The sequence below is a fragment of the Streptococcus nasisuis genome (genome assembly GCF_040836615.1).
In the GTDB taxonomy this organism is placed as follows: domain Bacteria; phylum Bacillota; class Bacilli; order Lactobacillales; family Streptococcaceae; genus Streptococcus; species Streptococcus suis_V.
Genome location: NZ_CP162268.1, coordinates 2072950 through 2130620, shown reverse-complemented (window position 1 = coordinate 2130620; position 57671 = coordinate 2072950). Strand labels below are relative to the sequence as shown.

The following is a 57671-nucleotide window of genomic DNA, read 5'->3' as shown; positions in this document are numbered from 1 at the left end:
TAATAGAGCTAGAATACTACTTAGCTAAGCGAAGGAGGAATGTTTATGAAACTGTATTATGCACCGGGTACTTGTGCTCTTGCCTGTTGGATTTCCTTGGAGTGGTCCGGTTTAGATTATGAGGTTGAGCGAGTTAAGCTGGGTTCGGAAGAGTATCTGAAAGTCAATCCTTTGGGAATGGTGCCGGCCTTGGACGTACCAGATTATAAGATTGTGACTCAGGCCAATGCTGTTTTGAATTATATTGCTGCAAGCAGTCCAGAAAGTCAGTTGGGACCAGATGCAGACCTGCAAGCTCAGACAGAATTTAATGAAATTATGGCCTTCTTGACAGGAGATTTTCATCCATCCTTCTGGCCGATTTTTAGTCCCAACCGCTACACGGTTTCTAAAAAAGCAGATGAACTTGACGCTGTTGTCCAAGCAGCCTATCAACGGGTTGACCGTTCCATGACCTTCCTTGATGGCTTAATTGGCGATACAGACCATGTGTATCGCAACCAACGTACTGTCGCCGACCCCTATGCCTTTGTTATGGCGACTTGGTCGGTCAAAACACCAAAACCGTGGACAGAATACCCAAATCTGGCTCGTTTCATGAAAGCAATGAAAGAGGATGAAGCAGTAGCAAAGGTTTTACAACTATCAAAATAAGTAGATGTGTAAGGGGCTCTCAAATTCCCTTATGAGTTTGTAGACAAAGCCTCTTTTAGGACTTTCCTGAGGTGATGCCGGACGGTAGTAAACTTTCTTGTTTCTGGGTTTACTCCTCAAACAGTCTCCCAGACTGTTTGAGCTACCTACGGAATTCCATACCTAGCCATTGAGCCTAAGGTTTCAATAGCTCCGAATGCTTGAGACGACAACGTCTCAAGCATTTTCATCACAGCGGAAAGTCTCGATGTAGGCCCGCTTCGCTCGCAAAATGAGACTAATTTTTTAATTTTTCTAGCAGAGCTACTCAGTTTATTTTTTCAAAGTATAGTTTGTATACATTAGGGTATGGGAAACTAAAATTATTCCCTTATTTTTTATCCCTAAGTTGTTAAAAAATCAGAACATTCAGAAGTTTTTAGTAATTCTAGCCGATTTTCAGTCATCTTTTTGGTATAATAGGTACTATGGAAAAACTCATTGAATTCAAGGATTTTAGCTTTCAATACAAGGCCCAGCAGGAGCCGACATTGAGGGATATCAACTTAAGTATATATAAAGGTGAGAAAGTCTTGATTGTTGGACCTTCGGGCTCTGGTAAGTCAACACTGGGTCAATGTCTTAACGGCATTATTCCCAATATTTACCAAGGTAGTCATAGTGGCCAGCTCTTGATAGATGGTCAGGAGTCTTTTGACCTATCTATTTACGAAAAATCCCTGCTAGTATCGACTGTTTTGCAGGATACGGACGGTCAGTTTATCGGTCTGTCTGTGGCAGAGGATTTGGCCTTTGCCTTGGAAAATGACATGGAAATTCAAGAACTGATGCAGCAAAAAGTGGCTGATTGGTCCAATCGTTTGGAATTAAACCAGCTTCTCAACCACCGTCCCCAGGACCTGTCTGGTGGACAGAAGCAACGGGTCAGTCTGGCAGGTGTCCTGATTGATGAAAGTCCGATTTTGCTCTTTGATGAACCTCTGGCCAATCTGGATCCCAAGTCTGGACAGGACACCATTGACTTGATTGATCGCCTGCACCAGCAGGAGGGAGCGACCACCATTATCATCGAGCATCGCTTGGAAGATGTTCTTTATAGACAGGTGGACCGCATCGTTCTCATCAATGAGGGACAAATCCTATTCAACGGTCAGCCGGATCAACTCTTGCAGACCAAGCTCTTGGTGGAAAATGGCATCCGCGAGCCACTCTATTTGGCAACCCTACGGGCGATGGGCTACTCTCTGGAGCAGGAAAATTCTTTATCAAGCCTGTCTGGTCTTGATTTGACAGGACTTCAATCAGTGGATTTGCTCTTAGACCGAGAAGAGGTCCTTGCCAAGCCGAGCTTGCTAGAGGTTAAAAACCTGAACTTCTCCTATCCGCAGAAACAGGCCCTCAAGGACATCCATTTCACCCTCTACAAGGGGGAACGTCTGGCTATCGTCGGGAAAAATGGAGCCGGAAAATCGACCCTAGCCAAGGCTCTCTGTGGTTTTCTGGATGTGGAAGGAGACTTTATCTGGCAGGGGCAATCCATCAAGGACGATTCGGTCAAAGAACGGGCCGAGCGGATTGGCTATGTCCTGCAAAATCCCAATCAGATGATCAGCCAGACCATGATTTTTGATGAAGTGGCTCTCGGTTTGAGAATGCGTGGAGTGGGTCAAGAAGAAATCGAAAAGCGGGTGCACAAGGCTCTGGAAGTTTGTGGTCTCTATTCATTCCGTAAGTGGCCGATTTCAGCCCTATCCTACGGTCAGAAGAAGCGGGTGACCATTGCCTCCATTTTGGTGCTGGAGCCGGAAATTATTCTGCTGGATGAGCCAACAGCTGGGCAGGATGAGCGACATTACCGTGAGATGATGGATTTCTTAGACGAGCTCAATCGACAAGGTCATACCATTGTCATGATTACCCACGATATGCAGCTGATGCTGGATTATTCGGACCGGGCCCTGGTTGTGGTGGATGGTCAGATTATTGCGGACCAGTCCCCAGCGGAAATCCTTTCGGATGCCACTATCATTGACCAGGCTAATTTGAAAGAGACCTCTATTTTCCATTTGGCTCAGAGAATGGGAGTGGACCCTCTAACCTTGACCAACTACTACATGCAGGAAGAAAGGAGAAAGCTATGAGCCAGCAAGCACTTATCGGCTACCAGCAGGGACGGGGCTTTATTTATGAACTATCTGCTGTCAGCAAGCTCCTCTTTTTCTTGATTGTGTCCATCTTGGCCATGATTACCTACGATACGCGTCTGATTATTTTCATCGCCCTCTTTTCCCTCAGTCTTTTCAAGCTATCGGGCATTGATTACAGGAAGGTGTCTTTCGTTCTGATTTTCACGACCATTTTTGCCCTCCTGAATGCGACCATGGTCTATGTCTTTGCGCCTAAGTATGGGGTCGAACTCTATGGGGCGGAGACTGTCCTTTTCAAAGGTTTGGGGCAATACTCCGTGACTAGCCAGGAATTGTTTTACTTGCTGAATTTGTTGCTCAAGTACTTTTGTACAGTTCCTCTAGCCATTATCTTTTTGATGACAACCCACCCTAGTCAATTTGCCTCCAGCTTGAATACAATCGGGGTGCCCTATAAGGTTGCCTACTCTGTCAGTCTGACCATGCGCTACATACCAGATATTCAGGAAGAATTTTATGCCATTCGCATGTCTCAAGAAGCGCGTGGCCTGGAATTGTCCAAGAAAGCCAAATTGATGGACCGGATCAAGGGTAATCTGGCCTTGGTTATCCCTTTGATTTTCAGCTCACTTGGTCGGATTGATACCATTTCAACTGCCATGGAATTGCGCCGTTTCGGAAAAAATAAAAAGCGGACCTGGTATACCTACCAGCCCCTGAAAAAAATGGACTATCTGGTCCTATTCATCATCGCTCTACTGGTTCTAGTAACGATTAGCCTATTCTTTATCAATGATGGTAGGTTTTACAACCCTTGGGCATAAGATAAGAAAAAACGAGTTTCGATTGCGAAACTCGTTTTTAAAATTATATTCACAAGTAAGGTACATGTAGATAAGTACTCAGGCACCGAGCTGTGAATACCGGTTCTTAAAGTGGTCGTTTATTGGGCATGCCTGCCTTGCGTGGAAACTTGTTCGGGGTTTCCTTTTTCTTTTCGACAATGGTCAGGGTACGCGGGTCGCCATTGGGCAGCTCATAATCATGATTCTCCAATACCTTTGCGAACAAGAGGTTGAGAGCATTTTTGGCCTGGGCCAATTCGTCCTCGGCACTGGATGCTTTGAGGGCAATCAGCTTGCCATTGATCTTGAGATAGGGGATGGTCAATTCTGATAGGATTTGCATGCGGGCTACTGCGCGAGCGGTCACAATATCAAATTGGGCCCGGAATTGCTTGTCCTGGGCAAAATCCTCTGCTCGTCCATGGTAGAAATGGACCTTGTCCAATCCCAGCTCCTCAGCCAGAAGGTTCAGGAAATTGATTCGTTTGTTGAGGGAGTCAATGATGGTCACTTCCAGTTCAGGATAGATAATTTTCATGGGCAGGCTAGGAAAACCTGCACCAGCCCCGATGTCCAAGAGTTTGAGTGCTTGATTTTGAATATGACCCTGCAGGATTGGTGCAATAGAATCATAAAAGTGCTTGAGATAAACGTCCTCTTCCTGGGTAATAGCTGTCAGGTTGATTTTTTCGTTCCATTCTACTAGGAGTTCAAAGTAGCGGTGGAATTGGTTTTTCTGCTGGTCTGTTAATTGGATTCCTTGGTCTGCCAAGGTCTTGTAAAATACTTCGGGTTTCATAGTCCTATCTTATCATAATTTTCAACAAAAGAAAAACCTTGGAAGGCGATAGTTGCCTTTCAAGGTTGAGTCTTACTGACCTTGTGAGTCAGCAGATGGAGTGGTTGGTTGTTCAGAAGAATTGCCTGTTTCGGAACCAGTTTCTGTTGATTGAGCATCGCTAGAATTTTCAGTACTCGTATCCTCACTAGTTGTAGGTTCCGTTGAGGACTCTTCGCTCGTCTCACTGGTTGTCCTGCTATAGCTATAGTAGTTATAAACTGGACCAGTATAGCCGTTTATGTAGACGTTGTTTCCATAACGGTAGAGACCGTCAGGTATTTCCCAATCTGCAGTTCCAACAGGATTTAGATAAGTCATCATATTCCGATAGACATCGGTTGCGACACGCATGCCACTATCCAATACTGGAATCTTACGATTGCTGTATCCTGTCCAGACAGCCATAGAGTATTTAGTAGAGAAGCCAACAAAGTTCTCGTCAGGAGCAACTACACTACTATAACTTGCTCCAGGAGTAGAGGCAATGATTTCCTTCATCTCATCGTCTGGGTAGTTGGAAGTACCGGTTTTACCAGCTTGAGGAATGCCATAGATGGCAGCATTAGTACCTGGGCCAGATGTCAATACGCTCTTCAACATATCGACCATCATGTAGGCTGTTTCAGGGCTCATTGCACGACTGCCTTCAGGTTCAAACTCAGTAGTTGTTCCGTCGGTGTAGACAATCTTGTTGACATACTGTGGTTTGTAGTAGGTACCACCGTTAGCAAAGGCGGCATAGGCTGCGGCCATTTTTTCACTACTAGCACCGTATTTTTTATCAGGATTGGTTGTGTTGCTGGAAATAGCATTAGAATAGAACATTTCTGGGTAGTCGATACCGAGCTTGTTCAAGAATTTTAATGAATTTTCTAAACCAACAGCCTGTAGTGCCTTGATGGCCGTGATATTACGAGAAGATTGGATGGCTGTTTTGAGGGTCACATTGCCGAAGTAAGCATTGTCCCAGTTATAGACTGGAGTGGTAGTGCCGGGATAATTATAAGGCGCATCCAATATAGTGTCAGCAGTCGATTTATAAATACCCTCTTCAATAGCAGGTGCGTAGTCTGTAATTGGCTTCATGGTAGAACCAAAGTCGCGGTTGGTTTCAACGGCTTGGTTGGTACCGAATGAAGAATTACTGTTTTGATTACGCCCGCCGAGCTGGGCAACGACGTGTCCGTTGGTAACATCGATAACAGTTGAAGCTACCTGGAAGGTTGGATCTGGATAGGCCACGTACATGTCTGTGTTATAGATATTCCAGAGCTGTTGTTGGGCAGCTGAGTCAACGTTGGTGTAGACCTCCATACCTGTGGTTAAGAGATTGTAGCCGGTTTTTTCTTCGACTTCATTGATAACCTCTTTCAGGTAGTTGTCCATGTAGGCTGGATAGGCGGGTGCATTTGACAGGGGCTGGAGGCCGTCTGTCACCGGTGATAGGACTGCCTGCTCGTGCTGTTCAGCCGTAATGTATTTTTCTTCTAACATTTCTCCTAGAACCAGGTCCCGACGTGCTTTTGCAGTTTCTGGCTGAGTGTAGGGGTCGTATTGGTTAGGAGCCTGGGGCATACCTGCCAGTAGAGCCAATTGAGGAAGGGTCAATTGATTGAGTTCTTTTCCGTAGAAGGTCTTGGCAGCCGTCTTCATACCATAGTTTCCGTTTGACATATACACTTTATTGATGTAGTACGTCAAAATTTCCTGCTTGGTATTTCGTCTTTCCAACTGTAGGGCCAGCCAGGCTTCTTGGATTTTCCGCTTAATATTTTGGTCCTGGGCAGATGTTGAGAAGTAGGTCAACTTAATCAACTGCTGATCCAGTGTCGATCCCCCTTGAAGACGTCCTCCTCGTAGATTATTGAGGAAGGAACCAGCGATACGAATGACGTCTACACCGCGGTGGCTGAAGTAACGCTGGTCTTCAATGGCTACGATCGCGTTGACCAAGTCGGTCGGAATTTCAGCAGTAGTAGCATTGGAACGTTTTTCTGCCCCCAAGTCCGCAATTAGAGCCCCGTCCTTGTCATAAATCTTACTCGACACGGTCGCAGTAAGAGAGTCTTCTGTCAGTTTAGGAGCTGTAAAGATAAGGAATAGGGTCACAAGACCACCGATAATTACCGTTGTTAAGAATGCGATAATTCCGACGTTTGTGATAAGCAAGAGTGCTTTCTTAAGGGTTGGATTTTTCAACTGAGTCACCACCTAATAGTTTTTCTTCGACAATGGTCAGATAGGGGACGCTGGGATGGGTCCCTAACTGAAAGGCATAGCCATGCTCGCGAACATAGTGCAAGGGCATGGATTTATTGCCCTGAACAGCTTGATAGTAATCTATCAGCTCTTTTGCCGGGAGTAAGTAAGATTCTTTTAATTCTGAAAAGTGTAGAAGGACAAAGCAGATACCGCCTTGCTTGACAACTTCCTGCATATGTTCCAACTGGTGGGCATGAAAGTTTTTCATGGGCATGGAGGTCTTCTGACGGGTTTCCTTGGCTTCAAAGTCAATGTAATGTCCCTTGAAAACGCCGGAATAGTCCGTTGTTGAGGCCTGTCTGAAATAAGCTTCGACAATTTTGGCCCGACTTCGTTTTGGGTAGTCTACCTTGACAATCTGGACAGGGGTCGGTTTCTTATGGATGACCGCAATTCCATGGGAAAGGTAGTAAGCATTGCTCTCATTGATAGCGGCTTCAAAGGACATCCCACGATTGGCAAAATTAACCGTTTCCTTTGCAGAATCTTTTTTTGTTCTAGTGATTTTCCTATTTATCTGATGAGGATAATTGACCATAGAACTCCTTACTGATAAAATAATATCAGCATATTATACCATAATTAGGGAAAAGAGTACAAGAAATGCACATCAAGAGCCTTTTAGTAACAGGCTATCGTCATACTGATTTGGGAATTTTTTCAGATAAGGATACAAAATTAGTCATCATCAAAGAGGCTATTCGCAGAGACCTGATCAAGTTTTTAGAAAATGATGGGGTAGAGTGGTTTATTCTGACTGGAAATCTGGGCTTTGAGTATTGGTGTTTGGAAGTTTTGTTGGATTTGAGGCAGGAAGGCTATGACTTTCAGATGGCTACCATTTTTTCCTTTGAAAGCCATGGAGAGAATTGGAACGAAACTAACCAAGTCAAGCTAGCCCGATTTAAGCAGGTGGATTTTGTTAAATACCTCTATGTTCGCTATGAAAATCCTGGGCAATTTAAGCTGATTAACCAGTTCTTGTTGGACCATACGGAGGGAGCCTATTTATTCTATGATCCTGAAAATGAAACAAACTTGAAATATCTCTATACTTCAATCGTAAACAAAGAAGATTATACTGTTAAGGTACTGAGTTTTGACGATTTAAATGAAGTAGCGGAAAATTTTTCTAATTCTGAGTGATTTGGCTTGATTTTTCCTTATTTTTTTTAATATAATAGAAGTAGTGATGTTTAAAGAAAAGGATGAGACAGATGGCGAGTATTAAGTTGACGACAAAGGATATCTTTGAGCAGGATTTTAAGATTGGTTTTCGTGGTTATGATCAAGACGAGGTCAATGATTTTCTTGATGAAATCATGAAGGATTACGATGCCTATGAAGCCATTGTAAAGGAATTGAAGGGCGAGATCGCTAGGCTTAAAGCCCAGCTGGCAAATGCTTCTCGTCAACCAGCCCCTGTTGCAGAGGAGCCAGAAGCTTTCCGTGCAGAGCGGATGAGTTCAGCTACAAACTTTGATATTCTCCGTCGCATCAATCGTCTGGAGAAAGAAGTCTTTGGTAAACAGATTGCCCAAGAGTAGTAGATAGACATGTGTAATTTTCGGATAATCGCGTGGTAGTAATCTACCATGAGGAAAGTCCATGCTAGCACCAGCTGCAATGCTGGTAGTGTTTGTGCTAGGCGAACCAATAAGCCTAGGGACGTCTTTGACGTTACGGCGGTTAAAATGGCTACGTCCTTGGATATGCCAGAGTAGGCCTGAAAGTGCCACAGTGACGAAGTTTTTATGGAAACGTAAAAAATGGAACGCGGTAAACCCCTCAAGCTAGCAACCCAAACTTTGGTCGGGGCATGGGATGGATGGAACGGTACTCCCAGAGTAGAACAGAAATCCTGACTGCGTAAGCGGTAGACAGATGATTATCGAAGGTGGTAGGACCTAGTACCACTGGAACAAAACATGGCTTATAGAAAATTGCATAATAGGTGGCTAGCTTTGCTAGCTTTTATTATAGAGGAAAAAGATGAAAAAACAATTTGAATTAATTGCGACAGCGGCAGCTGGTTTAGAGGCGGTCGTTGGTCGTGAAATTCGAGAACTGGGCTACGACTGTCAAGTTGAAAATGGGCGCGTGCGTTTCCAAGGGGATGTCAAATCTATCATTGAAACCAACCTTTGGTTGCGTTCGGCAGACCGGATTAAAATTGTCGTGGGGAGTTTTCCAGCACGCACCTTTGAGGAACTCTTCCAGGGGGTCTTTGCCTTGGACTGGGAAAACTATCTACCCTTGGGCAGTAAATTTCCGATTTCAAAAGCCAAATGTGTCAAATCCAAGCTCCACAATGAGCCGAGTGTACAGGCCATTTCTAAAAAGGCTGTCGTAAAAAAGTTGCAAAAGCATTTTTCGCGTCCAGAAGGCGTTCCCTTGCAGGAAGTTGGGGCAGAGTTTAAGATTGAAGTCTCCATCCTGAAAGATGTGGCCACGGTATTGATTGACACGACGGGTTCCAGCCTCTTCAAACGTGGCTACCGCGTTGAAAAAGGTGGCGCGCCCATTAAGGAAAATATGGCGGCAGCCATTTTACAGCTGTCTAACTGGTACCCAGACAAGCCTTTGATCGATCCGACCTGTGGTTCGGGCACTTTCTGTATTGAGGCGGCCATGTTGGCTAAGAATATGGCTCCGGGGCTCAAACGCAGTTTTGCCTTTGAAGAATGGCCTTGGGTTGATGAGGAGCTGGTTGCACAAGCTCGCAAAAATGCGCAGGCAGCGGTCAAATCTGACCTAGTCTTGGATATTGCCGGTTCAGACATCGATGCCCGTATGGTCGAAATGGCCAAGAAAAATGCCTTTGCGGCCGAAGTAGACCAAGATATTGTCTTTAAGCAAATGCGCTTGCAGGACTTGCATACAGACAAGATAAATGGAGTTATTATTTCAAACCCACCTTACGGTGAGCGTTTGTTGGATGATGAGGCCATTATCAAGCTCTACCAAGAAATGGGGCAGACCTTTGAGCCTTTGAAAACATGGTCTAAATTTATCTTGACCAGCGACGAGCAATTTGAGCAGCGGTTTGGAAAACAAGCAGATAAAAAACGGAAATTATACAATGGTACGCTGAAGGTTGACTTGTATCAATTCTTTGGTCAACGAGTAAAACGTTCATAGAATAAAGTGAGGTAGATATGTCAAAGAAACATGAGAAGGCACAAGCAGAGCCAGTTAAGGACGAGCAGTTTCTGGACTTTGAAGCAGCAAAAGATATGACTATTGGTCAGGCAGCACAAAAACAGCAGGAAATTGAGGCTGGCATTACCGATACGGATGGCCTTTTAGACCGCTATATCAAGCAACACCGAGATGAGATTGAATCTCAAAAATTTGAGACAAGAACAATCCCTGTCATCAAGGATTCGACTGTTATTCCGGTGGTTGAATCAGCTAACTTGACTTCGGATGAGTTGGAAACGGCAGCTGCGGCAGCACATTCACAAGAAGAACCGAAGCCAGTTGAGTCAAGCCCTGTTGTTGAGCCTCTAAAAACTCCTGCAGAAGAAGTCGCTTATTTTGATTTGACAGATGGATCCGAAGAAAAGCCCAAGAAAAAAGGATTCTGGATTTTTGGAACCCTCTTGGCGGCATTGGTTGCTATTTTGGCTTCCCTCTTTTTCTGGATGAACCAAAATAATGCAGATCAGACAGCTTCTAGCTCTTCGTCATCAAGTTCGACCAAACAGTCTTCTAGTACAACCTCATCAAGCTCAACTCCATCCGAGTTTACAGACTTTACCAAGCTGTACGAGAGCTTCTTTACGGATTCGAGCTTGTCTAAATTGAAGAATTCAGAATTTGGTAAATTAGAGGAATTAAAGGCACTCTTGGACAAGATTGATCCAGACAGTGATGCTTATAAGGAAGCCAAGGCCAACTATGATAAATTAGAAAAAGCTATCGCAGCTGTCAACGGCATCAATGAACAATTTGATAAGCCGATTCTTGTTGATGGCGAATTGGATACCACGGCGACTGTTAAGGCTGGAGCAACTCTAGAAGCGGTAGCGACTGGAATCAGCGGTGTTGATGCGACGATCACTTCAGCTGTTAACTTTGCTCGATCACAAGAGGAAAACCAACAGGCTATTGCTGGAGCGGTCGTACCGGCTGAACAAGCAGCGCCAGCTGCCCAGGCTGGAACCCCAGCACCAGCTCCCGCAGAATCAAGTGCAGCATCAGCGCTTGCCAGCGCGTCAACAAGTCCTGCCGAAGTGCAAAATGCAGCATCCCAATTCGGGATTCCAGTTCCTCCTGGTGTGACCTTGCAACGTCACTTGAGCCGCGTGCCTTATAACCAAGCCATGATTGATGACGTTAACAATCCCGCTTGGACCTTTAACCCAGGTATTTTGGAAAAAATTGTCGAAACATCTCAAAAACGTGGCTATATCACAGGTAATCAGTATATCTTGGAGAAGGTCAATATCATCAACGGTAATGGCTACTACAATATGTTTAAACCAGATGGCACCTATCTCTTTTCTATCAATGCTAAGACCGGTTACTTTGTCGGAAATGCGCGTGGAAATGCAGATGCTTTAGATTATTAGGAACATAAGAAAAAAGCGGGAGACCGCTTTTTTTGATGTTATGGTGTGGTTTCAATTTCATCTACAGACAAAACTGCCTGGCTGGAATGGACGAGATAGGTCGTTCCGTCTTCAAAGCGAATTTGCAATTGGTCGCCATCGCTGTAATCAGTCCACTCTTTAACCTTACCAGTCTTGATGCTTCCATCGGGAAGTTTGACCTAGGCGTAATTGAAGGTGTAGTTGGTGTCAAAAAATGTCTTGTTACCGCAAGCTGACAGCATCATCAGGCTAGCCAGTGCCAGAGTAGAAAGAAGGATTTTCTTCATACCAAGCTCCTTAAATGGGTTTTCGTTCAAAGGCATCTGTCGAAATGCCCTGAGAAAGGATTAGTTTGGCCCATTCTTTGGCAGAATGGAGGCTGTGGTCCTTGTAGTTACCACAAGACTCGATGGTTGTCCCAGGAACATCTTCCCAGCTAATGCCGTCTGCGATTTCTTCCAAACTAGATTTAATGACTTCAGCGATTTGGACAGAATCTTGCTTGCCCCACATAATCATGTGAAAACCGGTTCGGCAACCGAAAGGTGAGCAGTCGATGAGTCCGTCAATCCGTTGGCGAATCAGCTTAGCCAGCAGGTGTTCAATGGTGTGCAACCCCGCTGTATCCATGGCATTTTCATTGGGTTGGATGAGGCGAATATCAAAGTTGGTGATGACATCACCCTTTGGTCCGATCTCCTCAGAAATCAAGCGGATATACGGGGCTTTGACGATAGTGTGGTCCAGTTCAAAACTTTCTACAATAACTTCTTTGGTCATAATTTCCTCCATTTGGGTTGATGAAAACATTATACCATATTTGTCAATTTGCAATTGTGAAATCGTTTAAATTATGGTAAAATAGATTCAGATTTTGTGTAATGCAAAATAAAATTGAAAGAGGTAGGAAGATGGATATCATTACACTTGTAGTGACCTTGATTTCTGCTCTCATTGGTTTAGTAATTGGTTACTTTGCCATTTCTTTGAAGATGAAAGCTGCAAAAGAAACTGCAGAATTGACACTTTTGAATGCTGAACAAGAAGCAAGTAATGTTCGTGGTCGTGCGGAAGATCAAGCTGAAGCTATTTTAAAAACAGCTGAGCGTGATCGCCAAACCTTGAAAAAAGAATTACTCTTGGAGGCCAAGGAAGAGGCTCGTAAATATCGAGAAGAAGTAGCAAATGAATTTAAGTCAGAACGACAAGAATTAAAGCAAATTGAGTCACGATTGACTGAACGTGCTAGTAGCTTAGATCGTAAAGATGATAATTTGACAAACAAAGAGAAGGCTTTGGAGCAAAAAGAACAAAGCCTGACGGATAAAACTAAACATATTGATGAGCGTGAGCAAGAAGTCGCGAAATTAGAAGAGCAGAAAGCTCTTGAGTTGGAACGTGTTGCTTCGCTGAGCCAGGAAGAAGCCAAAGAGCAGATTCTTGCAGCGACTCGTGATAAATTGACCCACGAGATTGCAACCCGTATCAAGGAGGCTGAGCGAGAGGTCAAAGAGCGGTCTGATAAGATGGCCAAAGACCTTCTAGCGCAGGCCATGCAGCGAATTTCGGGTGAATATGTTGCGGAACAAACTATTACCTCGGTTCATCTGCCGGATGATACCATGAAGGGCCGAATTATCGGTCGCGAAGGTCGCAACATCCGCACCTTTGAAAGCTTGACAGGGATTGACGTTATCATTGATGATACGCCTGAGGTAGTTGTTCTTTCCGGTTTTGACCCGATTCGCCGGGAGATTGCGCGGATGACCATGGAGACCCTGCTCCAGGATGGTCGTATCCACCCGGCTCGTATCGAGGAGTTGGTGGAGAAATACCGTGTTGAGATGGATAACCGCATACGTGAATATGGTGAAGCGGCTGCCTATGAAGTAGGCGCTCCTAACCTGCATCCTGACTTGATTAAGATTATGGGACGTCTGCATTTCCGTACCTCCTACGGTCAGAATGTGCTCCGTCACTCGATTGAGGTGGCCAAGTTGTCAGGTATTTTGGCTGCAGAGTTGGGTGAGAATGTTAATTTGGCCCGCCGTGCTGGATTCTTGCATGACGTCGGTAAGGCGATTGACCGCGAGGTGGACGGTAGCCACGTTGAGATTGGTACAGAATTGACCAAGAAATACAAGGAACATCCAGTGGTTGTCAATACGGTTGCCAGCCACCACGGTGATGTGGAAGCGACCAGCACCATTGCAGTAATCGTTGCTGCAGCGGATGCCCTCAGTGCAGCCCGTCCAGGTTCCCGTCGTGAATCGATGGAGGCCTATATCAAGCGTCTCCAAGACCTGGAAGAAATTGCCCATAGCTTTGACGGCATCAAGCAGGCTTATGCTATCCAGGCAGGTCGTGAGATTCGGATTATCGTTCATCCAAATAGAATCAGTGATGATAAGATTACGATTCTGGCTCATGATGTCCGTGAGAAAATTGAAAATAATCTGGATTATCCAGGAAATATCAAGATTACGGTCATCCGTGAGACACGAGCAACTGACATTGCAAAATAAGACAGAAGGAGCTTCGGCTCTTTTTGTTGTTCTTCAAGAGCCGGAAAAATCTGGTTTACAGATTTAAAATCAGTTGATATTTGCTGAGAATTTTGCTACACTAGAATGAAAGATTTAAAGGAGATAACATGCAGGAAAGAGGCTTACTCATCGTATTTTCCGGTCCTTCTGGTGTAGGGAAAGGAACAGTTCGGCAGGAAATTTTTAGCCATTCAGGTAATAAATTTGAGTATTCGGTGTCTATGACGACCCGGGCTCAGCGTCCAGGTGAGGTGGACGGGGTTGATTATCATTTCCGGAGCCGAGAGGAGTTTGAGGAGTTGATTCGTCAGGGACAAATGCTGGAATACGCTGAGTATGTTGGCAACTACTACGGTACACCCTTGACCTATGTCAATGAAACCCTGGACAAGGGAATTGATGTCTTTCTTGAGATTGAGGTTCAGGGTGCCCTCCAGGTCAAGAAAAAAGTGCCAGATGCAGTTTTTATTTTCCTAACTCCGCCAGATTTGGAAGAGCTCAAAGACCGTTTGGTCGGTCGTGGGACAGACTCGGAAGAGGTTATTGCCCAGCGGATTGAGCGTGCCAAGGAAGAGATTGCTCTCATGCGTGAGTATGACTATGCCATTGTCAATGACGAGGTGCCAAAGGCAGCGGAATTGGTCAAGCGCGTGATTGAGGCGGAACATTTCCGTGTGGACCGTGTGATTGGCAAGTACAACGACATGATTAAAAATATTTAAGTTAGAAAAGAGAATAAGTCCTATGATGTTAAAACCGTCTATTGATACCTTGTTGGACAAGGTACCATCTAAGTATTCATTGGTTATTTTAGAGGCTAAGCGCGCTCACGAATTGGAGGCAGGCGCTAAGCCAACGCAAGAATTTACTTCTGTAAAATCAACCCTCCGTGCCTTGGAAGAAATTGAGGCAGGCAATGTGGTCATCCATCCAGACCCAGAAGCGAAACGTGAGGCTGTTCGTCGCAAGGCTGAAGAAGCAAAACGCTTGGCTGAAGAAGAAGAGCGCAAAATTAAAGAACAAATCGCCAAAGAAAAAGAAGACGGCGAGAAAATCTAAATTCAAAACTCGGCTGGGGGACCATCCGGGTTTCTTTTCCATTTGACAGTCTTTTGAAGTATTTATTGAACCATTGATAAGAGAGTAAAACCTATCCAAACCATCACGAAAGGAGGACCTATGTACGCACAGATTATCGTAGACGTGCCGCTCATGCAGACGGACCAAGCCTATACCTATCTAGTGTCTAAAGAATTTGAGGCGGGAATTGTACCTGGTATCCGAGTCCATGTGCCCTTTGGAAAGGGTAATCGGCTGATTCAGGGCATCGTGGTCGGCTTGACTGAGGAATTGCCAGAGAGGCCCCAGGACATCAAGCCCATTGTGGAAGTGCTGGACTATTCGCCAGTCCTCAACCAGGAGCAATTTTGGCTGGCAGACCAGATGCGCAAGACGGTATTTGCCTACAAAATCACCCTGCTCAAGGCCATGCTACCCAGCCTCCTCAACTCGACCTATGACAAAATTCTCCGTCCTGGGCTTGGTTTGGAAATAGCAGAGCAGGAAAGCCTGTTTGGTGGTAGGGACCAGGTCCGTTTTTCAGACCTGGATGTGTCTGAGCAGGCCCGCATCATGCGGCTTGCCCAGGCAGGCAAAATCTTGGTCGACTATGTGGCCAAGGACAAAAAGCAAATCAAGACTGAAAAATGGTACCGGGTAAATCGGGACCAGCTCATGCAAGCAGAGATACCCGCCCGTGCCAAGAAACGGCTGGCTTTGAAGGACTACTTACTGGAACATTCTGATGAACAGCCTCTAGCCAGCTTGAAAAAGGACTTTTCAGCTGATACGCTCCGCTATTTCCAAGAAAATGCCTATATAGAAGTCTGGGAGGAGGAGGTCTCGCGGACCCAAGCTCTCTTTGATAAGGTAGGGGTCAGCCAGGCGCTTTCCCTCAATCCAGAGCAGGCCATAGCGGTCAAGGAAATCCTGTCCAAGGTCGGGCAAGAGAGCCAGACCTATCTGCTGCAGGGGGTGACAGGCTCTGGCAAGACAGAGGTCTATCTGCAGGTCATTGACCAGGTCCTCAAGATGGGCAAGACGGCTATCATGCTGGTGCCGGAGATTTCGCTGACGCCCCAGATGACCAATCGTTTTATCGCGCGTTTCGGCCAGCAGGTGGCCATCCTGCACTCAGGCCTGTCAGACGGGGAGAAGTACGACGAGTGGCGTAAGATTGAGCGGGGGGAGGCCCAGGTGGTGGTCGGTGCCAGGTCGGCGATTTTTGCTCCCTTGAAAAATCTAGGAGCCATTATCATAGATGAGGAGCATGAGGCGACCTATAAGCAGGACTCCAATCCTCGCTACCATGCCAGAGACGTGGCAAAGCTGCGGGCGGACTACAATCAGGCTATCCTGGTTTTGGGGTCGGCTACGCCAAGCCTAGAAACTCGTGCCCGTGCCAGTCGCGGTCTTTACGGTAGGCTGGTCCTCAATCAGCGGGCCAATCCGCAGGCCAGGATACCAGAGGTCCAGGTCATTGATTTCAGAGATTATATCGGCCAACATGATGCTAGAAATTTTACACCGGTTTTGATAGAAAAAATCCAGGAAAAGCTGGCTCGTAAGGAGCAGGTGGTCCTCATGCTCAATCGCCGTGGCTATTCTTCCTTTGTCATGTGTCGGGATTGTGGGACGGTGGACCAGTGTCCAAACTGTGATATTTCTTTGACCCTGCACATGGACAGCCGGTCAATGAACTGCCACTATTGCAATTTTCAAAAGCCCATTCCCCAGGTCTGTCCTAACTGTCAAAGTCGGGCCATTCGCTACTACGGTACGGGGACCCAGAAGGCCTATGATGAGTTGCAGGAATTGCTGCCGAATGCTCGTATCCTTCGGATGGATGTGGACACGACCAAGAAAAAAGGTGCCCATGAGGCCCTTTTGGAGAAATTTGGTCGGCAGGAGGCAGATATCTTGCTGGGGACCCAGATGATTGCCAAGGGACTGGACTTTCCAAATGTGACCTTGGTAGGGGTGCTCAATGCGGATACGGCGCTGAATTTACCAGACTTTAGGTCATCCGAGCGGACCTTCCAATTATTGACCCAGGTGGCTGGTCGAGCAGGTCGGGCAGACAAGGAGGGGGAGGTCATTATACAGACCTATAATCCCAATCATTATGCCATTGCCTTTGCCAAGAACCAGGACTACGAGGGCTTTTATCAGTATGAGATGGGCATTCGGAAAAGTCTGGGCTATCCGCCTTACTATTTCACGGTGGGCTTGACCTTTTCTCATAAGTCGGAGGATCTTGTCATCAAAAAGGCCTATGAGACGGTACAGCTCTTGCGGGAGAACTTGACGGAGCAGATTCAGATTTTGGGGCCGACGCCCAAGCCTATCGCCCGTACCCATAATCTTTACCATTATCAAATCATTCTCAAGTACCGGCGGGAGGAACAGCTGGAGCAGGTCCTCAATCGGATTTTGGACTGGACCCAGGAGCGGGACAACCAGGACTTGCGCCTGGTGATTGATAATGAACCGCAAAATATGATGTGATACTCTTTGAACATCGACAGTATCCGTTCTTGAGGTACAATATATGAGGTTGGACAGGTGTGTCCAGCCTTTTTGCTATCTAGATTGCAAGTCCCAGTTAAGGCAATTATCCATAAAAATGGTATAATTAAGGGATACTAATAGAGGATGAAGGAGCAGAGATGACAAAATTGATTTTTATGGGAACGCCTGAGTTTTCAGCGACTGTTTTGAAAGGTATTTTGGCAGAGGGCTCCTATGAGGTTTTGGCGGTGGTGACCCAGCCTGATCGAGCGGTTGGGCGCAAGAAAACCATCCAAATGACACCGGTCAAGCAGGTGGCCTTGGAGTACGACTTGCCTGTTTACCAGCCGGAAAAATTATCAGGCAGTCAGGAAATGGCGGACATTATGGAATTGGGAGCGGACGGAATTGTGACAGCGGCCTTTGGTCAATTTTTACCGACCAAGCTGCTGGACTCTGTTGACTTTGCGGTCAATGTCCACGCCTCGCTCTTGCCCAAGTACCGCGGTGGCGCGCCCATTCATTATGCCCTAATCAACGGAGATGAGCGTGTCGGAGTGACTATTATGGAAATGGTCAAGGAAATGGATGCGGGCGACATGATTTCAAGCGACAGCATTGCCATTGAAGAGACAGATAATGTCGGCACCCTTTTTGAAAAACTAGCGGTGGTCGGTCGCGACCTGCTCTTGAAAACCTTGCCGGGTTATATGGCTGGCGACATCAAGCCGGTGGCACAAGACCCTGAACAGGTGACCTTCTCGCCCAATATTCAGCCTGAGGAGGAAGTTTTGGACTGGGCCAAGTCTGCGCGCCAGATTTTTAATCAGATTCGTGGTATGTATCCTTGGCCGGTTGCCCATACCTATTGGCAGGGAGGGCGCTTTAAAATTCAGGAGGCTTTGGAAGTGAAAGGGTCTGGCAGACCAGGTCAGGTCATTGAAAAGACTAAGAAAACACTGGTCATTGCCTGTGGTAGCTCTGCTATTTCCCTAAAAACCGTTCAGCCAGCGGGCAAGCCCAAGATGACGATTGCGGACTTTTTGAATGGGGCTGGCCGTGAGATTGAGGTAGGAGATGTCTTTGGTGAACAATAAGCAAACAGCGCGTGGACTGGCTCTGGCGGTCTTGACAGAGGTCTTTGAACAGGGAGCCTACTCCAATATCGCCCTCAACAAGGCCTTGGAAGGAACCAACCTGTCAGCCCAGGACAAGGGGCTGGCTACGGAATTGATCTATGGTACGGTGTCACGAAAAATTACGCTGGAATGGTATCTGGCCCACTTTATCGATGACCGGGACAAGCTGGACAGCTGGGTCTATTACTTGCTCATGCTGAGCTTGTACCAGCTGCTTTACTTGGACAAATTGCCTGTCCATGCCGTGGTCAATGAGGCGGTGGAGTTAGCCAAGCGTAGCAAGGGAACGGACAAATTTGTCAATGCCATCTTGCGGAAAATCAGCCAGGCGGCCCTGCCTGACCCAGCTAGTATTAAGCGGAAGAACAAGCGTTTGTCAGTTCAATATTCTGTCCCAGTCTGGCTGGTTCAGACCTTGGTTGCGGAATATGGTGATGAGAGGGCGGAGAAGATTTTTGCTAGCCTGCACCAGCGTAATAAGGCTAGTGTCCGTGTGACAGATACTAGCTGTCTGGATGATTTGCAGGCAGCATTGGGAGCGGAGCGGTCGCACTTGTCTCCTGTTGGCCTAGTCAAGTCCAATGGACATTTTGCTGGGACGGAGGCTTTCAAGTCCGGTCTTTTGACCATTCAGGACGAGACCAGCCAGCTGGTGGCTCCGACCTTGCAACTTGAGGGCTATGAAGTCGTACTGGATGCTTGTGCGGCACCTGGTGGTAAGACCTGCCACATGGCGTCTTACCTGGATAGTGGGAAAGTGGTGGCCTTGGATCTATATGACCACAAGCTGGCTCTTATCCAGGAAAATGCGGACCGCCTGGGCCTTTCCGATAAGATTGAAACTCAAAAATTGGATGCCAGTCGGGTGCATGAAGTCTTTGGTCCAGATAGTTTTGACAAGATTTTGGTGGATGCTCCCTGCTCCGGCATCGGGCTTATCCGTCGTAAGCCAGACATTCGCTATAATAAGGCTGGTCAGGATTTTGAAGCATTGAAAAAAATCCAGCTGCAGATACTGGACAGCGTTTGCCAAACCATTAAAAAAGGTGGTATAATAACCTATAGCACATGTACCATTATTGCAAAAGAAAATCAGGAAGTTCTTCGAGAATTTTTAGACAGTCATCCTGATTTTGAACAAGTTGCATTAACACATCCAGAATCATCAATTGTGACAGATGGAATGATACTGATTACCCCTGAACTTTTTCAGACAGATGGCTTTTTCATTGGTCAGCTGAGAAGACGATTCTAGAAAAGGAGGCTGTTGCTTAGCAACAAGAAACTTATGGAAATTGCATTACTTACAGATGTTGGACAAAAACGCTCAAATAACCAGGATTATGTCAATCGTTATGTCAACCGAGCAGGAATTGATTTGATTATTCTAGCAGATGGACTAGGAGGTCATCGCGCAGGCCATATTGCTAGTGAAATGACAGCCACAGACCTTGGTACTGCCTGGGTAGATACTCAAATTATGACCCTCAACGAAGTCCGTGAATGGATGGTTGACATCATTGAGCAGGAAAATCAAAAGATTTATCAATTGGGTCAGACCGAAGAATACAAGGGCATGGGAACCACCTTAGAAGCGGTTGTGGTTATTGACAATCAGATGATTTATGCCCATATCGGGGACTCTAGAATCGGTATCGTTCATAATGAAGAATATGAACGCTTGACCAGTGACCATTCCTTGGTTGGAGCTCTTATGCGAGCGGGTCAATTGACAGAAGAAGAGGCGCAGAACCATCCTCAGAAGAATATTGTGACCCAGTCCATTGGTCAGGCGGACCCGGTTGAACCAGATATTGCCTTGAAGACCTTGGAAGTTGGGGATTACGTGTTAATCAACAGTGATGGCTTGACCAATATGGTCTCGACAGAGGATATTCGCGATATCCTCTTGAGTGATGTTTCGCTGGAAAGCAAGGCAGAGACCCTGGTTCGTTTCGCTAATAATGCTGGCGGTTTGGACAATATCACGGTTGCTATCCTTCATATCACGGAGGAGGCCAACTAATGATCCAAATCGGTAAGATTTTTGCCGGTCGGTATTGGGTCATTCGGCAGATAGGCCGAGGAGGAATGGCCGATGTCTACCTGGCAAAGGATCTGATTTTGGATGGTGAGGAGGTTGCTGTAAAAGTTCTCCGGACCAATTACCAGACAGATCAAATTGCAGTTCAACGTTTTCAGCGTGAAGCCAGAGCCATGGCTGATCTCAATCACCCAAATATCGTACGGATTACGGATATTGGTGAGGAAGATGGTCAGCAATACCTGGCCATGGAATATGTCAATGGCCTGGACTTGAAGCGCTATATCCAGGAAAATTCACCCTTGGATAATGATGATGCGGTCCGTATCATGGGGCAAATCTTGCTGGCTATCCGTATGGCCCACACCCGCGGTATTATCCATAGGGATTTGAAACCTCAGAACGTCCTTCTAACGCAAGATGGCGTGGCCAAGGTAACGGATTTCGGGATTGCGGTTGCCTTTGCAGAGACCAGTTTGACCCAGACCAATTCGATGTTGGGCTCGGTTCACTATCTCTCGCCAGAACAGGCGCGGGGATCCAAGGCTACAGTGCAAAGCGATATTTATGCCATGGGGGTCATTCTCTTTGAAATGCTGACAGGACGAATTCCTTTTGATGGCGATAGCGCTGTAACCATTGCTCTCCAGCATTTCCAAAAGCCCATGCCATCTGTCCGCGAGGCCAATCCAAACGTACCGCAGGCTCTGGAAAATGTTGTCTTAAAAGCAACAGCCAAGAAATTGACAGACCGCTACAAGTCCATTGCGGAAATGTACACGGATATGGCTTCAGCCTTGTCCTACAATCGCCGCAATGAGCCGCGGGTGGTGTTGGATGAAAACAAGGTGGATTCAAAAACCCTGCCTAAATTATCCCAGGTTGCTTCAGAGAAAAAAGTAGATACACCAGTGGAGTCTTCACCAGCTCCAGCAGCAGTTTCTCCAAAAACTAAGCCGACGTCATCAGCCAAGAAGCCCAAGGCAAAAAAGAGGATTCGTACCCGCTATAAGGTATTGATGATTGCTATTGGCCTTCTCTTGGCGGCCTTCTTGGCCATTCTTTTTAACACTCCAGCCACAGTAACAGTGCCAGATGTTGTGGGGCAAACCTTGGAAGTTGCAACGGAGGAGATTGAGACAGCCGGATTGCGCGTGGGTACGGTGACCAATGAAGCTTCGACGGAAGTCGCAGAAGGTCAAGTTATTCGGACAACACCTGCTGCTAATTCCAAGCGCAAAGAAGGTTCCCGTGTCAATATTGTCATTGCCATGGAAGAAGGTGTCAACATTCCTGATTTGTCTGGTGATGAATTGGCGAAAGCCCAGGAAAAACTAGAGGCTCTTGGCTTCAAAGTGGAAGTGGAAGAAGAGTATAGCGAGAAGGTCAAACAGGGCCGGGTGATTCGGACCAAGCCAGAATGGGAGACCAGTCAGCCAAAAGGTTCAACCGTTGTCTTGGTTGTTTCCAAAGGGGCTGAGCCAGTCGATGTACCGGATGTATCTGGACGTAGTGTGAATGATGCTACCCATGCCCTAGAAGCAGTCGGTTTGAAGGTTTCTTCGACCAAGGAAGAATACAGCGACTACTTAGAAGCTGGTCAGGTAATCGGAACAGATCCTGCAGCCAATACCAGTGTTTCTAAGGGTTCTAGCCTGGTTCTCATTGTTTCCAAAGGTCAACGGCCACTCATGCCAGATTTTGGTATCTTGACGACTTCCTACTCAGATGCTAGAAAACAGCTGGAAGCTTTGGGAATTAAAAGTATTGAGCGCGTGGAAGATTCGAGTTATTCGACTAGTGAGCGAAATCTGGTCGTAGGCCAAAGTCCTCTGCCAGGTCAACCTATTACTGACTCTGTCACAATTTATGTATCTATTCCTACGGTGACACCAGAGTCCAGCAGTAGCAGCACTAGCTCGACAGAAGAATCAACGACGACTAGTACGTCTTCATCAAATAATTCAGACTAAGAGGGGCATTGTCCTCTCTTTTTTCTTAAAATTCCTACCCGGGTAGGAGACAAATCCTGCTAAAATCTGTTAGAATATTGGGAGAGGATCCTTACATGAAAAAAATCCAATTTTTTATACTGATAGAGAGTATTTTGTTTACGCTGGCCTTTTTTGATACCCTGGCCAGTGAGACGGCACGGACTCTTCTCCTAATCGCAGTGATACTAATTCTATTCTGGTATATCACAGGCAGAAAGGGGCTTAATGCCCTACTAACAACGGCCCTTTCTCTCATATTTTTAGTCTTTTTCCTCAATATTTATTTCATTATCGGTGTTTTGCTGATGGTGGTCTATATTTTGGTTAATTTCTTTTCACGCTATGAGAAGCAGTACCAGTATTCCCAGATAGTTCTGGGGGACCAGCATATTCAATCTCAGCATCAAAAGTCCCAGTGGTTTGGTCATAAAGATCATTCCCAGGACCAGTATGGTTTTGAGGATATCAATATTATCCGCCTGTTTGGCAATGACGTTGTTGACCTGGATCAGACGGTTCTAATTGGTCGGGATAATGTGGTTGTTATCCGTAAGACTTTTGGTAAGACTAAAATTATCATTCCTGTTGATGTCGAGCTATCCCTGTCTGCCTCTAGTCTGTATGGACGTGTCTATTTTTTAGGTGATGCACATTGGGATTTGCGAAATGAGAGTTTTTCGATTGCGACCCCTGACTATCCTTCTGCCAATAAGCGGGTCAAGGTTGTCATCAATAGCTTCTATGGCGATGTGGAGGTCGTGCGGGTATGATGAAGAAAGGAACGCTATTTTTTCTCATTTGGTATGCCGGGCTGATTGTTATCGTCATCCTTGCCTCAGTCCTTCCCTTGTTGGGCTATTCCTTATTTGATATGTCCTTTTGGATGACCAATGACCAGCTCTATGTGACCTTGATTTCGCTCCTGGTACTCTTGACAATCTTTCTATCTATCTTAGTTCAGACGGTCAGTTTCCTATCCACGCAGACCATGAGAATGAAGATTAAGCAAATCAGCAATCACCAGCCCATTAGGGTTGATAGCGACGAGGACCAATTGCTCCTAAACCTATCTGAGAAAATGCGCAGTTTGACCAGGCAGGTCCAATTGATTGACAACCAGGACCTAGTCAAACGGGAAGAAATTGTCGAGGGGGAGCGCAAGCGAATTGCCCGTGACCTGCATGATACGGTCAGCCAGGAACTCTTTGCGACCAGCATGATTTTATCAGGTCTGGCATCAAATCTGCCCACCATACCGAAAGAAACCCTGCAAGAGCAGCTGGTCTTGGTCAAGGACATGATTGAGTCGGCCCAGCGGGATTTGCGGATTTTGCTCCTGCACTTACGACCTAGTGAGCTGGAAGGTAAGACCCTGGTTGAAGGTTTTGATGTGATTCTGCGGGAAGTCAGCGACAAGAGTAGTATCCAGGTCCACTTCCAGCATGAAGTGGAAGAATTGCCTAAGCTGATAGAAGAGCACCTCTTCCGCATTGCCCAGGAGATTATTTCCAATACCTTGCGCCATGCCAAGGCCAAGCAACTGGATGTCTACTTGATTCAGAAGGAGACAGAATTACAGCTCAAAATGACAGATGATGGCATTGGTTTCCAGCAGGAAGATGATGGGGAGCTCAGCTATGGCCTCCAAAACATCCGCGAGCGGGTGGAAGATATGGCAGGGACTATCAAGATTCGGACGGCTCCCAACAAGGGGGTTGCCATTGACATTCGTATCCCAATACTGAAAGGAAAAGAAGATGAAGACGATTCGAGTGATGCTGGTTGATGACCACGAGATGGTCCGACTAGGATTGAAAAGTTATTTAAATTTACAGGCTGATGTGGAGGTTGTCGCAGAAGCCAGCGATGGCGAGGAAGGCTTGGCTAAGGCACTGGATTTGCGTCCAGATGTGGTTGTTATGGACCTGGTCATGCCCAAGATGACAGGGGTAGAGGCGACTCTGGCCCTCTTGAAGGAATGGCCGGATGTCAAGATTGTGATTTTGACTTCTTATTTGGACAATGAAAAAATCTATCCAGTTCTTGAGGCTGGTGCCAAGGGCTATATGCTCAAAACCTCTAGTGCAGACGAGATTCTCTCTGCCATTCGCAAGGTGGCGCGTGGGGAATTTGCCATTGAAACAGAAGTGGAGAAGAAGGTCGAGCACCACAAGCGTTATCCAGACCTGCATGATGATTTGACCGTACGTGAACGGGAGATTTTGGCCCTGCTTGCCAAGGGCTATGATAACCAGCGGATTGCGGATGAATCCTTCATTTCCCTCAAAACGGTGAAAACCCATGTTTCCAATATTCTGTCTAAACTAGCTGTCAGCGACCGGACCCAGGCTGTCGTCTATGCCTTTCAACATGGACTGGTGGCACAGGATGAAGATTAGTGATATAATGGTAAGCAGTCATATTCAATGAAAAACAAAAGTGGGGGAGAATAGATGGACGCAAAATTAAAATACAAAGCCAAGAAGGTTAAGTTGGTATTTTTCGATATTGATGATACCTTGCGTTTGGTGGAGACTGGATTTATTCCGGACACTATTCCGACGGTCTTTGCATCACTGAAAGCAAAAGGCGTCCTGACAGGGATTGCCTCTGGTCGGGCCAAATATGGTGTTGTGCCAGAAATCCAGGCCTTGCAGCCGGATTACTTTGCTATGATAAACGGCTCTTATGTAGAAGATGCCAAAGGCAATGTCATTCGTAAGGCTCCGATTGCACCTGATTTGATTGAGAAATATATTGCTTGGACCAAGCAAGTGGGGATTGACTATGGGGTTATGAGCGCTGAAAAAGCCACTCTGTCCTTCCGTGACCAGCGGATTAGTCAGGCCATTGACCCCATTTATGATAATCTGGAGACAGACCCTGATTTTTACAAGGGCCAGGATATTTACCAAATGTGGACCTTTGAGCAGGAAGGTCAGGAAGTGGTCTTACCGGAGGAATTGCAGAGCGACTTACGCAGTGTCCGTTGGCATGCCATTTCATCAGACATTGTCCTCAAGTCTGCCTCTAAGGCAGCAGGGGTAGCCGCAATCGTTGAAAAGCTTGGTCTCAAACCAGAAAATGTCTTGGTCTTTGGCGATGGTCTTAATGACATCGAGCTCTTCCAATATGCTGGCATCAGTATTGCCATGGGATATTCCCACCCAGAACTGCAAAAATATGCAGATTATATTACAAAAACAGTAGAAGAAGACGGCATTTTTGATGCCTTGGAGAAATTAGGTTTGGTAGAAAAAGAAAAATACTTCCCACAATTAGACTTGGAAAATGTAGAGGGACCAGTTGCCCGCATCAAGACCAATCACGGTAGCATGACCATCAAGCTTTTCCCAGAAATTGCACCAAAAACAGTGGCGAACTTTGTTGCCCTGTCAAAAGATGGTTACTATGACGGCATTATTTTCCATCGTATTATCGAGGATTTCATGATTCAAGGTGGCGACCCGACTGGTACAGGTATGGGCGGTGAGTCTATCTACGGTGAGTCCTTTGAGGATGAATTTTCTATGGAGGCCTTCAACCTGCGTGGTGCTCTTTCTATGGCCAATGCAGGTCCCAATACCAACGGCAGTCAATTTTTCATCGTGCAGAACCAGAATTTCCCTTACAATGCCAAGGAATTGGAGCGCGGTGGCTGGCCTAAGGAAATTGCGGCTCTTTATGCTGAAAATGGTGGAACACCGCACCTGGATCAACGCCACACGGTCTTTGGACATTTGATGGACCAAGAATCTTATAGGGTATTGGATACCATTGCGGCTGTAGAGACAGATGGTTCAGACCGTCCGCATGAAGATGTTGTCATCGAAAGTATTGAAATCGAGGACTAAGATGAATATTGGTGATAAAGTCAAAGGAAAAGTGACGGGCATTCAGCCCTACGGTGCCTTTGTTGAATTAGAGAACGGTCAGATTGGGCTTATCCATATTTCTGAAATCAAGACAGGCTTTGTTGATAATATCCACCATTTTATTAAAATGGGCCAGGAAGTTCTGGTCCAAGTCGTTGACTATGATGAATATTCGCACAAGGCTAGTCTATCTATGCGGACCTTGGAAGAAGAACGCCAAAAAATCCCAAGACACCACCGCTTTACCAACGACCGCTATAAGATTGGCTTTGAGCCTCTGGCCAAGGCCCTCCCAACCTGGATTGCCGAATCCAAGGAGTATTTGAAGGAAATGAAACAAGGAAAGGTCTAGACTAGTTGCTAGTCTAGACCTTTCCAATAGTAAAAGGAGCTTGGAAATCCAGGCTCTTTTGGTATATTAGTTTTCAAACTCATAGAGGGTAGTTGACAGGTAGCGTTCACCGTTGTCAGCCAGGATAGCCAAGACTTTTTTGCCAGCTCCTAGTTCCTTAGCGACTTCAATCGCAGCATGAATAGCAGCGCCAGATGAAATACCGACCAGGAAACCTTCCTGCCCACCGATAGCGCGGCCGGTTGCCAGAGCATCATCTGATTTGACGCGGACAATGCCATCGTAGGCAGCGGTATCCAGGGTGTCTGGGATGAAGCCAGCTGAAATTCCTTGAATCTTGTGCGGACCAGGTGCTTCACCAGAGAGAACGGCAGACTCATCTGCTTCCACAGCGTAAATTTTTACATCGGGATTGGCTGCCTTGAGGACATGAGAGACACCGCTGACGGTACCACCAGTACCCACGCCTGACACAAATGCATCCAGACCAGTTGGGCCAAAGTCCTCCAAAATTTCTTGTCCTGTTGTATCTTCATGAACTTTTGGATTGGACGGGTTGGCAAATTGGAAAGGTACCCAGCCATTTTGTGCTTCAGCGATTTCATTGGCCTTGGCAATGGCACCCTTCATCCCCTCGCTACCTGGTGTGAGAACGAGCTCAGCTCCGTAGGCTTGGATAATTTTACGACGCTCAATGCTCATGGTTTCAGGCATGACGATGATGACCTTGTAACCTTTTGCAGCTCCAACCCAAGCCAAACCGATACCAGTATTTCCGCTAGTAGGCTCAACAATCGTATCACCAGGCTTGATAGTGCCGGCCTTTTCAGCATCTTCAATCATTGCCAGAGCAATGCGGTCTTTGACAGAAGAACCAGGGTTGAAGGCCTCCAGTTTGACATAGACATCCGCAGCACCTTCAGGGACAATGTTATTGAGTTTGATAATCGGTGTTTTTCCGACAAGTTCTGTAATCGATTGATAAATAGCCATTGCTAATACCTCCAAATATAGTTACTTCTAGTATATACCAAGTCCCAGTCAATGTATAATATAAAAAAACTATCGTCTGTACTGACCCCCAAAAGTTGGACAAATAATTATTGAAAGGATTTAGTTCTGTATTGGACAGGACTAAGTCCTTTTAATTTTGCTTTGATGCGTTTGTTGTTGTAGTAAAAAATATAGTCTGTAATGGCTTGCTCAAGCTCATCAAGCGACTGGTAAGATGTCTCAAATCCATAGAACATCTCTGATTTGAGTATCCCAAAGAAGGATTCCATCATGCCATTATCTGGACTATTTCCCTTGCGGGACATGGACGGACGAATGCCTTTGGTTTCCAAAAAGTAATGGTAAGATTGGTGCTGGTATTGCCAACCTTGATCGCTGTGAAGAATAGTCCCACTGTATAAATCTGCTGGAAAAGCCTTCGCAAGCATGGTTTGAACCTGTTTCAAGTCAGGTGACCGAGACAAGGTAAAATCAATAATCTCACTATTATAGCCATCAAGAACAGGTGATAAGTAAAGTTTACCCTCCGGCAAAGCAAACTCCGTCACATCGGTATAACACTTTTCATAAGGCTTAGAGCCTTCAAACTGACGTTTAATCAGATTATCAGCCTTCTTACCAACCTCACCTTTGTAAGAAGCATACTTGCGTTTACGACGAATACGAGCGGTCAAGCCCAACTCTTTCATCAAGCGCTGCACCTTCTTGTGGTTGATGATGAAACCACGATTTCGTAATTCTAAATGAATCCGACGATAGCCATAATTACCTTTATGGTAATCATAAATGGCTTGAATTTCAGCCTTAATTGCTTTGTTCTTGTCGGGTTTATCCAGTTGCTTGACTTGATAATAGTAAGTTGAGCGAGGCATTTTAGCTGTCGCAAGTAGGAGGTCTAGTCGGAATCCTCCTTGGACCATATCTCTAATTGTTTCTGCTGTTCGCGCACGAGTGTTTCGTCCCTCAAGCGAAGTTCTCTCAACTTTTTTAGGAAGGCCACCTCAGTTCGAAGACGTTCATTTTCCTCTTGAAGGCGCTCTAATTCCGTCATCTCTTCCCAGGTTTTCTTGCGTTTACGTCCCATCTTGCTCGGTCTCCCTCTTGGTTTTTCAAGAATAGTATACCCGTTTTTCTTGTATTGTGCTATCCAATTGGGAAGCATTCCTCGATTTGAAAGAGCATAATCAAGGGAAACTGAGAGTTGAGAACACCCATGAATCAAGACCTTATCCATTATTTCTTGCTTTAGTTCAGGTGAATAATACCTATTTTTACCTTTTTTAACGATTTCCACGCCATATCGATCCATGAGATTTATCATGTAGGTGAGATTGGCAATAGTGACCTTGTATATCTGGCTAAGGTTGACCCACGACACGCCACTCTTTCTCAGCTCATATATTTCTAGTTTATCTTCATAACTTAATTTCATAAGAAAAACACCCCAATCGTTAGATTTTGTGTCTAACTTTTGGGGTGCAGTTCAGTCATGATAGCTTTTTTTAATGAACAGGAACTTCGACAATTCTTGGCTCAGTCTCTTGGCTTGTGACCTTGCCATGGTAAAATTCGGTCAGACTGGTCTGAGTCGGTGCAACCAGTTCCTTGTCAACATAGATCATGGTTTGAACTTCCGTTGTAAATTGGGTATCGTGTTCTTCCAGTCCCAACTCAGCCCGCCAGTTGGCAAATTCCTGGTACTGGGCATAGGAAAGGGTGATAGAAATGCCTTTTTGCTCCTTGACTTCAACAACGCCGATTTCCTTGACGGCCTTGGACACGGCTCCAGCATAAGCCCGAATCAGCCCACCGGCACCCAACTTGATACCTCCGAAATAGCGGGTCACAACCGCTGCGACATTGGTCAGTTCATGATTTTCCAGCACTGTCAGCATGGGAACACCTGCTGTACCAGAAGGCTCGCCGTCGTCCGACGATCGCTTGATTTCCATATTTTCGCCAAGGATAAAGGCAGAGCAGTTATGGCTGGCCTTGTAGTGCTCTTTCTTAATACCGTTGATAAATTCCCTGGCCTCTTCCTCGGTTGTCACCCGTTTCATAAAGCAAATAAAGCGGGATTTCTTAATCTCTTCTTCGACAATACCGTCTTCTTTAATGGTTTTAAATTCTTTCATACCAAAATTATACACGTTTTTCCAAAAACTGACAAAAATTTCCGAATAAATAAGTGATGAAAGAACTAGAAAATTATTATGGACGACTGTTTACCAAGTATCAATTGACGGCTGAAGAGCGCCAAGCAGCTCAGACCTTACCTAGCATGACAGAGGGGGGCGCTTGTTTTCGTTGTTCGACTGCATTTTCGGACCGCCATTGTTTGCCAAACGGGGCCTACTATTGCCGGGAATGTATCCTGCTAGGCAGGGTGCGGTCAGATGAGGAACTCTATTATTTTCCCCAGCAGGATTTCCCAGAAAATGCCTGTCTCAAGTGGTCTGGTCAGCTGACTGATTGGCAGCAGAAGATTTCAAACGGGCTCTGTGCCAATATTGAAAAACGGCGCCCGACCCTGGTTCATGCCGTGACGGGGGCTGGAAAGACGGAGATGATTTACCATGCAGTAGCGCAAGTCATTGACCATGGCGGGGCAGTTTGTCTGGCCAGTCCCAGAATTGATGTCTGTATTGAGCTTTATAAGCGGCTACAACAAGATTTCGCTGTTCCCATCAGCCTCCTTCATGGCCAGTCGGATCCTTATTTTCGGACGCCGCTTGTGGTCGCTACCACCCACCAGTTGCTCAAGTTTTACCAGGCCTTTGATTTGGTCTTAATCGATGAGGTGGATGCCTTTCCCTATGCGGACAATCCCATGCTCTACCGGGCAGTAGACAATGCCGTCAAAGCAGACGGGCTCCAGGTTTTCCTGACAGCGACCTCGACGGATGAGCTGGATAGGAAGGTCAAATCCAGCCAATTGGAACGGCTCAGTTTGCCCAGACGCTTTCACGGCAATCCCTTGATTGTGCCAGAAAAGGTCTGGTTCAGCCAATTTGACCAGAGCCTGAAAAAGGACAAGCTGGTTGTCAAGCTCAAGCAAGCTATCAGAAACCAGCGAAAAACAAGTTTTCCCTTGCTGATTTTTCTGCCAGAAATTTCCAAAGGCCAGGAATTTGTAGCGATTTTGGAGCGAGAATTTCCTGATGAGAAAATCGGTTTTGTATCCAGTCAGATGGAAAATCGACTGGAGATTGTTCAAGGTTTTCGCGACCGCACCATTACTATCCTGGTTTCAACAACGATTCTGGAGCGAGGTGTGACCTTTCCCATGGTTGATGTCATGGTGGTCCAGGCCAACCACTATCTCTATACATCGTCCAGTTTAGTGCAAATTGGAGGCCGAGTCGGGCGGTCCATGGATCGTCCAACAGGCTTGCTCCTCTTTTTTCACGAGGGTTCGACCCGTGCCATTGAAAAAGCAATCGCTGAAATCAAATTTATGAACAAGGAGGCCGGCTATGTCTAACTGCCTACTCTGTGCGGAAAGTCTGCGAACCCGCACCACATTTAGCTCTATCCTCTTTTTCCAGCAGGAAAAGCTAGGGATTTGTTCCAGCTGTCAGGCTTCTTTTAAGGAAATAGCAGAGCTCCACTGTCCGTCTTGTTATAAGTCAGGAACTTCCGATATCTGCAGTGATTGTCGGCACTGGCAGGCCAAGGGCAAACACATTGACCACAGGGCCATTTTCCAATACAATCCAGCTATGGCAGATTATTTCAGCAAGTACAAGTTTCAAGGGGACTATCTGCTCAGACAGGTCTTTGCCCAGCAAATCAAGGCTGCCCTGTCAGCTTATTCGGACTATACCTTGGTTCCCATTCCCCTTAGTCCAGAGAGGTTGGAGGAGCGAGGCTTCAATCAGGTGACGGGGCTACTTGATGCGGCTGGTCTTCCATATAAAGAGCTATTGGGTAAAATTGATAGCCAGAAACAGTCTTCAAAAAGTCGGGAGGAGCGTCTTGATGCGGAACAGGTCTTTTATTTGTTGGAGGAAGATGAGCTTCCAGAAAAAATAATTTTAGTTGACGATATTTACACAACAGGTGCCACAATCCAGCTTGCCGTGGGACTTTTCATGAAAACTGGTCAGAAAGAAATCAAAACATTTTCACTTTCACGTTGAGAAAACGGTTGCAATATTTTATAAATGTGTTATAATAATAGTGAAGAAAGGCGAAAGCCAAGAAAGAGGTACTAATATGATTAAATTCAGTATTCGTGGAGAAAACCTTGAAGTTACAGATGCACTCCGTGCCTATGTAGAAGAGAAAGTTGCTAAGATTGAGAAGTACTTTAGTGCAGACCAAGAGTTGAATGCCAAGGTAAACTTGAAGGTTTACCGTGACAAGCGTGCTAAGGTTGAAGTGACCATCCCTGTTGGTGGTGTGACCCTGCGTGCAGAAGACATTTCACAAGAAATGTATGGCTCAATCGACCTTGTCGTAGACAAGATTGAACGTCAAATCCGTCGTAACAAGACAAAAATCGAGCGCAAACACCGTCAAAAAGTGGCTACTGGTCAAGTCTTTACAGACGAGTTGGTAGAGCAAGCTGAAGAAGAAGTAAAAGTAGTTCGTACTAAGCAGGTAGACTTGAAACCAATGGATATGGAAGAGGCCGTTCTTCAATTGGAATTGCTTGGACATGACTTCTTTATCTACACAGATGCCAATGATGGTACTACCAATGTCCTTTACAAACGTGAAGATGGCGATTTGGGACTCTTGGAAGTGCGTCAGTAATTCTCGGAACCTGTATTCACAGTTCAGTATCTTTAGCTAAGGCTAGTTTTCTGCCACTCATCGTTCGTTTTTCTCGAAATACAGTCAGTATTCCATCAAAAAACGGTCTTGATTTGCAAAAAAACTATCTCTCATCTAAATCTACCTTACTTATAAATACTGTTTCTTATATAAACGAAGAGGAGAGGAGGGAAACCTTCTCTCTTTTACTATGAGAGGTGACGAAAGGACTAGCTTTCAGTTTTGAGCAGAATTGATTGGAGAGTGGGTCTTGGAATTGCCAGATTTTGAACCAGAAAAACAGGCGCCCTTTAGAAGTTGTTACTTGTTGGGCTGGCTCGGAATCTTGTTTCCTCTGCTCCTGATAGGCATGCTTGGCTATATTAGTTTCTTTAGCTTGATGAAGACGTTGGAAAGCTTTCATCTGGGCTATATGGTACTCACTGTGCTTCTCCTTTGCTTGCGCTCTTTTCGCTTTGGCGACTTGGCAAATACCTGGTCAGGATGTGTCGCGCAACCAACTATTATTGGAAGAGGAAATAGAAAGCATCAGCTTGAGCTGGTGTTTTTTTGATGCCTGGGGAGGGAAATTCGGTTTCAATTATGCTATAATAGAGAGATAATATTTGTTAGGAATGAATGTTGAATAGGAGCATGGATGAGTAGGATGATGCCGGGGCGGACTCGCCAGGAAGGAATTGATTTATACGAATCGGGTCAGTTGACAGTCGTTGAGAGCGAGCTGGGAAAGATGACGCTGGAAATTGCTGGGGAGTTGTTTTCCTATAGTGATGACGATAGTGAGCTTAATTGTAGCTGTCTGCTATTTCAAAACAAGGGCTACTGTCAGCATTTGGCTGCTACGGAGTATTTTTTGAAGAATGATAAGGCTGGTCAGACCCTCAAGGAGGAGGGTAGCCATCAGAAGGAGACCGCTAGGCGAACCTACTTTGGCGGCTTGTTTTTGGATGAAATTTTACCGCCTACGCTTGATTTGGGTATCCAATACCAATTGGCTGTGGAGGGGCAGTTATTGGCCTATGACCGCCAGATTGACTGGACCCTCAAAATCGGTCGTTTGCCAGACCAACGTTACTATATTATTCGCGATATTGGGGCCTTTTTGAAGGTGGTCAAAACCAATGGCCAGTATCAAATCGGTAAAAAATACTTTGAGCATGTGTCCTTTGATCATTTTGACCCGGCAAGTCAGGCTCTTCTGGAATTTTTATGGGTCCTGGTGCCTGAAAAAGCCCGCCTGGACTCGGAAGTCTTGGTTCATTTCGGTCGTCATTTCCGCCTGCCCCAGTCTCACTTTGAGGAGGGGCTGGAGTTGCTGGGGGACTTGGATGAATTTCAACTGACCTACCAGCAGACTAGCTACTCACAGTTGACCATTAAACACCTAACGCCAGAAGACGGTCTATTTTGTTTTGAAGTAACGGTTCATATGGATATGATTGAAATGGTGATTCATGAAGAGCCTGTCCGCCAGCTCTTTTATGGAAGTTACCTGCTCAAACATGGCACTATCTATAGCCTGGATCGCCAGCAGGAAAATCTGCTGGTGCGGATCAATGATCTGGTTCCGACTGAATCAGGCCTACGCAAGGTTCAAGTGGATTTTCAGGATCAGGGCAAATTGGCCCTCAGTTTATTGGAACTGCAAAAATTGGGGAAAGTCAAGGCACCCAAACGCTTTGCCATTGAGGATTTTCAGCCGGAATTCCATCTGGGCATGGAGGCAAGTGGTCGCTTGACCCTGCAGCTGGTCTTGGATTTTTCAGGTCGCAAGGTTGCCTCGCAAGAGGAGCTGGACTTACTACCTTTTACAAGTCATTTTCAACATCTGGAAGCTGTCCACCAGGCGATCAAGCTAGCAGGCTTTCATGGGAAATTCCTGGCCTACCGCCAGCCCTTGCTCCAGACCGAATGGTATACCTTCTACAAGGAACATCTAGCCCTGTTGGAAAAAATGGGTAAGGTTTACCTGGACCAGCAGTTAGAAAATAATCTTATTCAGGTCAAGCCAAGTCTTGAAATCGTGAAAAATGGTTCCTTGTTGGACATTTCCTTTGACTTGACAGGTATTGATCAATCCGAGGTGGACCAGGCCATCCAGGCCCTCTTAAACCAGGAGGACCACTATACCAGCCCAAGTGGCAAGTTGCTGATCTTCGACGAAGAGGCCTTGCGCATCAGCCAGACTCTGACCAATCTCAGGGCTAAATTTGGAAAGGGGCAGACCCTTCATTTGGATGCCTTGAATGGTTTCCGACTGGCTCAGCAATTGTCAGGCTTGGACCAGGTTCATTTTTCGGAAGAATTTCAAACCATGGCGGCTCATTTGGCGGCACCAGATATCTTTCCTCTTCCCCAACAGCCCCTGAATCAGCAACTACGGGATTACCAAGAGACAGGCGTCAAATGGCTTTCCATGCTCAACCATTATGGTTTCGGGGGCATTTTGGCAGATGATATGGGTCTAGGGAAGACCCTGCAAACTATTGCCTTCCTGTCAGGCCATCTGAAGTCAAGTTCCAAGGTTTTGATTTTGGCTCCTTCTAGTTTGATTTATAACTGGCAGGAAGAATGTGCCAAATTTGCGCCGGACTTGGAAGTGGCAGTGGTCTATGGCAATAAGGACCACCGGGAAATGCTTATCAATGAGGACCATCAGGTCTATGTGACTTCCTATCCATCCTTCAGACAGGATTTTGACCTCTATAAAGAAGAGCAATTTGATTATTTGATTTTGGATGAAGCCCAGGTCATGAAAAATTCCCAGTCAAAAATTGCCCAGCTTCTGAGAGAGTTTGAGGTAGGGAACTGTTTTGCCCTGTCTGGTACGCCTATTGAAAATCACCTGACTGAGCTTTGGTCTATTTTCCAGATTGTCCTACCAGGCCTCCTGCCAGGTAAGCAGGAATTTAGCAAAATGAGTTCCCAGGAAATTGCCCGTATGATCCAGCCCTTTGTCCTAAGGCGGCATAAGGAAGAGGTTCTGGATGAACTGCCTGATTTAATCGAGGTCAATGTCTTAAATGAATTGACGGATGAGCAAAAGGTCATCTATCTGGGGCAACTCCAGCAAATGCAGTCCAAGGTGTTGGGAGCAGATGATGCCCAGATTAACCGCAATAAGATTGAAATCCTGTCGGGCATTACCCGTCTCCGTCAAATTTGTGACACTCCCAGCCTCTTTATGGATGATTTTACCGGAGAAAGTGGTAAGCTCAATAGCCTGAGTGAGCTCCTGCAACAGCTTAAAGAGGGTGAGCATCGGGTATTGATTTTTTCACAGTTTAGAACAATGCTGGATAAGATTGAGCAGCAGCTGGATGAGTTGGGCCTGACCTCTTACAAATTGACCGGCTCGACCCCTGCTAGTCAGCGCCAAGAGATGACCCAGGCCTTTAACGCAGGTAGCCGTGATGCCTTCCTCATTTCCCTCAAGGCAGGTGGCGTGGGGCTCAATCTGACCGGTGCCGATACAGTCATTTTGGTTGACCTCTGGTGGAATCCTGCGGTGGAATCCCAGGCCATTAGTAGGGCCCACCGAATGGGGCAAACAGAAACGGTCGAATGCTATCGATTGATTACCAGGGGAACGATTGAAGAAAAAATCCTTGCCCTGCAGGAAAGTAAGAAAAATATGGTCAAGACGGTGCTGGACGGCGAAGAAAGTCGCTCAAGTCTGACGGTTGAAGATATTCGTGACATTCTTGGTATCACAGAATAAGGCTGACAATCTGAAGCAGACTTCCTCTTGTGTGGTAAAACCCTGTGCCTTTATGATATAATGAGTAGTTGAAAGGAATGTGCTATGATAAGAGAAGATACTCGATTTCCCATCATTTCAGACAATGAGCCCCTGATTGAGGCCAGCCCTCAGATGCTTCTCTATGAGGAGAGCGATTTGATTTCAAATATTAAGGGACCTTATCAGGACAAGGTGTTTGAAGCCAGTGGCAGTCCGGAACCAGCGGTGAAACCTGTTCCAGAGCAGACGGAAGACGAGCTCTTGCCCCCTTTATTTGCTACCAAGAGGTCGCATTATTCCAGACGGGACCGAAATCTTCACAGACCGGTCCAGCATGCGGAGCGGAAGACCCAGGGGCAGTTAGCCAGGGAAGTAGCCAAAGAAGATATTAAAAAGAAACGTTCAGCTAGCTATTTGAAGGATGATTTTATCGGAAGCAAGCCTAAAAAAGTTCCAACTGTCCATCCTACTCCTCACAAGGAAGTGACTGGCGATCTTCTGGCCAATCTAGCTGACCGTTTGCGCCAAGAAAGCTATATTTTAGCAGATTTGCCAGAAGTCTATTCTTTGAAAAAAGAGGACCGGGTGCAGGAAAAAACATCAAGCAACCAGTCCTTTGATTTCCTCAAGAGAAGTCAGGTCTATAATTATCCGGAAAGACGTGCCTTTCGTGATAAGCAGGTTGCACAAGAACTCAATTTGACACAGATAGAAGAGGATTAAGATGACAAAAACCTATCATTTTATTGGTATTAAGGGTTCGGGCATGAGTGCGCTGGCTCTTATGCTCCACCAAATGGGCCACAAGGTTCAAGGAAGTGATGTAGATAAGTATTACTTTACCCAGCGTGGGCTGGAGCAAGCTGGAATTCCTATCCTGCCCTTCGATGAAAAAAATATTACTGCCGATGTGGAGCTGATTGCTGGTAATGCCTTCCGTCCAGACAATAACCTGGAAATCGCCTATGCGGATGCGAATGGCTACAGCTACAAGCGTTACCACGAGTTCCTGGGCCAATTCATGAAGGAATTTACTAGCCTAGGTGTGGCTGGTGCCCACGGTAAGACGTCAACTACAGGTCTCTTGGCCCATGTTTTGCGCAATATCACGGATACCTCATTCTTAATCGGTGATGGTACAGGTCGTGGTTCTGCCAATGCCCAATACTTTGTTTTTGAGTCAGATGAGTATGAGCGTCATTTTGCTCCATATTACCCAGAGTACAGCATTATCACCAACATTGACTTTGACCATCCGGACTATTTCACAAGCCTTGAGGATGTCTTCAATGCCTTCAATGACTATGCCAAGCAGGTTAAAAAAGGTCTTTTCCTCTATGGTGAGGATGAGGAATTGCGTAAGATTACAGCCAATGCGCCGATTTACTACTATGGTTTCGGTGATGAGAATGACTTTGTAGCCTATGATTTGCGTCCGTCAACCACAGGTTCGCAGTTCAAGGTTCGCTATAAGGAAAAAGAATTGGGTGAGTTTCAAATTCCAACCTTTGGTAAGCATAATGTTATGAATGCGACAGCGGTTATTGCCAATCTCCATATTGCTGGTTTTGATTTGAGCTTGGTAGCTCAACACCTCAAGACCTTTGCTGGTGTCAAGCGTCGCTTTACTGAGAAAATAGTTAATGATACGGTTATCATTGATGACTTCGCTCATCATCCTACGGAAATCATTGCGACTATTGATGCCGCCCGTCAAAAGTACCCAAGCAAAGAGTTGGTTGCTATTTTCCAACCCCACACCTTTACGCGTACAATTGCGCTCCTGGATGAATTTGCAGAGGCTTTGAATGGGGCTGATGCGGTTTATTTGGCACAAATCTATGGATCAGCGCGTGAGACTGATAATGGAGAGGTCAAAGTAGAGAATCTGGCAGCTAAAATAAAGAAAAAAGGTGGACAGGTAACGGTTGAAAACACTTCGCCGCTCTTGGATCATGACAATGCAGTCTATGTCTTTATGGGGGCAGGGGATATTCAGTCCTATGAATACTCTTTTGAGCGTCTCTTGTCAAATTTGACACATAATGTACAATAAGAAAAGGGACAGCGGTCCCTTTTCTGATACTGGGGGAAATAATATGGAAATTCGTTTTGCGCAGCCGGGTGACTTGCCTGGTATTTTGCGGCTGGAGCAGGAAAATTTTATTCCTGAGGAGCAGATTTCAGAGCCTGTTTTGGCGGCTTATGCTGCAAATTGTAGCCAGTCCAGTCTCGTTATGATTCACGAGGGAGAAGTAGCGGCTTATTTGTTAGCCTGTCCCGCAGAAGAGAAGCTGGTGACGGATGCTATTTTTGAGCTGACAAACTCTGCTGACTTGAAAGGACGATACTTGCACATTGCTAGCCTGTCAGTGGACAATGCCTACAAGGGTCAGGGGCTTGGTACCCTACTCACGGCTGCCTTGAAAGAAGTCGCAAGGTCAAGAGATATGGAGGGGATTGCTTTAACTTGTAAGGAATATTTGCTCAACTATTATGAGCGTAATGGCTTTGAGGATATGGGACTATCCCAGTCACAGTTTGGCGGCGGCCAGTGGTTTGACATGTATTGGTCTGTGCCATAACAGGGGGGGATCCAATGCGACTTTGGCATCAAGGCTTAATCTCTGTACTTCCGCGCCAGCAATTGTTGGGACAGCATAGAGAATGTTGTGCCTTGCGAGGCGCAGGTTGGGGATGTCCTCATGCGACGGTCAACTATGTCTTTACCCATTCTCCGGCTAAATTGTTTCAATATTATAAGATGATCATGCAGGAGATGGAGAAAAGAGGTTACAAGCTGTCGGCCGAATGGCAGGAGTCGACCTATCGTGGGAAGAAGGAAGCGTATTATAGTGAGGTTGAAGAAATTCCACTGACCAGTCCTATTTATTCAGAGCATGACGTATTTTACTTGGAAGAATGTCTGGTCAATTTGCGGGACAAGGGGATTTTTCTGTAAATCATCCGTTAAACACAAAAAATCAGCCCAGAGGACTGACTTTTAGGGCTCTATAATTTCTGTAGTGGGTAAAACCACCATGGAAATTATGGAGCCTTTTTGAGTATATACAAAAAGTCCCATATGACCTATAATGAAAAGTGCTCAAACTATCATTTTAGAAAGACTCATATGGAACAACTAAATCTTATCACTAATTTTCTCAGAATTAAAGACAAAAATATTACTATCACTGATGAATATGATATGGGAACTCACTTAGAACTCCACGGTTACTTGGATTACATGGCTCCTAAATGTCCAGAATGCAAGGGACAAATGGCTAAGTACGACTACCAGAAAGCATCAAAAATCCCTTACCTAGAAACTGCTGGTTACCCACTCCTTATCCGCCTTAAAAAGCGTCGTTTCAAGTGTAAAGAATGTGGGAAAATGGCTGTCGCTGAAACTCCTCTTGTTAAGAAAAACCATCAAATATCTGTCGCTGTTAGTCAGAAGATCGCCCAGTTACTCATCGAAAATCAAGCAATGACACATATTGCACACAGGCTAGCTATCTCAACATCATCAGTTATGAGAAAGCTCAATGAGTTCAAGTTTGAAACGGATTGGAATACCCTACCTGAGGTGATGAGTTGGGACGAGTATGCCTTCAAGAAGGGAAAATGAGCTTCATCGCTCAAGATTTCGACTCCCTAAATGTCATCACCATTCTCGACGGAAGAACTCAAGCAACCATCCGAAACCACTTTCTACGCTATCCTAGAAAGGTTAGAAATCGAGTCAAAGTGATTACCATGGATATGTTTAGTCCCTATTATCAACTTGCTAAACAGCTTTTTCCGAATGCAAAAATTGTACTCGACCGCTTTCATATTGTTCAACACCTTAGCCGTGCTATGAACCGTGTCCGTATTCAAATCATGAATCAATTCGACAGAAAATCGCAGGAATACCGTGCTTTGAAACGCTACTGGAAATTGATACAACAAGATAGCCGTAAAATCAATGATAAACGATTTTATCGCCCTATGTTTCGAATGCATTTGACTAACAAGGAAATCCTGGAAAAACTCTTGTCTTTCTCTGAGGAACTACGACAGCACTATGAACTCTATCAGCTTCTCTTATTCCATTTCCAAGAGAAGAACTCAGACCATTTCTTTGACCTAATTGAACAAGAAATAACCACTGTTAATCCTATTTTCCAGACGGTATTTAAGACATTTCTAAAGGATAAAGACAAGGTTTTGAATGCCCTAGAATTGCCTTATTCCAACGCCAAACTGGAAGCTACCAATAATCTCATCAAAGTCATTAAAAGAAATGCCTTTGGTTTCAGGAACTTTGAGAACTTTAAAAAACGCATTTTGATTGCTTTGAACATAAAGAAAGAGAGAACGAAGTTCGTCCTCTCTAGGTGTTAGCTTTTCATCTACCCACTACAGTTGACAAAGAGCCACTTTTAGGAGATTTATGAAAAATTTTAGGATACACTTATAGTATAAAGGAATTTTCAGAATATTCATCGGTCTTAGGACCGATTTGTATTATTTTTTTTGAAGGAGGAAAATGATGATTAGACCAGCTCAGTTACAAGACATTCCAGCACTGGAAAGCCTGCTTGAGGAGATTTTACAGGTTCATCATGTGGGGAGACCCGATATTTTTAGGGAAAGTGGGCAAAAATATTCGCAGGCAGACTTGACTTCCATGATTGGAAATCCAGACCAGCTAATTTTTGTCTATGAAACGGCGGGACAGGTAGTTGGGCATCTCTTTTGCCAAATTCAAGAGGCCCAGAGTCAGGTATTACAGCCTGTAAAAACGCTCTTCATAGATGATTTGTGTGTGTCATCGCAGGTTCGCGGTCAGGGAATTGGTAAGGAACTCTATGCTTTTGCTCTTTCTTATGCCAAGGAAAGTGGTTGCTACAATATAACGTTGGATGTTTGGGCGGATAATACGAAGTCAGTCGCATTTTATGAGCAACTAGGGTTGAAACAGCAGAAGATACGGATGGAGGAAGTATTATAAAAGAACTCAACTATTTCAGTCGAGTTCTTTTATAAATTCTCCGATTTTTTTAACGATTTCTGTTACTAAGGCATTACCCATGAAAAACATTCGCATTTTATCAGAAACGCAACAATAGTTCCGTCAGAAAGTTTTTTCTTAGCTGTCCAATCGTCTGGAAAGTCTTGCAGTCTTTCTGCTTCAATAGGTGTAATGAGGCGGTAACGCCCATTGACTTTTAAGAAGTGGGTAGAGCGATTGACAGTCCCCTCTGATGTTAGCATAAAAAATACCCTGATTAGTCAGGGTGTAAAAATCGCACATGCAACCTTGGAACAATATCTGAACAGCCTTACAGATAGTCTGCTCTTTTACGCAGTTCCTCGGTTTGATGTAAAAAGGCGTAGTCTCTTACAGCGTCTAGAAAAATACTACACAGTAGACCTTGGTTTTAGAAACCTATTGCTCCCAGATCATCAGGAAGATATTGGACATATGATTGAAAATATTGTATTTCTGGAGCTATGTCGACGTTATAGCAAGGTCTATGTTGGCAATGCCGATAAGTACGAGGTGGAGTTCATTGCCGTCACGGAGCAGGGGTATTTTGCCTACTACCAAGTCAGTGAAACAACTCTTGCGCCTGAAACGCTTGAAAGGGAATTGCGTCCGCTGCAGAAGATTTCAGACAACTACCCCAAGTATGTACTGACTATGGATACTATTCAACCCTATGCAAATTATGGCGGTATCGAGAAGATGAGCCTGCTAGACTGGTTAGTGGAGGCTTAAAAAAGAGGACCCCTCTTTTTTTTAGTTTCTTCTCATTTCTTCTAACAATTTCTGTGCTGTCTCCAGATTGCTGTGTTTTTTTTGGCGCAGGAGGTGGGCTAGGTGATCGACCTCCTTTTCGTGGGCGCCGGCTAGCAGGGCCAGGGATTTGGCATGAAGTTTCATGTGTCCCTGTTGGATACCAGTTGTGACCAAGGCGCGCAGAGCAGCGAAGTTCTGGCTGAGACCGACAGCGGCTATGATAGAGGCTAGTTGCCGCGCCTGTGGATGTCCCAAAATAGCAAAAGCTGCCTGAACCTTAGGATTGAGGCCAATCGAACCACCGACGGTAGCGATAGGCAGGGGCAGTGTGATGGAACCCACCAGCTCCTCGCCTTGGATAGTCCATGTCGATAGACCGCGATACTGTCCGTCGCGACTGGCATAGGCGTGAGCGCCTGCCTCAACCGCCCGCCAGTCATTTCCCGTCGCAATTACAAGGGCGTCAAGGCCGTTAAAAATCCCCTTATTGTGGGTGGCTGCCCGATAAGGGTCTACCTGAGCCAGTTTGCTGGCAAGGCTTATTTTTTTTGCCGTTTCTTGGGCAATGGCAGAGCTGATTGCTAGACTTGAGATGGCTATCCGACATTCTGCGGTTACTAGGGACTCCGTTGCATAGTTGGACAGAATCCCCATCAAGGCCTGACCTTGCGATAGAGTTTCCAAATGTTCTTTTATCCCTTCCAACATATTATTTAACATATTGGCGCCCATGGCCTCTTGGACGTCGACCTGCAAGTAAACAATCAGAAATTCATCCTTTTGCTCGACGGTAATCTTTCTAGCGCCACCGCCTCGTTTGACAATAGATGGATGTGCGTCGTTGGCTAGTTGGAGCAGTTCTTCTTCCGCCTGACCAATGAGCTGACTGGCTCTGTCCATGTCAGGAACGTCGTAGAGTGCGACTTGACCAATCATAAGGCGGTTGTGGATAGTGGTGGAAAAACCGCCCGATTTGGCAATCATTTTTCCACCTAGCGAGCAAGCGGCAACGACAGAGGGTTCTTCCGTGACCATGGGAATGCTGTATCTGACACCGTCAACCAGCAATTCTGGTACGACCGAGAACGGCAAGGAGAAGGTTCCAAGGTGGTTCTCAGCCATTTTTCCTGCAACGGTTTCTGGGAGATTATCATCTTGCTGGAGAATGGTAATGGTTTTCTCATCTAGCTGACGAGCTTGAGCTAGCAAGTCTATGCGTTCAAGCCGCGTTTTTTTGTAATATCCTGAGAAATGGGACATGATTTCCTCTTTCTATATGAGAAAAGCACCCTGGCTTGGCCAAGGGTGCCAGTTACTAACTAGTTTTTGATATAGATTCGTCTGTGGTCTTGGATTTTAGCTAGAGCAAATGGACTTTGGTCAGCAGGCAAGTCAGCAGAAGTGCCTGTTTCGTCCAATTCAATTTCTTCAAAGAAGATTTGTTCGTATTGGTCCATGCTCAAGCGTGTCCGCTGGTTGAGCTTGTCTAGGCGGTCCAGTTCCAAGTGCTCTTGGTAGCCTTCGACTAGGCGGCCGCTAAAGATTTCACAGACAGCTCCGCTACCATAGCTATAAAAGAGGACTTGGTCATCTGCCTTGAGCGCTCTGCTATTTTCCAAAAGGGAAAGGAGAGAAAGGAAAATCGAGCCAGTATAGATGTTGCCGACCACCTTGTTGTAAACGATGGCCTCTCGGAAGCGGTCAGAGAGGCGGGTCAGGGTTTCCTCGTCCTTGGCAATGGCTTGGAGGCCCTTGAGCCCCTGCTTTGAGAATGGGATATGGAGGCACATAGCCGCGAAGTCGCTGAGCTGTTGCCCAGTTTTCTCTTGGTAGTGGTCGAAGGTAGTAGTCAAGCAGTCAGTGTATTGTTCGGTTGAAAATTTGCCGTCAACACGCGGATATTTGTCATAGTTGGGACGCCAGAAGTCGTAGATGTCGCGGGTTTGGCAGACATTGTCATTGTTGAGGACCATGATGCGTGGGTCAGCAGTGACCAGCATGGCAACAGCGCCCGCACCTTGAGTTGGTTCACCGCCTGATGCGATACCGTATTTGGCAATATCGCTGGCGATGACCAGAACTTTGGAGTCAGGGAATTGGTTGATGTGGCTTTTGGCTAGGCTGAGTCCGGCAGTTGCACCGTAGCAGGCCTCTTTCATTTCGATAGACCGTGCAAAGGGTTGAATACCGAGGAGTCCATGAATAGCCACGGCTGCAGCCTTACTCTGGTCAACACTTGATTCGGTACCAACGATGACCATGTCAATAGTTGCTTTATCTTCTTCGGTCAAGATGCTAGCCGCAGCCTGTGCCCCCAAGGTCACGATGTCTTGAGTCACAGGAGCCACAGCCATTTCAGACTGGAGCAATCCGATTTTAAATTTATTAGGATCAACAGAGCGGGCTTGGGCTAAGTCAGCCAAATCTAATACAAAATCAGGTGCCGCAAAACCGATTTTATCAATACCAATATTCATAAAAATTCCTTTGTTTACAAGTGATTTATCTTGTGGTCGCCTTGGAAATGATGAGGGAAATTCCCTGACCGCCTCCGATACAGAGTGAGCAGAGGCCTAGATTTCCATTGCGTTTTTCTAGTTCGTGGATCAGCGTCACCAGGATGCGGCTACCGCTGGCACCGATAGGGTGTCCGAGTGCGATTGCACCTCCGTTGACGTTGACCTTATCTGCTGGGATGCCCAATTCCTTGACAACAGGAATGGACTGGGCAGCGAAGGCCTCATTGATTTCAAACAAATCAATGTCGTCCACTGTTTTTCCGAGTTTTTGTAGAGCTTTCTGGCTAGCTGGAATTGGTCCCAAGCCCATGTAGGCTGGGTCCAATCCGCTAGTCGCATAGGCCTCGATGAAGGCTAGAGGCTGGACATTCAACTCCTTAGCCTTCTCTTCTGACATGAGAACGAGAACTGCACAGCCGTCATTGATACCTGAGGCATTGGCAGCAGTCACCGTACCATCCTTTTTGAAAGAAGGGCGGAGCGTTGCTAATTTTTCGAGAGGTGTCAATCGTGGGTATTCATCTGTGTCAAATATGACTTCTCCCTTGCGGGTTTGAAGGCTAATTGGGACAATTTCATCTGCGAATGTGCCTTGGGCGATAGCCTGAGCAGCTTTTTCTTGGCTGGCAAAGGTGAAGGCGTCCTGTTCTTCACGAGTGACCTGATACCGCTCTGCAACATTTTCAGCGGTAATGCCCATGTGGTAGCCCTCAAAAGCATCCGTCAGACCGTCGGTCAGCATAGAATCTTTTAATTCCAAGTGTCCGAATTTAGCACCGAATCGGCTGTGCTTCGACAGGTAGGGTGCTTGACTCATGATTTCAATACCACCTGCAACGACGACGTCATTGTCGCCTAGCATGATAGACTGGGCTGCGAGCAAGACGGATTTGAGACCGGAACCGCAGACCTTATTAACCGAATAAGCAGAAGTTTCTTGCGGAAGTCCTACTTTGACAGCAATTTGGCGGGCAATATTTTGCCCCTGACCAGCAGAAAGGACATTGCCAAAGATGACCTCGTCAATGCTCTCCGCTGGGATATTCTTTTTCTCTAGCGCCTGCTTGAGAACCTGGGCTCCCAAGTCGGCGATTTCTATATCTTTTAGACTACCTCCGAAACTGCCAATGGCAGAGCGGTAGGCAGACACGATAGCTACTTTATTCATGAGTACTCCGTGTTCATTATTATTGTTCAGTTCGCAAAGGATAAAAAAGTCCGGCATTTCTAGAGTACGGAATATCCTCTTGGATCTGTCGTGTTCAGCCTAACTATTATATCATGTTTTTGACATAATGGATAAGAAGAAGGATAGGTCTGAGGGCTGAATTTTCAAGAAAGAAAAATGTAAGCGTAAACAGCTTGTGGAAAAACTAGCATTTTTTACGCAATTCGTGTAAAATAGAGAAGTATAAGAGGGGAACCTCAAAATTTAAAGGAGAATCCATATAATGGTAAAATTGGTTTTTGCTCGCCATGGTGAGTCTGAATGGAACAAAGCTAACCTTTTCACTGGTTGGGCTGACGTTGATTTGTCTGACAAAGGTACACAACAAGCGATCGACGCTGGTAAATTAATCAAAGAAGCAGGTATCGAATTTGACCTTGCTTATACATCTGTTTTGAAACGTGCTATCAAGACTACAAACTTGGCTCTTGAAGCTGCAGATCAATTATGGGTACCAGTTGAAAAATCATGGCGTTTGAACGAACGTCACTACGGTGGTTTGACAGGTTTAAACAAAGCTGAAGCAGCTGCTGAATTTGGTGATGAGCAAGTGCACATCTGGCGTCGTTCTTATGATACTTTGCCACCAGAAATGGCCAAAGATCATGAGCATTCAGCACACACTGACCGTCGCTATGCCCACCTTGATGACTCAGTTATCCCAGATGCTGAAAACTTGAAAGTAACGCTTGAGCGTGCCCTTCCATTCTGGGAAGACAAGATTGCTCCAGCCTTGAAAGATGGCAAAAATGTCTTCGTAGGTGCACACGGTAACTCTATCCGTGCCCTTGTAAAACACATCAAACAATTGTCTGATGACGAAATCATGGATGTGGAAATTCCAAACTTCCCACCACTTGTATTCGAATTGGATGAAAACCTCAACATCGTGGAAGAGTACTACTTGGAAGCGTAATTGGTTGGACACCTGGACTTCGGTCTGGGTGTTTTTTGATGCTCGGATAAAATTATCACGCTTATAACTATGTTTGTACAACAACTGAATTCGTATATCAATAAATTATCAAGTGGATATATCCACAAAATGATTGCAATTAAAATCATTCTATGAAAGACTCCTTTTGTAAGTGTTCCAATATGGATGATGTAGGTTTAGGAGGATGCATCAAAAGTGAACACAATATAATTAATATAATAAGAAAGAGAGGTCTATGTTAAATGAATAAATTTTCAAAGCAACTATTTGATAAGCGGCAACGTTTTTCTATTCGACGTTTTACTGTCGGTATGGCTTCGGTTGCAATTGGTCGGACAGAAAATGCTCACTTTGATATGCACAATTTTTTGCCAACCACAAGTTATCGATTCCGTGTGACAGCCCGTAATCCACTAGGTTCTTCAGAAGCATATGGGGTTCTCGAAACCAATACAATTGCTAAAAATCCAAGCTTGAAAGTAGCAATTGTCAATGTAACTGCAAGCACGGCTGAACAAGCAAATGAACCATTAACCAATCTTTACGATGGTGATGATAACACACTTTACCATAGTTATTGGAAGAATAATCGTGCTGTTCAGTCAAGTCTAGTTATTGATTTGGGAGAAAGTACAGCTCTCGATCACCTAATTTATCGTCCTCGTGATAACGCTGGTAATGGAAATATTACTGGATTGAGCCTTGAAATTAGTCAAGATGGTGAGACATGGCAAGCAGTCGGTGAACCAACAACCTGGCTTCGAATGCTAACGAAAAAGCTGCTCTTCTACCAGAGGGGACCGTTACTCGCTACATCAAGATTAACTGGCAATCAAGTGTGGGTGGCTATTTATCTGGTAATGAGTTGACTGTCATGGCGTCAGCAGTAGTCGTTGAAGAAGAATTGGTGACTGATAAGCTTGAGCCAGCCTACCATGAAGTTCCTGCCTTTGATCTAACAGCCGATGATGATCAAGATGGATTCAGCAATGAAGCAGAACTTCTAGCAGGTATAGACTATGCAGATCCAGCTTCTTACCCAGTCGTTGAAGAAGAATTGGTGACTGATAAGCTTGAGCCAGCCTACCATGAAGTTCCTGCCTTTGATCTAACAGCCGATGATGATCAAGATGGATTCAGCAATGAAGCAGAACTTCTAGCAGGCACAAACTATGCAGATCCAGCTTCTTACCCAGTCGTTGAAGAAGAATTGGTGACTGATAAGCTTGAGCCAGCCTACCATGAAGTTCCTGCCTTTGATCTAACAGCCGATGATGATCAAGATGGATTCAGCAATGAAGCAGAACTTCTAGCAGGTACAGACTATGCAGATCCAGCTTCTTACCTAGTCGTTGAAGAAGAATTAGTGACTGATAAGCTTGAGCCAGCCTACCATGAAGTTCCTGCCTTTGATCTAACAGCCGATGATGATCAAGATGGATTCAGCAATGAAGCAGAACTTCTAGCAGGTACAGACTATGCAGATCCAGCTTCTTACCCAGTCGTTGAAGAAGAATTGGTAACGGAAAAAGGGGAACCGGCTTATCACTATTTGCCAGCCTTTGAGTTCAAAGTACCAGCTGCACCTGTTACTACTTCAACAGTAGCTAGTCCAGAACCGGTTTCAACTTCTGAACTCTCAGTTCCAACTGGGTCAGTAAGTCCAGCTTCAGCAACTCAATCAGAATCTGCTAGCTTGCCAAATACCGGAGATAGTCAATCAGGCCTTGCTCTTATTGGTCTGACAGGTCTGGGTCTTCTAGGATTTGCAGCTCGCAAAAGAAAACATAGTTGATAGGGAGTGTTCATGACCATTGGTCTCAGGGGCAATAGGAATTGAGCATCAACTATATAAGGTGGACCGTCCTTGTGATGGTCCACTTTTCATATCAGATATCAGATTTTTCATGTATTTTATGATAGAATTTAAGTATCAAATAAAAGGAGTCTAACATGGCAAGTAAAAAAATGTTGCACGCTTGTTTGCGTGTTGAAAACTTAGAAGCTTCTCAAAAGTTCTACGAAGAAGCCTTTGGATTTAAGGAAACCCGTCGTAAGGATTATCCGGACCACAAGTTTACCTTGGTGTATTTGGCACTTCCAGGTGATGAGTTTGAGATTGAATTGACTTATAATTACGATCACGGTCCTTATGTGGTTGGGGATGGTTTTTCACACCTGGCTCTCTCTTCCGATGATTTGGAAGGGGACAATGCTAAGCACAAGGCGCTTGGCTATCCAACGACAGACCTCAGTGGATTACCAGGCAATCCAGGACGTTACTATTTTGTAACGGACCCAGATGGCTACCGTGTGGAAGTTATTCGCGCAGACTAAGAGATGAAAAGGAGTCGAAAAGGTTAGGCTCTTTTTTGTTTTATGTAACTGTTTTCAGAAACCGAATATTGATTGAAAAAAAGTCGTTTTTATACTATGATAGTTATATATCTATGAAAGAGATTTGCTTATATGAAAAAACAAAATGTTGCGCTGTTGGTTGTCAATAGCATTCTTTTTTTAGTGTGCCTTGGTATGTTGGTCTTTGCTTATGGAAAATACCAGGAACAGGCCTTGAGAGATGACGTCAAACAGCTAAAATTGAACTATTCTAAGGAAAGCAATGTTTATCGACAGGCTGGGAAAATCGGTTCAGAATTTGTTCAAGTTGCCATTCCAGAAGATGAAGCTGGGAAACCGATTTCGGTGATTCAGAAGGAGGTCCTAGCACTGGTGAAAAAGCAATTTGGCCAGGAAGGGCCTCAATCTAGAACGACAGGACTGCATTTTTTCAGTGTGGATAAGGAAAACTCTGAGTACAAAGACATCATAGCTTATCGGATTCGAACAAGGCCTTACAAGGTACGGGGAACCAAGTTGGTTTCTCAGAAAAAACAGGATGTGGAGCAGATTTTACTGACAGCGGAGCAAGAGGTCTTTAGTTTGAAACATTTGGTTGAGGACCAGGGAGTTTTTCGTGCCATTGTCTCATCTCACCTGCAGAGAGAATTGGCTAGTCAAGGCATAGAGCAGGCAGAAATCGACCAGCTTCTCCAGAAATTTGGCCAGGAAGATGTGGAAAATCTATCCTTCAGCTACCGAGAGAGTCAGTTTCTGTTAAAACTGCCAGAAGGCTATCAAGTGGAGACCCTAGTCATTTCCATCTCAGAGCTCTATGATTGCTTGTCCGGTCATCATTTGACAGTCACAGATCAGGAAAACTACGACAAGTACCAAAAGGAAAAAGAAGAATTGGCCAATCAAAAACGGATTGCTCTGACCTTTGACGACGGTCCCAACCGCCAGACGACACCAAAGATTTTGGATATTTTGAAGAAATACAATGTCAAAGCAACCTTCTTTATTTTAGGGAAAAATATTGCTGGCAATGAGGATATTATCCAGCGAATGGTGGCCGAAGGTCATGAAATTGGTAACCATACCTGGAACCATCCGAAGTTAACGGGCATCAGTCCAGAGGCTGTTCAGTCTGAAGTTGGTGACACCCAGGCTGCTCTGGAAAAGATCCTGGGCTACAAGCCCAAGCTCATGCGGCCGCCGTACGGAGCAGTCAATCAAGCGACCATGAATGTCATTAATATGCCCATTATCTATTGGTCAGTGGATTCCAATGACTGGTCCAGCCGGAATCCTGCGGTCATTTTGGAAACCATTAAGGCCAATACGATTCCTGGCTCTATCGTTTTGCTCCACGATATCCACCCTACCAGTGTAGAAAGTGTCGAACCAACGCTCCAGTATTTTGCGAGCCAAGGCTTCAAGTTGGTGACTTCTAGTGAATTACTGGGGCAAGAACTCAATCCTCAATTGATTTATTACAATCAATTTGATGCCGGACCCGGCGCTTAAATAAGATTATATCTAACCTATGTTCACCATGAGCATAGGTTTTTCTTTGCCCAGAACCCAAGGATTTTCCGTAGGGAAAAGGAAAAGTTTGGTCTTGGAAACCGTTTACAAATCCAGTATGTTAAGAGTATACTTTTAGTAATAGTAAAATGGAGGATAATGCCTATGGTCAAACTCGTAACAATAGGTGGTGGCTCAAGCTATACACCGGAACTGGTAGAAGGAATGATTCTAAGACATACCGAAGTACCTATCAAAGAATGGTGGTTTGTGGACATCGAAGATGGCCGAGAAAAATTGGAAATCGTGGTAGAACTTGCCAAACGCATGGTCAAAAAAGCTGGTCTTGACTGGGAAATTCATGCGACCTTGGATAGGAGAAGCGCTCTGAAAAATGCAGATTTTGTGACCTCTCAATTTCGGGTAGGTCAATTGCAGGCGCGATACTTGGATGAAACCATTCCTCTCAGTCATGGATTTTTAGGTCAAGAGACTAATGGAGCTGGAGGTATTTTTAAGGCTCTGCGGACCATTCAAGCCTATAAGAACATCATTGCTGAAATGAAAGAGCTCTGTCCAGATGCCTGGCTGATTAACTTTACGAATCCTGCTGGCATGGTGACGGAGGCTATTGTCAATTACCTGGGGTGGGAAAAGGTGATAGGTCTATGCAATATTCCGATTGGGCAAAAGAAGGCTGCCGCAGAGGTGCTTGGTCTTCAGGAATCTGAGGCTATGACCCGCCATATCGGTTTGAATCATTTTCATTTTCATCAGGTTTGGGACCGTTTTGGAAAAAATCGGACCATGGAAGTGATGGAGAAACTCTATGGGAATCAGGCAAGCCGTCCAGCAGATGCGGTGAAAAATATCAGTAATTTGGAATTTTCAATTGACTTACTTCGGACAATTGGCCTGCTGCCGTGTGACTATCACCGCTATTATTTTTTGGAAAAGGAGATGTTGGATGATGCCCTCCAGCAATACCAGGCTGGGCGGGTGCGTGCCGCAGTGGTCCAAGAGGTAGAAAAGGAACTGTTCCAGCTCTACGCCGACCCTCATTTACAAGAAAAGCCCAAGCAGTTGGAGAAACGGGGCGGAGCTTATTACAGCGACATTGCCTGCCAGTTGATTGTGGCCATTTACAATGACAGCCACCAGGAGTTAACCGTTTCGACGGTCAATCGGGGTGTGATTCCCTATCTACCAGAAAATTGTGTTGTGGAGGTGACTGCTATTATTACAGCTCATGGGGCTATTCCGCTCGGCTGTCCGCCAAGTCCACCTCTGGTGACTGCTTATTTGAAGCTGATGAAGGAGATGGAATTAGCAACGGTAGAAGCTGCGGTGACAGGTGATTATGACTTGCTCTTGCAAGCCTTCTATCTCAATCCCTTGATTGCCAACGGGCCTAAAGCAGAAGAACTATTAAAAGACCTATTGCTTGCACATGCGGATTATTTACCGCAATTTGCATCCAGCATTGAAGCCATCCAAGCAGAAAGGAAAGTATAATGACAGAACAAAGGACATTTTATCAATTTCCAGAAGGATTTCTCTGGGGTTCATCCACCTCTGGTCCACAGAGTGAGGGGATAGAGCCAGGTGACGGAAAGGGCTTGAACAACTGGGACTACTGGTTTGGAATTGAGCCGGAGCGTTTCCATGGGCAGATTGGTCCGGATGTGACCTCCACTTTTTATAAAAACTATCAGAACGATATTGAGCTTTTGAAAGAAACGGGGCATACGATTTTTCGGCCATCTATCCAGTGGTCACGTTTAATCCCGGACGGTGTCGGTCAGGTCAATCCAAGGGCTGTGGAATTTTACCGGGATGTTTTTCAGCAGGTCAATGCCTTAGGTATCAAGTTGCTGGTCAATCTCTATCATTTTGACCTACCTTATGCTTTGCAGGAAAAAGGTGGATGGGAATCCAAGGAAACGGTTTGGGCCTATGAAGCCTACGCTCGGAAATGTTTTGAATTATTTGGAGATTTGGTGGAACACTGGGTGACCTTCAATGAGCCGATTGTGCCGGTAGAGTGTGGCTATCTGGGCTCCTACCATTATCCCTGTAAAGTTGATGCCAAGGCTGCAGTAGCGGTGGCTTACCATACTCAATTAGCCAGCTCCTTGGCAGTTAAGGCCTGTCATGAATTGCATCCAGACCATCAGATTTCTATTGTGCTCAATCTGACTCCTGCCTACCCAAGGAGTGACAGTCCTGAAGACCAGAAAGCTGCCCGCATTGCCGAACTTTTCCAGACTAAGAGCTTTTTGGATCCGTCTGTATTGGGGGCCTACCCAGAAGAATTGGTAGCCATTATCGATGAATACGGGCTCAGACCAGATGTTACAGAAGAGGAACTTGCTATCATCAGGGAAAATACGGTTGATTTCCTTGGGGTCAACTACTATCAGCCTCTCCGAGTACAGGCTCCGAAAGTAATCTTTGAGGAGGGTGACTTGTTGACGACGGAACATTTCTTTGCCTCTTATGATATGCCTGGCAAGAAAATCAACCCTCACCGTGGCTGGGAAATCTATGAACGCGGCCTTTATGACATTGCCATGAATTTGAAAAAGGACTATGGCAATATCGTTTGGCTGGTCACGGAAAACGGCATGGGCGTGGAAGGAGAAGAGGCCTTCAAAGAGGACGGCTATATTCAGGATGATTATCGGATTGAATTTATTCAAGACCATTTGATTGAGCTACATCGAGCCATTCAAGAAGGCGCCAATTGTAAGGGTTACATGCTTTGGACCTTTATTGACTGCTGGTCTTGGTTAAATGCTTATAAAAATAGATATGGCTTGGTTGAGCTGGATTTGAGCACTCAAAAAAGAATCATCAAAAAATCAGGTTATTGGTTTAAGGAAGTCAGTCAAGCCAACGGCTTTAGTAGGTAGGAGGGGGAATATGACAAACTTTGGATTTTCAATCTATCCGGAGCGACATGGCTTGGAGAAATGTCAGAGCTACATTGATTTGATGGAACGATATGGTGCAAGGAGGGTTTTTATCAGCTTGCTCCAGATTGGGCCAGATAATTCCGAGGTGTTTGACCTGTATCGTTCAGTTATTTCCTATGCCAATCAAAAGGGGATGCTAGTGATTGCAGATATCAGTCCAGGCTTCATTGAATCCTGTGGTTGGAAAGATTCCCTTATTGAAAAAGCGCATGCATTCGGAGTTGCAGGGATTCGCTTGGATGAAGCTCTACCCTTGGAAGAAATTGTTTCTCTGACTCAAAATCCTTATCAGCTGAAAATTGAGTTGAACATGAGTACAGATAAAAGATTATTGACAGACCTCTTGCAAGCAGGAGCTAATAGAGAGAATATAATTGCCTGTCATAATTTTTATCCCCATGAATATACGGCACTTTCGGAAGATTACTTTCTCGAAATGTCAGAGTTTTATAGACAAGAGGGGATTACATCGGCAGCCTTTGTCTCCTCGCAGACTGCAACAGAGGGCCCATGGCCCTTGTCTGAAGGGTTACCAACTCTAGAAGAACACCGTCATCAAGAATTAGCTCGTCAAATTGCGTGGATAAAAGCGACTGGTTTGATTGATTGGGTATTGATTTCCAATCAGTTCGTGATAGAAGAAGAATTAGAGTCTATTCAAGAGGTGCTCGATGAAGATGTTCTGACTTTCAGAGTGCAATTGGCAGAACACGTGACCGATATTGAGAGAGAGATTATTGATTTTAGTCACAATTATCGTGGGGATATCTCTGCTTATGTTATTCGTTCAACCATGCCACGAGTTGTATATAAAGATACATCTATTCCTGCTCAGACAGATGGATATCGCAAGGTAGAAGCCGGGACTGTCATCATTGATAATGACCTCTACGGTCGCTACAAAGGAGAACTCCACATTGTCATTAAGGAACTGGAGCTATCCCCTAAGGCAAATATCGTTGGAACCATACATCCTGAGGATTGGCCGTTGGTTTCCTTTTTGAAGCCATGGCAGGCCTTTCACTTAAAAGTAGTTTAGTCGCAATCTTTCATCAATGCTAAGGAAAAAAGAAGAATAGTCAATTTCTTGTGTGTATGTTATTATAAATCTATAGGGCTACAGGGACTTTGAATACAGATTTTAAGTTTGGAAAGGAGGGAGAAATGCTATCAAAAAAGGAGATTCGATTATTAGAATTTCTAATCGACCATCCAGATGATTACGTTTCTAGTTTGGAAATTGCTCAGCAGCTGCATATTAGCGACCGTACGGCTAGAACCTATCTGAAGCAGTTAACGGCTTCGCTACAAAATAGCGGGAGTCAATTGCTATCAAAGCCTGGTCTCGGTTATCATCTGCAAGTAGATGATTCTCGTGCATTTGAAACCTTTTGGCAATCCTCCCTTTCTTCCAAAAGGCAGCTGACCAATCTTCATTCGGTGGAAGAAGCTGTGGACAGGCAGCGATTTGTGCTCAATAAGCTCTTGTTTGAAGGACAGTCGCCAACATTGGCGGAATTGGAAAGGGACTTATTTATCAGTAAAACAACCCTCCACTCGGTGATTGTTGATATCCGAAACCTATTGTCATCCTACGATATGGAATTAAATATGACAAAAGCAGGTTTAGAAATCACTGGTAAAGAGACGGCGATTCGGCATTTTATCATGGATTATTTTTTCAGCGAACAGCTAGGGAAAACCTTATATGGACTCGTTGAGAATAACCTCCTTCCATCCATCAATTTCACAGAAATTATGAGGATTGTGATTGATGAATGTCGAGATGCAAGTCTGCGTCTATCAGATTTTGTATTGCAAAATTTGGTCCTTCATATCGCCCTGATGTTGCAGCGGATGCGGGCTGGCTCTGCTATTGAACGTTTTCCCATTTCAGAACAAATTAGTCGCTCTAAGGAATATCAGGTTGCCCAAAAAATTCTCAGGAAAATTGAAGGAGCCTTTGACCTATTGATTCCTGAGGAAGAAGCAAATTATATTGCCCTTCATTTGAAGGTTAAGCTGACGGAAAATCTGGCCAAAATAGACCAGGCAGAAGTGGCCTTGAGACAGCAAATTCAAGATAGTTTGCTCCAATTGTCTCGTAAGATCGGTTTAGAACTTTCTGCCGATCAGCAGTTGTTTAAAGGAATTCTAGCCCACATGTTGCCCCTAAAAATCCGACTGGAAAATGGGATTGTCTTGGATAATCCATTGACGGAGGAGATTCGTAGGGATTATGCGGAAGTCTTTGACCTCACAAAGGAGGTCTTTGGACAAATGCCCCTCTTTCAAGGTTATAAAGTTTCAGATGATGAATGGGCTTATCTTTCCCTGCACTTGATGGCGGCAGTTGAACGGTACAATCCACAGCGAAAGACAAAGGTATTGGTCGTTTGCTCAACAGGTGTCGGTAGTGCCTTGATGTTGAAAAATCGGCTGGAGAAAGAATTTTCTTCAAGTATAGAAATTGTAGATGTGGTCAGCTATTACGAGGTGACCGAGGAGCGATTGTCTGATGTTGAGTTGATTATCTCATCTGTCAGTCTATCCAATCTTATCTTTATGACACCGGTTATCACGGTTTCCGTTTTTCTATCCGGAGAGGATGTCGCAAAGATAAAGCAACATTTGCAGCAAGGTTTGACCTTTTCTATGGGTGAGGAACATGGGGAAAATATGGACCATGCTCAAGCGCGTCAGATTGCTGAGGCGGTCTTTGGGCCGAGTCGGATTGTGGTAGTCGATGAAAATAGGGAACGAATGTCCCTGTTGGAAGAGTTGACAATGAAGCTGAATGAATCTAGTCAGCCAGGTTTTGTAGAAACATTTTTAGACCAGGTTCATCTGCGGGAGACCTATAGCTCTGTAGTATTTGAAGAAACGTTGGCCTTCCCTCATCCTGCGGTAGCAATGAGCTATTCAGAACAGATTGTAGTAGGCATTGCTAAAGAAGGTATCCGTTGGGGTGAGGAGGGAATCGTTCATTTTGTATTTTTACTATCCCCTTCAAAGGGGCGAAATTCTCACATAAAATATATATCCCCCTGTCTGGTCGAGTTTGTCAAAGACAAAGACCTACAAAAACGGTTGTTGAACAATCCAACCTATGATGAATTAGTAACTATTTTTATTCCCTTAATACAAAAACAGAAATAGGAGGAAAAGATAATGAAAAACATTATGTTAGTATGTAATGCAGGTATGTCAACAAGTATGTTGGTAACTAAGATGCAAAAAGCAGCAGAGGAAAAAGGTCTTGAAGCTACTATTTGGGCGGTTCCTGTTTCTGAAGCTGACTCCGAAGTGGCTCAAAAGGAAATTGATGTTCTCTTATTAGGACCACAGGTCAAATTCCTCTTGAATGAATATAAAGGAAAATTTGAGCCAGGTATCAAGGTGGATTCCATCAATATGATGGACTATGGTGTTATGAATGGTGCTAATGTTTTAGATGCCGCGCTAAAGTTAATGGGAGAATAATATGAATTCTTCAGGCAATTTAGAATCCATAATGGGTTTAATCATGTATGGTGGTGATGCCAAAGGCTTGGCTGTCCAAGCCATTCAGGCTGCTAAAAAAGGCGAATTTGCCGATGCGCATGCAAAGCTTGAACAGGCCAATGATTCCTTGAATATTGCCCACAAGTCACAAACAAGCCTGTTGGCTCAAGAAGCAGGTGGACAATCTGTTGAGGTATCCTTGCTCATGGTGCATGGTCAGGACCATCTGATGAATGCCATTACCTTCATTGATATGGCCAAAGAGATTGTTAGTTTGTACGAACGATTGGACAGCTAAACAATGCTATAGAGCCATCTGTGGGTATATAGAAAGGAGGAGGAATGGAAATCACAAAAACTTATCCGGTTTCTATTGATCGACTTTTCGAGGCGATAGTGACGTCCTTAAAAGAAGATTATCGGCAAAATACTGGTGAGGAGC

At 45.2% G+C, this 57671-nt stretch carries 54 protein-coding genes, 1 other RNA gene and 2 pseudogenes (1 of these 57 running past the window's edge); 46 read left to right on the top strand and 11 right to left on the bottom strand.

Annotated elements, in window-relative coordinates; all coding sequences use genetic code 11:
- Positions 1 to 45 precede the first annotated feature (45 nt).
- The 3 genes from AB1F57_RS10765 (at position 46) to AB1F57_RS10755 (ending at position 3625) form a co-directional block, all read left to right on the top strand.
- Positions 46 to 654: a glutathione S-transferase family protein gene (locus AB1F57_RS10765; RefSeq protein ID WP_167785757.1), complete on the top strand. Its 609-nt coding sequence runs from the start codon at positions 46 to 48 to the stop codon at positions 652 to 654.
- Between the two features lie 467 nt (positions 655 to 1121).
- Positions 1122 to 2795, top strand: a complete 1674-nt coding sequence (locus AB1F57_RS10760; protein WP_367985737.1) for an ABC transporter ATP-binding protein — start codon at positions 1122 to 1124, stop codon at positions 2793 to 2795.
- The gene (locus tag AB1F57_RS10755) at positions 2792 to 3625 is read left to right on the top strand and encodes an energy-coupling factor transporter transmembrane protein EcfT (protein ID WP_367985736.1); all 834 of its coding nucleotides are present in this window, start codon (positions 2792 to 2794) and stop codon (positions 3623 to 3625) included. The genes AB1F57_RS10760 and AB1F57_RS10755 overlap by 4 nt, the downstream gene beginning before the upstream one ends.
- A 106-nt stretch (positions 3626 to 3731) precedes the next feature.
- On the opposite strand, the gene rsmG is transcribed toward AB1F57_RS10755, so the two are convergent.
- The 3 genes from rsmG to recU all read right to left on the bottom strand — a co-directional run bounded on the left by rsmG (position 3732) and on the right by recU (position 7287).
- Positions 3732 to 4445: a 16S rRNA (guanine(527)-N(7))-methyltransferase RsmG gene (rsmG, locus tag AB1F57_RS10750; RefSeq protein WP_170239337.1), complete on the bottom strand. Its 714-nt coding sequence runs from the start codon at positions 4443 to 4445 to the stop codon at positions 3732 to 3734.
- Between the two features lie 72 nt (positions 4446 to 4517).
- Positions 4518 to 6686: a penicillin-binding protein PBP1A gene (gene pbp1a, locus AB1F57_RS10745; protein ID WP_167785761.1), complete on the bottom strand. Its 2169-nt coding sequence runs from the start codon at positions 6684 to 6686 to the stop codon at positions 4518 to 4520.
- On the bottom strand, positions 6667 to 7287 hold the full coding sequence (gene recU / locus AB1F57_RS10740) for a Holliday junction resolvase RecU (RefSeq protein ID WP_105111215.1): 621 nt from the start codon (positions 7285 to 7287) through the stop codon (positions 6667 to 6669). The genes pbp1a and recU overlap by 20 nt, the downstream gene beginning before the upstream one ends.
- A gap of 71 nt (positions 7288 to 7358) precedes the next feature.
- Here recU and AB1F57_RS10735 point away from each other — a divergent pair, with 71 nt between their 5' ends.
- From AB1F57_RS10735 to AB1F57_RS10710, 6 genes are all read left to right on the top strand, one after another.
- Entirely contained in the window at positions 7359 to 7895 is a 537-nt protein-coding gene (locus AB1F57_RS10735) for a DUF1273 domain-containing protein (protein ID WP_161943429.1), read from the top strand.
- 71 nt (positions 7896 to 7966) lie between these two features.
- The gene (gpsB, locus tag AB1F57_RS10730; protein WP_105111217.1) at positions 7967 to 8296 is read left to right on the top strand and encodes a cell division regulator GpsB; all 330 of its coding nucleotides are present in this window, start codon (positions 7967 to 7969) and stop codon (positions 8294 to 8296) included.
- Between the two features lie 16 nt (positions 8297 to 8312).
- Positions 8313 to 8690, top strand: an RNA gene (gene rnpB, locus AB1F57_RS10725) — RNase P RNA component class B.
- 51 nt (positions 8691 to 8741) lie between these two features.
- On the top strand, positions 8742 to 9890 hold the full coding sequence (locus tag AB1F57_RS10720) for a class I SAM-dependent RNA methyltransferase (protein WP_105137377.1): 1149 nt from the start codon (positions 8742 to 8744) through the stop codon (positions 9888 to 9890).
- A gap of 17 nt (positions 9891 to 9907) precedes the next feature.
- Positions 9908 to 11326: a cell division site-positioning protein MapZ family protein gene (locus AB1F57_RS10715; protein WP_167785764.1), complete on the top strand. Its 1419-nt coding sequence runs from the start codon at positions 9908 to 9910 to the stop codon at positions 11324 to 11326.
- 32 nt (positions 11327 to 11358) lie between these two features.
- Positions 11359 to 11583 carry a hypothetical protein gene (locus AB1F57_RS10710; RefSeq protein WP_367985735.1) on the top strand — a complete coding sequence of 75 codons (225 nt, stop codon included), beginning with the start codon at positions 11359 to 11361 and terminating at the stop codon, positions 11581 to 11583.
- 61 nt (positions 11584 to 11644) lie between these two features.
- Here AB1F57_RS10710 and AB1F57_RS10705 read toward each other — a convergent pair whose 3' ends face one another.
- Positions 11645 to 12127 (bottom strand): S-ribosylhomocysteine lyase, encoded by a 483-nt coding sequence (locus AB1F57_RS10705; RefSeq protein WP_105123447.1) that lies wholly within the window; start codon positions 12125 to 12127, stop codon positions 11645 to 11647.
- A 131-nt stretch (positions 12128 to 12258) separates the two neighbouring features.
- Between AB1F57_RS10705 and AB1F57_RS10700 the strand changes: the two genes are divergently transcribed.
- The 13 genes from AB1F57_RS10700 to AB1F57_RS10640 all read left to right on the top strand — a co-directional run bounded on the left by AB1F57_RS10700 (position 12259) and on the right by AB1F57_RS10640 (position 26867).
- The gene (locus tag AB1F57_RS10700) at positions 12259 to 13872 is read left to right on the top strand and encodes a ribonuclease Y (protein WP_170239340.1); all 1614 of its coding nucleotides are present in this window, start codon (positions 12259 to 12261) and stop codon (positions 13870 to 13872) included.
- Between the two features lie 128 nt (positions 13873 to 14000).
- Positions 14001 to 14615 carry a guanylate kinase gene (gene gmk / locus AB1F57_RS10695; RefSeq protein WP_167785766.1) on the top strand — a complete coding sequence of 205 codons (615 nt, stop codon included), beginning with the start codon at positions 14001 to 14003 and terminating at the stop codon, positions 14613 to 14615.
- Between the two features lie 22 nt (positions 14616 to 14637).
- The gene (gene rpoZ / locus AB1F57_RS10690) at positions 14638 to 14952 is read left to right on the top strand and encodes a DNA-directed RNA polymerase subunit omega (RefSeq protein WP_105111224.1); all 315 of its coding nucleotides are present in this window, start codon (positions 14638 to 14640) and stop codon (positions 14950 to 14952) included.
- Positions 14953 to 15072: 120 nt separating this feature from the next.
- Positions 15073 to 17460 carry a primosomal protein N' gene (locus tag AB1F57_RS10685; RefSeq protein WP_170239341.1) on the top strand — a complete coding sequence of 796 codons (2388 nt, stop codon included), beginning with the start codon at positions 15073 to 15075 and terminating at the stop codon, positions 17458 to 17460.
- A gap of 161 nt (positions 17461 to 17621) precedes the next feature.
- Positions 17622 to 18560, top strand: coding sequence for a methionyl-tRNA formyltransferase (fmt, locus tag AB1F57_RS10680; RefSeq protein ID WP_167785768.1), 939 nt, complete (start codon positions 17622 to 17624; stop codon positions 18558 to 18560).
- Complete coding sequence (gene rsmB / locus AB1F57_RS10675; protein WP_367985734.1) at positions 18541 to 19857, top strand: 16S rRNA (cytosine(967)-C(5))-methyltransferase RsmB; 1317 nt, start codon at positions 18541 to 18543, stop codon at positions 19855 to 19857. Before fmt ends, rsmB begins: the two co-directional genes overlap by 20 nt.
- Positions 19858 to 19890: 33 nt before the next feature.
- Positions 19891 to 20628 (top strand): Stp1/IreP family PP2C-type Ser/Thr phosphatase, encoded by a 738-nt coding sequence (locus tag AB1F57_RS10670; RefSeq protein WP_105137384.1) that lies wholly within the window; start codon positions 19891 to 19893, stop codon positions 20626 to 20628.
- Positions 20628 to 22619 (top strand): Stk1 family PASTA domain-containing Ser/Thr kinase, encoded by a 1992-nt coding sequence (gene pknB / locus AB1F57_RS10665; protein WP_167785770.1) that lies wholly within the window; start codon positions 20628 to 20630, stop codon positions 22617 to 22619. Before AB1F57_RS10670 ends, pknB begins: the two co-directional genes overlap by 1 nt.
- 95 nt (positions 22620 to 22714) lie before the next feature.
- Positions 22715 to 23410, top strand: a complete 696-nt coding sequence (gene liaF, locus AB1F57_RS10660) for a cell wall-active antibiotics response protein LiaF (RefSeq protein ID WP_367985733.1) — start codon at positions 22715 to 22717, stop codon at positions 23408 to 23410.
- Positions 23410 to 24426 carry a sensor histidine kinase gene (locus AB1F57_RS10655; protein ID WP_167785797.1) on the top strand — a complete coding sequence of 339 codons (1017 nt, stop codon included), beginning with the start codon at positions 23410 to 23412 and terminating at the stop codon, positions 24424 to 24426. The genes liaF and AB1F57_RS10655 overlap by 1 nt, the downstream gene beginning before the upstream one ends.
- Entirely contained in the window at positions 24398 to 25039 is a 642-nt protein-coding gene (locus AB1F57_RS10650; RefSeq protein WP_105137387.1) for a response regulator transcription factor, read from the top strand. The genes AB1F57_RS10655 and AB1F57_RS10650 overlap by 29 nt, the downstream gene beginning before the upstream one ends.
- Positions 25040 to 25093: 54 nt before the next feature.
- Complete coding sequence (locus AB1F57_RS10645; RefSeq protein WP_167785771.1) at positions 25094 to 26494, top strand: Cof-type HAD-IIB family hydrolase; 1401 nt, start codon at positions 25094 to 25096, stop codon at positions 26492 to 26494.
- Position 26495: 1 nt separating this feature from the next.
- Positions 26496 to 26867 (top strand): S1 RNA-binding domain-containing protein, encoded by a 372-nt coding sequence (locus AB1F57_RS10640; RefSeq protein WP_167785772.1) that lies wholly within the window; start codon positions 26496 to 26498, stop codon positions 26865 to 26867.
- Between the two features lie 66 nt (positions 26868 to 26933).
- Here AB1F57_RS10640 and cysK read toward each other — a convergent pair whose 3' ends face one another.
- The 3 genes from cysK to AB1F57_RS10625 form a co-directional block, all read right to left on the bottom strand.
- Positions 26934 to 27860 (bottom strand): cysteine synthase A, encoded by a 927-nt coding sequence (cysK, locus tag AB1F57_RS10635; protein ID WP_105137390.1) that lies wholly within the window; start codon positions 27858 to 27860, stop codon positions 26934 to 26936.
- Positions 27861 to 27967: 107 nt separating this feature from the next.
- Positions 27968 to 29313 (bottom strand): IS3 family transposase gene (locus AB1F57_RS10630; protein ID WP_367985732.1). Its coding sequence is split into 2 segments (ribosomal slippage): positions 27968 to 28872 and positions 28872 to 29313, totalling 1347 coding nucleotides; the frame shifts between segments, so codons are not numbered across the junction.
- A gap of 70 nt (positions 29314 to 29383) precedes the next feature.
- Entirely contained in the window at positions 29384 to 30016 is a 633-nt protein-coding gene (locus AB1F57_RS10625) for a YigZ family protein (RefSeq protein ID WP_367985731.1), read from the bottom strand.
- Positions 30017 to 30072: 56 nt separating this feature from the next.
- Here AB1F57_RS10625 and AB1F57_RS10620 point away from each other — a divergent pair, with 56 nt between their 5' ends.
- From AB1F57_RS10620 to AB1F57_RS10570, 11 genes are all read left to right on the top strand, one after another.
- Positions 30073 to 31365 (top strand): DEAD/DEAH box helicase, encoded by a 1293-nt coding sequence (locus tag AB1F57_RS10620; RefSeq protein WP_367985730.1) that lies wholly within the window; start codon positions 30073 to 30075, stop codon positions 31363 to 31365.
- A complete protein-coding gene (locus AB1F57_RS10615; protein WP_367985729.1) occupies positions 31358 to 32023 on the top strand; it encodes a ComF family protein in 666 nt (221 codons plus the stop codon). The genes AB1F57_RS10620 and AB1F57_RS10615 overlap by 8 nt, the downstream gene beginning before the upstream one ends.
- A 76-nt stretch (positions 32024 to 32099) precedes the next feature.
- Complete coding sequence (gene raiA, locus AB1F57_RS10610; protein WP_105111237.1) at positions 32100 to 32642, top strand: ribosome-associated translation inhibitor RaiA; 543 nt, start codon at positions 32100 to 32102, stop codon at positions 32640 to 32642.
- Between the two features lie 271 nt (positions 32643 to 32913).
- Positions 32914 to 33216: a hypothetical protein gene (locus AB1F57_RS10605; protein WP_167785776.1), complete on the top strand. Its 303-nt coding sequence runs from the start codon at positions 32914 to 32916 to the stop codon at positions 33214 to 33216.
- Between the two features lie 84 nt (positions 33217 to 33300).
- Positions 33301 to 36384 (top strand): DEAD/DEAH box helicase, encoded by a 3084-nt coding sequence (locus AB1F57_RS10600; protein WP_367985728.1) that lies wholly within the window; start codon positions 33301 to 33303, stop codon positions 36382 to 36384.
- A gap of 84 nt (positions 36385 to 36468) precedes the next feature.
- Positions 36469 to 37128, top strand: coding sequence for a hypothetical protein (locus tag AB1F57_RS10595; protein ID WP_174852861.1), 660 nt, complete (start codon positions 36469 to 36471; stop codon positions 37126 to 37128).
- 1 nt (position 37129) lies between these two features.
- Positions 37130 to 38461: a UDP-N-acetylmuramate--L-alanine ligase gene (gene murC, locus AB1F57_RS10590; protein WP_174852862.1), complete on the top strand. Its 1332-nt coding sequence runs from the start codon at positions 37130 to 37132 to the stop codon at positions 38459 to 38461.
- Positions 38462 to 38504: 43 nt separating this feature from the next.
- On the top strand, positions 38505 to 38990 hold the full coding sequence (locus AB1F57_RS10585) for a GNAT family N-acetyltransferase (RefSeq protein WP_174852863.1): 486 nt from the start codon (positions 38505 to 38507) through the stop codon (positions 38988 to 38990).
- Between the two features lie 14 nt (positions 38991 to 39004).
- Positions 39005 to 39367, top strand: coding sequence for a TIGR02328 family protein (locus AB1F57_RS10580; protein WP_167785780.1), 363 nt, complete (start codon positions 39005 to 39007; stop codon positions 39365 to 39367).
- A gap of 171 nt (positions 39368 to 39538) precedes the next feature.
- A protein-coding gene (locus tag AB1F57_RS10575; RefSeq protein ID WP_174853283.1) for an ISL3 family transposase occupies positions 39539 to 40794 on the top strand; the annotation gives its coding sequence in 2 pieces (ribosomal slippage) (positions 39539 to 40025 and positions 40025 to 40794; 1257 coding nt in all).
- Positions 40795 to 40939: 145 nt separating this feature from the next.
- Positions 40940 to 41404, top strand: a complete 465-nt coding sequence (locus AB1F57_RS10570; RefSeq protein ID WP_167785781.1) for a GNAT family N-acetyltransferase — start codon at positions 40940 to 40942, stop codon at positions 41402 to 41404.
- Between the two features lie 15 nt (positions 41405 to 41419).
- On the opposite strand, the pseudogene AB1F57_RS10565 reads toward AB1F57_RS10570, so the two are convergent.
- A pseudogene (locus AB1F57_RS10565) lies at positions 41420 to 41667 on the bottom strand (DNA cytosine methyltransferase); the annotation flags it as partial.
- Between AB1F57_RS10565 and AB1F57_RS10560 the strand changes: the two are divergent.
- A pseudogene (locus AB1F57_RS10560) lies at positions 41666 to 42175 on the top strand (ATPase); the annotation flags it as partial. The pseudogenes AB1F57_RS10565 and AB1F57_RS10560 sit on opposite strands and share 2 nt — an antisense overlap.
- Before the next feature lie 21 nt (positions 42176 to 42196).
- Here the strand turns inward: AB1F57_RS10560 and AB1F57_RS10555 are convergent.
- From AB1F57_RS10555 to AB1F57_RS10545, 3 genes are read right to left on the bottom strand one after another with little or no spacing between them, the layout of a single operon-like run.
- A complete protein-coding gene (locus tag AB1F57_RS10555) occupies positions 42197 to 43456 on the bottom strand; it encodes a hydroxymethylglutaryl-CoA reductase, degradative (RefSeq protein WP_174853322.1) in 1260 nt (419 codons plus the stop codon).
- A 59-nt stretch (positions 43457 to 43515) separates the two neighbouring features.
- A complete protein-coding gene (locus AB1F57_RS10550; protein ID WP_174853323.1) occupies positions 43516 to 44673 on the bottom strand; it encodes a hydroxymethylglutaryl-CoA synthase in 1158 nt (385 codons plus the stop codon).
- A gap of 25 nt (positions 44674 to 44698) precedes the next feature.
- Positions 44699 to 45883, bottom strand: coding sequence for an acetyl-CoA C-acetyltransferase (locus AB1F57_RS10545; protein WP_167785784.1), 1185 nt, complete (start codon positions 45881 to 45883; stop codon positions 44699 to 44701).
- Between the two features lie 283 nt (positions 45884 to 46166).
- Here AB1F57_RS10545 and AB1F57_RS10540 point away from each other — a divergent pair, with 283 nt between their 5' ends.
- The 12 genes from AB1F57_RS10540 to AB1F57_RS10485 all read left to right on the top strand — a co-directional run.
- Positions 46167 to 46859 (top strand): phosphoglycerate mutase, encoded by a 693-nt coding sequence (locus tag AB1F57_RS10540; RefSeq protein ID WP_105137403.1) that lies wholly within the window; start codon positions 46167 to 46169, stop codon positions 46857 to 46859.
- A 263-nt stretch (positions 46860 to 47122) separates the two neighbouring features.
- The gene (locus tag AB1F57_RS10535; RefSeq protein ID WP_174853344.1) at positions 47123 to 47749 is read left to right on the top strand and encodes a discoidin domain-containing protein; all 627 of its coding nucleotides are present in this window, start codon (positions 47123 to 47125) and stop codon (positions 47747 to 47749) included.
- The gene (locus tag AB1F57_RS10530) at positions 47719 to 48675 is read left to right on the top strand and encodes an LPXTG cell wall anchor domain-containing protein (protein WP_367985727.1); all 957 of its coding nucleotides are present in this window, start codon (positions 47719 to 47721) and stop codon (positions 48673 to 48675) included. Before AB1F57_RS10535 ends, AB1F57_RS10530 begins: the two co-directional genes overlap by 31 nt.
- 158 nt (positions 48676 to 48833) lie before the next feature.
- A complete protein-coding gene (locus tag AB1F57_RS10525; RefSeq protein WP_105111248.1) occupies positions 48834 to 49217 on the top strand; it encodes a VOC family protein in 384 nt (127 codons plus the stop codon).
- Positions 49218 to 49349: 132 nt separating this feature from the next.
- The gene (locus AB1F57_RS10520) at positions 49350 to 50747 is read left to right on the top strand and encodes a polysaccharide deacetylase family protein (protein ID WP_167785785.1); all 1398 of its coding nucleotides are present in this window, start codon (positions 49350 to 49352) and stop codon (positions 50745 to 50747) included.
- 159 nt (positions 50748 to 50906) lie between these two features.
- The gene (locus AB1F57_RS10515) at positions 50907 to 52262 is read left to right on the top strand and encodes a 6-phospho-beta-glucosidase (protein WP_105137406.1); all 1356 of its coding nucleotides are present in this window, start codon (positions 50907 to 50909) and stop codon (positions 52260 to 52262) included.
- Positions 52262 to 53662, top strand: a complete 1401-nt coding sequence (locus AB1F57_RS10510; RefSeq protein ID WP_170238734.1) for a glycoside hydrolase family 1 protein — start codon at positions 52262 to 52264, stop codon at positions 53660 to 53662. Before AB1F57_RS10515 ends, AB1F57_RS10510 begins: the two co-directional genes overlap by 1 nt.
- A 10-nt stretch (positions 53663 to 53672) precedes the next feature.
- Complete coding sequence (locus AB1F57_RS10505; protein ID WP_367985726.1) at positions 53673 to 54764, top strand: DUF871 domain-containing protein; 1092 nt, start codon at positions 53673 to 53675, stop codon at positions 54762 to 54764.
- A 125-nt stretch (positions 54765 to 54889) separates the two neighbouring features.
- Positions 54890 to 56884, top strand: coding sequence for a BglG family transcription antiterminator (locus AB1F57_RS10500; RefSeq protein ID WP_105137409.1), 1995 nt, complete (start codon positions 54890 to 54892; stop codon positions 56882 to 56884).
- A gap of 12 nt (positions 56885 to 56896) precedes the next feature.
- Positions 56897 to 57208, top strand: coding sequence for a PTS sugar transporter subunit IIB (locus AB1F57_RS10495; RefSeq protein WP_105111254.1), 312 nt, complete (start codon positions 56897 to 56899; stop codon positions 57206 to 57208).
- A 1-nt stretch (position 57209) separates the two neighbouring features.
- Positions 57210 to 57527 carry a PTS lactose/cellobiose transporter subunit IIA gene (locus tag AB1F57_RS10490; RefSeq protein WP_105111255.1) on the top strand — a complete coding sequence of 106 codons (318 nt, stop codon included), beginning with the start codon at positions 57210 to 57212 and terminating at the stop codon, positions 57525 to 57527.
- Between the two features lie 44 nt (positions 57528 to 57571).
- A protein-coding gene (locus tag AB1F57_RS10485) for a DUF3284 domain-containing protein (protein ID WP_105137410.1) crosses the window boundary here: on the top strand, positions 57572 to 57671 show its start. Its footprint extends 338 nt past the window's final position; the window shows 100 of its 438 coding nt (coding positions 1–100); its start codon is at positions 57572 to 57574; its stop codon lies off the right edge, out of view.

What these genes read in the sequence shown, in the direction of transcription:
- AB1F57_RS10570 (WP_167785781.1), top strand. Translation starts at nt 40,940, where the DNA reads ATGATGATTAGACCAGCTCAGTTACAAGACATTCCAGCACTGGAAAGC.
- AB1F57_RS10535 (WP_174853344.1), top strand. Translation starts at nt 47,123, where the DNA reads ATGAATAAATTTTCAAAGCAACTATTTGATAAGCGGCAACGTTTTTCT.
- AB1F57_RS10640 (WP_167785772.1), top strand. Translation starts at nt 26,496, where the DNA reads ATGAATATTGGTGATAAAGTCAAAGGAAAAGTGACGGGCATTCAGCCC.
- AB1F57_RS10540 (WP_105137403.1), top strand. Translation starts at nt 46,167, where the DNA reads ATGGTAAAATTGGTTTTTGCTCGCCATGGTGAGTCTGAATGGAACAAA.
- fmt (WP_167785768.1), top strand. Translation starts at nt 17,622, where the DNA reads ATGACAAAATTGATTTTTATGGGAACGCCTGAGTTTTCAGCGACTGTT.
- AB1F57_RS10650 (WP_105137387.1), top strand. Translation starts at nt 24,398, where the DNA reads ATGAAGACGATTCGAGTGATGCTGGTTGATGACCACGAGATGGTCCGA.
- AB1F57_RS10500 (WP_105137409.1), top strand. Translation starts at nt 54,890, where the DNA reads ATGCTATCAAAAAAGGAGATTCGATTATTAGAATTTCTAATCGACCAT.
- AB1F57_RS10705 (WP_105123447.1), bottom strand. Translation starts at nt 12,127, where the DNA reads ATGACCAAAGAAGTTATTGTAGAAAGTTTTGAACTGGACCACACTATC.
- AB1F57_RS10555 (WP_174853322.1), bottom strand. Translation starts at nt 43,456, where the DNA reads ATGTCCCATTTCTCAGGATATTACAAAAAAACGCGGCTTGAACGCATA.
- AB1F57_RS10595 (WP_174852861.1), top strand. Translation starts at nt 36,469, where the DNA reads ATGATAAGAGAAGATACTCGATTTCCCATCATTTCAGACAATGAGCCC.
- AB1F57_RS10520 (WP_167785785.1), top strand. Translation starts at nt 49,350, where the DNA reads ATGAAAAAACAAAATGTTGCGCTGTTGGTTGTCAATAGCATTCTTTTT.
- rsmG (WP_170239337.1), bottom strand. Translation starts at nt 4,445, where the DNA reads ATGAAACCCGAAGTATTTTACAAGACCTTGGCAGACCAAGGAATCCAA.
- AB1F57_RS10525 (WP_105111248.1), top strand. Translation starts at nt 48,834, where the DNA reads ATGGCAAGTAAAAAAATGTTGCACGCTTGTTTGCGTGTTGAAAACTTA.
- AB1F57_RS10670 (WP_105137384.1), top strand. Translation starts at nt 19,891, where the DNA reads ATGGAAATTGCATTACTTACAGATGTTGGACAAAAACGCTCAAATAAC.
- cysK (WP_105137390.1), bottom strand. Translation starts at nt 27,860, where the DNA reads ATGGCTATTTATCAATCGATTACAGAACTTGTCGGAAAAACACCGATT.
- liaF (WP_367985733.1), top strand. Translation starts at nt 22,715, where the DNA reads ATGAAAAAAATCCAATTTTTTATACTGATAGAGAGTATTTTGTTTACG.
- AB1F57_RS10515 (WP_105137406.1), top strand. Translation starts at nt 50,907, where the DNA reads ATGCCTATGGTCAAACTCGTAACAATAGGTGGTGGCTCAAGCTATACA.
- AB1F57_RS10490 (WP_105111255.1), top strand. Translation starts at nt 57,210, where the DNA reads ATGAATTCTTCAGGCAATTTAGAATCCATAATGGGTTTAATCATGTAT.
- AB1F57_RS10585 (WP_174852863.1), top strand. Translation starts at nt 38,505, where the DNA reads ATGGAAATTCGTTTTGCGCAGCCGGGTGACTTGCCTGGTATTTTGCGG.
- AB1F57_RS10505 (WP_367985726.1), top strand. Translation starts at nt 53,673, where the DNA reads ATGACAAACTTTGGATTTTCAATCTATCCGGAGCGACATGGCTTGGAG.
- AB1F57_RS10545 (WP_167785784.1), bottom strand. Translation starts at nt 45,883, where the DNA reads ATGAATAAAGTAGCTATCGTGTCTGCCTACCGCTCTGCCATTGGCAGT.
- rpoZ (WP_105111224.1), top strand. Translation starts at nt 14,638, where the DNA reads ATGATGTTAAAACCGTCTATTGATACCTTGTTGGACAAGGTACCATCT.
- rsmB (WP_367985734.1), top strand. Translation starts at nt 18,541, where the DNA reads ATGTCTTTGGTGAACAATAAGCAAACAGCGCGTGGACTGGCTCTGGCG.
- gmk (WP_167785766.1), top strand. Translation starts at nt 14,001, where the DNA reads ATGCAGGAAAGAGGCTTACTCATCGTATTTTCCGGTCCTTCTGGTGTA.
- AB1F57_RS10765 (WP_167785757.1), top strand. Translation starts at nt 46, where the DNA reads ATGAAACTGTATTATGCACCGGGTACTTGTGCTCTTGCCTGTTGGATT.
- AB1F57_RS10615 (WP_367985729.1), top strand. Translation starts at nt 31,358, where the DNA reads ATGTCTAACTGCCTACTCTGTGCGGAAAGTCTGCGAACCCGCACCACA.
- AB1F57_RS10600 (WP_367985728.1), top strand. Translation starts at nt 33,301, where the DNA reads ATGAGTAGGATGATGCCGGGGCGGACTCGCCAGGAAGGAATTGATTTA.
- AB1F57_RS10550 (WP_174853323.1), bottom strand. Translation starts at nt 44,673, where the DNA reads ATGAATATTGGTATTGATAAAATCGGTTTTGCGGCACCTGATTTTGTA.
- AB1F57_RS10715 (WP_167785764.1), top strand. Translation starts at nt 9,908, where the DNA reads ATGTCAAAGAAACATGAGAAGGCACAAGCAGAGCCAGTTAAGGACGAG.
- AB1F57_RS10655 (WP_167785797.1), top strand. Translation starts at nt 23,410, where the DNA reads ATGAAGAAAGGAACGCTATTTTTTCTCATTTGGTATGCCGGGCTGATT.
- AB1F57_RS10700 (WP_170239340.1), top strand. Translation starts at nt 12,259, where the DNA reads ATGGATATCATTACACTTGTAGTGACCTTGATTTCTGCTCTCATTGGT.
- AB1F57_RS10760 (WP_367985737.1), top strand. Translation starts at nt 1,122, where the DNA reads ATGGAAAAACTCATTGAATTCAAGGATTTTAGCTTTCAATACAAGGCC.
- pknB (WP_167785770.1), top strand. Translation starts at nt 20,628, where the DNA reads ATGATCCAAATCGGTAAGATTTTTGCCGGTCGGTATTGGGTCATTCGG.
- murC (WP_174852862.1), top strand. Translation starts at nt 37,130, where the DNA reads ATGACAAAAACCTATCATTTTATTGGTATTAAGGGTTCGGGCATGAGT.
- gpsB (WP_105111217.1), top strand. Translation starts at nt 7,967, where the DNA reads ATGGCGAGTATTAAGTTGACGACAAAGGATATCTTTGAGCAGGATTTT.
- AB1F57_RS10495 (WP_105111254.1), top strand. Translation starts at nt 56,897, where the DNA reads ATGAAAAACATTATGTTAGTATGTAATGCAGGTATGTCAACAAGTATG.
- AB1F57_RS10685 (WP_170239341.1), top strand. Translation starts at nt 15,073, where the DNA reads ATGTACGCACAGATTATCGTAGACGTGCCGCTCATGCAGACGGACCAA.
- AB1F57_RS10720 (WP_105137377.1), top strand. Translation starts at nt 8,742, where the DNA reads ATGAAAAAACAATTTGAATTAATTGCGACAGCGGCAGCTGGTTTAGAG.
- AB1F57_RS10510 (WP_170238734.1), top strand. Translation starts at nt 52,262, where the DNA reads ATGACAGAACAAAGGACATTTTATCAATTTCCAGAAGGATTTCTCTGG.
- AB1F57_RS10620 (WP_367985730.1), top strand. Translation starts at nt 30,073, where the DNA reads ATGAAAGAACTAGAAAATTATTATGGACGACTGTTTACCAAGTATCAA.
- raiA (WP_105111237.1), top strand. Translation starts at nt 32,100, where the DNA reads ATGATTAAATTCAGTATTCGTGGAGAAAACCTTGAAGTTACAGATGCA.
- AB1F57_RS10755 (WP_367985736.1), top strand. Translation starts at nt 2,792, where the DNA reads ATGAGCCAGCAAGCACTTATCGGCTACCAGCAGGGACGGGGCTTTATT.
- AB1F57_RS10625 (WP_367985731.1), bottom strand. Translation starts at nt 30,016, where the DNA reads ATGAAAGAATTTAAAACCATTAAAGAAGACGGTATTGTCGAAGAAGAG.
- AB1F57_RS10645 (WP_167785771.1), top strand. Translation starts at nt 25,094, where the DNA reads ATGGACGCAAAATTAAAATACAAAGCCAAGAAGGTTAAGTTGGTATTT.
- recU (WP_105111215.1), bottom strand. Translation starts at nt 7,287, where the DNA reads ATGGTCAATTATCCTCATCAGATAAATAGGAAAATCACTAGAACAAAA.
- AB1F57_RS10580 (WP_167785780.1), top strand. Translation starts at nt 39,005, where the DNA reads ATGCGACTTTGGCATCAAGGCTTAATCTCTGTACTTCCGCGCCAGCAA.